This is a genomic window from Terriglobales bacterium, from assembly GCA_035691485.1.
In the GTDB taxonomy this organism is placed as follows: Bacteria; Acidobacteriota; Terriglobia; order Terriglobales; family Acidobacteriaceae; genus JAIQGF01.
This window is the reverse complement of record DASSIZ010000122.1, coordinates 1-45,501: the sequence shown is the minus strand read 5'-3', so window position 1 is coordinate 45,501 and position 45,501 is coordinate 1. Positions and strand designations below refer to the sequence as shown.

45 protein-coding genes and 2 tRNA genes are annotated in these 45,501 nt (G+C 61.3%); 18 read left to right on the top strand and 29 right to left on the bottom strand.

What is annotated here, in order from left to right:
• The 3 genes from VFI82_16010 to VFI82_16000 form a co-directional block, all read right to left on the bottom strand.
• The coding region (locus VFI82_16010; GenBank protein HET7186190.1) for a UdgX family uracil-DNA binding protein at window positions 1–488 on the bottom strand (488 nt) is incomplete at its 3' end.
• Between the two features lie 61 nt (window positions 489–549).
• Window positions 550–732 carry a hypothetical protein gene (locus tag VFI82_16005; GenBank protein HET7186189.1) on the bottom strand — a complete coding sequence of 61 codons (183 nt, stop codon included), beginning with the start codon at window positions 730–732 and terminating at the stop codon, window positions 550–552.
• 45 nt (window positions 733–777) lie between these two features.
• Window positions 778–1,443 carry a hypothetical protein gene (locus VFI82_16000; GenBank protein HET7186188.1) on the bottom strand — a complete coding sequence of 222 codons (666 nt, stop codon included), beginning with the start codon at window positions 1,441–1,443 and terminating at the stop codon, window positions 778–780.
• Between the two features lie 382 nt (window positions 1,444–1,825).
• On the opposite strand from VFI82_16000, the gene VFI82_15995 reads away from it, so the two are divergent.
• Entirely contained in the window at window positions 1,826–2,596 is a 771-nt protein-coding gene (locus VFI82_15995; protein HET7186187.1) for a prolyl oligopeptidase family serine peptidase, read from the top strand.
• A 116-nt stretch (window positions 2,597–2,712) separates the two neighbouring features.
• On the opposite strand, the gene VFI82_15990 is transcribed toward VFI82_15995, so the two are convergent.
• Window positions 2,713–3,123, bottom strand: a complete 411-nt coding sequence (locus tag VFI82_15990) for a response regulator (protein ID HET7186186.1) — start codon at window positions 3,121–3,123, stop codon at window positions 2,713–2,715.
• Between the two features lie 1,354 nt (window positions 3,124–4,477).
• Here VFI82_15990 and VFI82_15985 point away from each other — a divergent pair.
• Together VFI82_15985 and rpsU are read left to right on the top strand one after the other, a co-directional pair.
• Window positions 4,478–4,768, top strand: coding sequence for an RNA-binding protein (locus VFI82_15985; GenBank protein ID HET7186185.1), 291 nt, complete (start codon window positions 4,478–4,480; stop codon window positions 4,766–4,768).
• 68 nt (window positions 4,769–4,836) lie between these two features.
• Window positions 4,837–5,037: a 30S ribosomal protein S21 gene (rpsU, locus tag VFI82_15980; GenBank protein HET7186184.1), complete on the top strand. Its 201-nt coding sequence runs from the start codon at window positions 4,837–4,839 to the stop codon at window positions 5,035–5,037.
• A gap of 86 nt (window positions 5,038–5,123) precedes the next feature.
• Here the strand turns inward: rpsU and VFI82_15975 are convergent.
• From VFI82_15975 to VFI82_15950, 6 genes are all read right to left on the bottom strand, one after another.
• A tRNA-Val gene (locus tag VFI82_15975) sits at window positions 5,124–5,198 on the bottom strand.
• A 135-nt stretch (window positions 5,199–5,333) separates the two neighbouring features.
• A complete protein-coding gene (locus VFI82_15970; protein HET7186183.1) occupies window positions 5,334–6,113 on the bottom strand; it encodes a hypothetical protein in 780 nt (259 codons plus the stop codon).
• A gap of 103 nt (window positions 6,114–6,216) precedes the next feature.
• Window positions 6,217–6,441: a hypothetical protein gene (locus tag VFI82_15965; protein ID HET7186182.1), complete on the bottom strand. Its 225-nt coding sequence runs from the start codon at window positions 6,439–6,441 to the stop codon at window positions 6,217–6,219.
• 181 nt (window positions 6,442–6,622) lie between these two features.
• On the bottom strand, window positions 6,623–6,913 hold the full coding sequence (locus VFI82_15960; protein ID HET7186181.1) for a hypothetical protein: 291 nt from the start codon (window positions 6,911–6,913) through the stop codon (window positions 6,623–6,625).
• Window positions 6,900–7,265 carry a hypothetical protein gene (locus tag VFI82_15955; protein ID HET7186180.1) on the bottom strand — a complete coding sequence of 122 codons (366 nt, stop codon included), beginning with the start codon at window positions 7,263–7,265 and terminating at the stop codon, window positions 6,900–6,902. Before VFI82_15955 ends, VFI82_15960 begins: the two co-directional genes overlap by 14 nt.
• 130 nt (window positions 7,266–7,395) lie before the next feature.
• A complete protein-coding gene (locus VFI82_15950; GenBank protein HET7186179.1) occupies window positions 7,396–7,617 on the bottom strand; it encodes a hypothetical protein in 222 nt (73 codons plus the stop codon).
• A 308-nt stretch (window positions 7,618–7,925) separates the two neighbouring features.
• Between VFI82_15950 and VFI82_15945 the strand changes: the two genes are divergently transcribed.
• The 3 genes from VFI82_15945 to VFI82_15935 are packed head-to-tail and all read left to right on the top strand — an operon-like array spanning window position 7,926 to window position 9,715.
• Window positions 7,926–8,579, top strand: a complete 654-nt coding sequence (locus VFI82_15945; GenBank protein ID HET7186178.1) for a sigma-70 family RNA polymerase sigma factor — start codon at window positions 7,926–7,928, stop codon at window positions 8,577–8,579.
• 12 nt (window positions 8,580–8,591) lie between these two features.
• Window positions 8,592–9,065: a hypothetical protein gene (locus VFI82_15940; GenBank protein ID HET7186177.1), complete on the top strand. Its 474-nt coding sequence runs from the start codon at window positions 8,592–8,594 to the stop codon at window positions 9,063–9,065.
• 17 nt (window positions 9,066–9,082) lie between these two features.
• Window positions 9,083–9,715 carry a DUF3106 domain-containing protein gene (locus VFI82_15935; GenBank protein ID HET7186176.1) on the top strand — a complete coding sequence of 211 codons (633 nt, stop codon included), beginning with the start codon at window positions 9,083–9,085 and terminating at the stop codon, window positions 9,713–9,715.
• 158 nt (window positions 9,716–9,873) lie between these two features.
• Here VFI82_15935 and VFI82_15930 read toward each other — a convergent pair whose 3' ends face one another.
• Complete coding sequence (locus tag VFI82_15930) at window positions 9,874–10,893, bottom strand: hypothetical protein (protein ID HET7186175.1); 1,020 nt, start codon at window positions 10,891–10,893, stop codon at window positions 9,874–9,876.
• Between the two features lie 215 nt (window positions 10,894–11,108).
• On the opposite strand from VFI82_15930, the gene VFI82_15925 reads away from it, so the two are divergent.
• The 3 genes from VFI82_15925 to VFI82_15915 all read left to right on the top strand — a co-directional run bounded on the left by VFI82_15925 (window position 11,109) and on the right by VFI82_15915 (window position 13,034).
• Window positions 11,109–11,486: a DUF6632 domain-containing protein gene (locus VFI82_15925; protein ID HET7186174.1), complete on the top strand. Its 378-nt coding sequence runs from the start codon at window positions 11,109–11,111 to the stop codon at window positions 11,484–11,486.
• 145 nt (window positions 11,487–11,631) lie between these two features.
• Window positions 11,632–12,021 carry a DUF3224 domain-containing protein gene (locus VFI82_15920; GenBank protein ID HET7186173.1) on the top strand — a complete coding sequence of 130 codons (390 nt, stop codon included), beginning with the start codon at window positions 11,632–11,634 and terminating at the stop codon, window positions 12,019–12,021.
• Between the two features lie 377 nt (window positions 12,022–12,398).
• Window positions 12,399–13,034, top strand: coding sequence for a hypothetical protein (locus VFI82_15915; protein HET7186172.1), 636 nt, complete (start codon window positions 12,399–12,401; stop codon window positions 13,032–13,034).
• A gap of 115 nt (window positions 13,035–13,149) precedes the next feature.
• Here the strand turns inward: VFI82_15915 and VFI82_15910 are convergent, their stop codons facing one another.
• Window positions 13,150–14,007, bottom strand: a complete 858-nt coding sequence (locus tag VFI82_15910; protein HET7186171.1) for a transglutaminase-like domain-containing protein — start codon at window positions 14,005–14,007, stop codon at window positions 13,150–13,152.
• A 106-nt stretch (window positions 14,008–14,113) separates the two neighbouring features.
• On the opposite strand from VFI82_15910, the gene VFI82_15905 reads away from it, so the two are divergent.
• Together VFI82_15905 and VFI82_15900 are read left to right on the top strand one after the other, a co-directional pair.
• On the top strand, window positions 14,114–15,559 hold the full coding sequence (locus VFI82_15905; GenBank protein HET7186170.1) for an NCS1 family nucleobase:cation symporter-1: 1,446 nt from the start codon (window positions 14,114–14,116) through the stop codon (window positions 15,557–15,559).
• Between the two features lie 110 nt (window positions 15,560–15,669).
• Window positions 15,670–17,223: a glycosyltransferase family 39 protein gene (locus tag VFI82_15900; GenBank protein HET7186169.1), complete on the top strand. Its 1,554-nt coding sequence runs from the start codon at window positions 15,670–15,672 to the stop codon at window positions 17,221–17,223.
• 4 nt (window positions 17,224–17,227) lie between these two features.
• On the opposite strand, the gene VFI82_15895 is transcribed toward VFI82_15900, so the two are convergent.
• The 3 genes from VFI82_15895 to VFI82_15885 form a co-directional block, all read right to left on the bottom strand.
• Window positions 17,228–18,142 (bottom strand): proline dehydrogenase family protein, encoded by a 915-nt coding sequence (locus VFI82_15895; GenBank protein ID HET7186168.1) that lies wholly within the window; start codon window positions 18,140–18,142, stop codon window positions 17,228–17,230.
• A gap of 114 nt (window positions 18,143–18,256) precedes the next feature.
• A complete protein-coding gene (gene trxB, locus VFI82_15890) occupies window positions 18,257–19,189 on the bottom strand; it encodes a thioredoxin-disulfide reductase (GenBank protein HET7186167.1) in 933 nt (310 codons plus the stop codon).
• Window positions 19,190–19,210: 21 nt separating this feature from the next.
• Complete coding sequence (locus VFI82_15885; GenBank protein HET7186166.1) at window positions 19,211–19,879, bottom strand: hypothetical protein; 669 nt, start codon at window positions 19,877–19,879, stop codon at window positions 19,211–19,213.
• Window positions 19,880–19,984: 105 nt separating this feature from the next.
• On the opposite strand from VFI82_15885, the gene VFI82_15880 reads away from it, so the two are divergent.
• Window positions 19,985–20,185 (top strand): allantoinase, encoded by a 201-nt coding sequence (locus tag VFI82_15880; GenBank protein ID HET7186165.1) that lies wholly within the window; start codon window positions 19,985–19,987, stop codon window positions 20,183–20,185.
• A 5-nt stretch (window positions 20,186–20,190) separates the two neighbouring features.
• Here VFI82_15880 and VFI82_15875 read toward each other — a convergent pair whose 3' ends face one another.
• Window positions 20,191–20,568: a response regulator gene (locus VFI82_15875; GenBank protein ID HET7186164.1), complete on the bottom strand. Its 378-nt coding sequence runs from the start codon at window positions 20,566–20,568 to the stop codon at window positions 20,191–20,193.
• A gap of 212 nt (window positions 20,569–20,780) precedes the next feature.
• Between VFI82_15875 and VFI82_15870 the strand changes: the two genes are divergently transcribed.
• Window positions 20,781–22,940 carry a PP2C family protein-serine/threonine phosphatase gene (locus VFI82_15870; GenBank protein ID HET7186163.1) on the top strand — a complete coding sequence of 720 codons (2,160 nt, stop codon included), beginning with the start codon at window positions 20,781–20,783 and terminating at the stop codon, window positions 22,938–22,940.
• A 33-nt stretch (window positions 22,941–22,973) separates the two neighbouring features.
• On the opposite strand, the gene VFI82_15865 is transcribed toward VFI82_15870, so the two are convergent.
• The 12 genes from VFI82_15865 to VFI82_15810 form a co-directional block, all read right to left on the bottom strand.
• Window positions 22,974–23,438, bottom strand: coding sequence for a cyclic nucleotide-binding domain-containing protein (locus VFI82_15865; protein ID HET7186162.1), 465 nt, complete (start codon window positions 23,436–23,438; stop codon window positions 22,974–22,976).
• A gap of 220 nt (window positions 23,439–23,658) precedes the next feature.
• Window positions 23,659–24,081, bottom strand: a complete 423-nt coding sequence (locus VFI82_15860) for a hypothetical protein (GenBank protein ID HET7186161.1) — start codon at window positions 24,079–24,081, stop codon at window positions 23,659–23,661.
• Window positions 24,082–24,151: 70 nt separating this feature from the next.
• On the bottom strand, window positions 24,152–25,447 hold the full coding sequence (locus VFI82_15855; GenBank protein ID HET7186160.1) for a carboxypeptidase regulatory-like domain-containing protein: 1,296 nt from the start codon (window positions 25,445–25,447) through the stop codon (window positions 24,152–24,154).
• Window positions 25,448–25,530: 83 nt separating this feature from the next.
• Complete coding sequence (locus VFI82_15850) at window positions 25,531–25,818, bottom strand: hypothetical protein (GenBank protein HET7186159.1); 288 nt, start codon at window positions 25,816–25,818, stop codon at window positions 25,531–25,533.
• On the bottom strand, window positions 25,815–26,297 hold the full coding sequence (locus tag VFI82_15845) for a cytochrome c-type biogenesis protein CcmH (GenBank protein HET7186158.1): 483 nt from the start codon (window positions 26,295–26,297) through the stop codon (window positions 25,815–25,817). Before VFI82_15845 ends, VFI82_15850 begins: the two co-directional genes overlap by 4 nt.
• Window positions 26,294–28,342, bottom strand: a complete 2,049-nt coding sequence (locus tag VFI82_15840) for a heme lyase CcmF/NrfE family subunit (protein HET7186157.1) — start codon at window positions 28,340–28,342, stop codon at window positions 26,294–26,296. The genes VFI82_15845 and VFI82_15840 overlap by 4 nt, the downstream gene beginning before the upstream one ends.
• A gap of 168 nt (window positions 28,343–28,510) precedes the next feature.
• The gene (locus VFI82_15835) at window positions 28,511–28,882 is read right to left on the bottom strand and encodes a response regulator (protein HET7186156.1); all 372 of its coding nucleotides are present in this window, start codon (window positions 28,880–28,882) and stop codon (window positions 28,511–28,513) included.
• A 54-nt stretch (window positions 28,883–28,936) separates the two neighbouring features.
• Entirely contained in the window at window positions 28,937–29,185 is a 249-nt protein-coding gene (locus VFI82_15830) for a DUF2934 domain-containing protein (protein ID HET7186155.1), read from the bottom strand.
• Between the two features lie 231 nt (window positions 29,186–29,416).
• Complete coding sequence (locus VFI82_15825) at window positions 29,417–32,809, bottom strand: error-prone DNA polymerase (GenBank protein HET7186154.1); 3,393 nt, start codon at window positions 32,807–32,809, stop codon at window positions 29,417–29,419.
• Window positions 32,810–32,910: 101 nt separating this feature from the next.
• Window positions 32,911–34,794 (bottom strand): DNA polymerase Y family protein, encoded by a 1,884-nt coding sequence (locus VFI82_15820; protein HET7186153.1) that lies wholly within the window; start codon window positions 34,792–34,794, stop codon window positions 32,911–32,913.
• A 126-nt stretch (window positions 34,795–34,920) separates the two neighbouring features.
• Entirely contained in the window at window positions 34,921–35,775 is an 855-nt protein-coding gene (locus VFI82_15815; GenBank protein HET7186152.1) for a hypothetical protein, read from the bottom strand.
• 341 nt (window positions 35,776–36,116) lie between these two features.
• Window positions 36,117–36,548 (bottom strand): hypothetical protein, encoded by a 432-nt coding sequence (locus VFI82_15810; GenBank protein HET7186151.1) that lies wholly within the window; start codon window positions 36,546–36,548, stop codon window positions 36,117–36,119.
• A gap of 108 nt (window positions 36,549–36,656) precedes the next feature.
• On the opposite strand from VFI82_15810, the gene VFI82_15805 reads away from it, so the two are divergent.
• Window positions 36,657–36,731, top strand: a tRNA-Glu gene (locus VFI82_15805).
• 113 nt (window positions 36,732–36,844) lie between these two features.
• Here the strand turns inward: VFI82_15805 and VFI82_15800 are convergent.
• Window positions 36,845–37,471 (bottom strand): hypothetical protein, encoded by a 627-nt coding sequence (locus VFI82_15800; GenBank protein ID HET7186150.1) that lies wholly within the window; start codon window positions 37,469–37,471, stop codon window positions 36,845–36,847.
• Window positions 37,472–37,845: 374 nt separating this feature from the next.
• Between VFI82_15800 and VFI82_15795 the strand changes: the two genes are divergently transcribed.
• The 4 genes from VFI82_15795 (at window position 37,846) to VFI82_15780 (ending at window position 45,300) form a co-directional block, all read left to right on the top strand.
• Window positions 37,846–38,073 (top strand): hypothetical protein, encoded by a 228-nt coding sequence (locus VFI82_15795; GenBank protein HET7186149.1) that lies wholly within the window; start codon window positions 37,846–37,848, stop codon window positions 38,071–38,073.
• Between the two features lie 199 nt (window positions 38,074–38,272).
• Window positions 38,273–42,856, top strand: coding sequence for a glutamate synthase large subunit (gltB, locus tag VFI82_15790; GenBank protein ID HET7186148.1), 4,584 nt, complete (start codon window positions 38,273–38,275; stop codon window positions 42,854–42,856).
• Window positions 42,849–44,264, top strand: coding sequence for a glutamate synthase subunit beta (locus VFI82_15785; protein ID HET7186147.1), 1,416 nt, complete (start codon window positions 42,849–42,851; stop codon window positions 44,262–44,264). Before gltB ends, VFI82_15785 begins: the two co-directional genes overlap by 8 nt.
• Window positions 44,265–44,394: 130 nt before the next feature.
• Entirely contained in the window at window positions 44,395–45,300 is a 906-nt protein-coding gene (locus VFI82_15780) for a LysR family transcriptional regulator (GenBank protein HET7186146.1), read from the top strand.
• The last annotated feature ends 201 nt before the right edge of the window (window positions 45,301–45,501 follow it).

Genomic DNA, 45,501 nt, shown 5'->3' with positions numbered 1-45,501 from the left:
TCGCCCCGGTGCTGCGTCACCTTGAAACTCTTGCCAAGCAGCGCCTGCGCCGCCGTCGCCCCCAGGCACACGATCACCTGCGGCTTGGTGACCGCGATCTCCGCGTCCAGCCAGGGACGGCACGCCGCGATCTCCAGCGTGTTCGGCCTCTTGTGGATCCTCCGCTTGCCGCGCGGCTCCCACTTGAAGTGCTTGACGACATTAGTGACGTAGACCTCGGCGCGATCAATGCCGGCTTGCGCCAAAGCCTTGTCCAAAATCATTCCCGCGGGCCCGACAAAAGGGCGTCCGGCAAGATCTTCTTTGTCACCCGGTTGTTCGCCGACAAACAATACCCTGGCGCGCGGACTTCCTTCTCCAAACACGGTTTGTGTTCCGCGCAGCCACAGGTCGCAAGCCTTGCATCCAGCCGCAGCCTCGCGCAATTTGGGCAGCGTGGGTTTCGGAGGGAGCAGGGGAGCAGCCGTTTTCGCGGGAGCCTTGGGCATCCCCTACTTAGTTTCCAATTTTCGCTTTCTGGTTTCCAACCGTCAGGATGAAGAAAGGCGGCTATTGTTCCGGCTTGGCGAGCTCGATGGAATGGACGTGCGAGACCCATCCCGTCTCAGGGTTCATTTCGGCGACGATGCGGTAGGTTTCGCGGCGCGCGACATAGCCCTGCTGCTCCAGTTCCATGACACGCGCATGAAACTTGTCGGCATCCCACTCGCGCACCACCACAAGATCGTTCACGCGCTGATTATAGACCGCCCTGGGAGGAAGGGCACGGCCGCGCGACTATTGCACGTCGAGCTCTTCCGGCGCGCCGTGGCGTCGCAGCAGCGAAGGAAGGTTCTGCGAGAACGCCGAGCGCGGGATCACCATGTCGCAACCCGCCTCCATGGCCTTCACCTTCAAATCGCCCTGCACGTGCGAGAGGAACCCGATGATGGTGGTCCCCTTCTTCAGTTCCTTCTTCAGTCGCGGAATGGTGGCCAGCGGCTTGGCGTTGGCGTTGTTCAGGTCGAAGATGATCAGCGACGGCTTGCCGTTCCCGTTTTCCGACATCTTTTCCAGGATGTCCTTCTCCGTCTTGACGAACTCCACCTTGACGTTCAGCTTGCGCGAGGTTTCCTGGATTTTTGCCAGGAAGAAAAGGTCGTCGATGAAGGCGAAGATGCGCGGCGCAGCATTCTCGTGCTGCTGCGGCAGGGGCTCCGGATCGGGCTGGAGGTACTGCGTGCCGGCGGCGCGATGGCCGGGATGTGAGTTGTTGCCCTGCAGCGCCGCGCGATAGCTGTGGTCCATCGGGTGGGTGAAGACGCCGCCGGGGTTGTTGTGCTGCTGTTTATTTTGTCCCTTGCCGCCCTGGTGACCACCGGGACGTCCACCGGGCCCGCGACGTCCGCGACGCCGCCTTCCCTTCCCTCCGGAGCCGGAGGGACGCTTCGATCCAAAATTCATGATGCTCTCTTACGTGCCCGCGAGGGAGCGGGTACGTGGTTGAAGTTGGTTGAATCACTCCGTCGGAGACGCCCACTTCGTCGCGCATTCGCCCGGCGGCTGGTACCGGGATGCGCATGGAAAATCGTGAACTATTCTCGTCCGCCTGGCGCATGGCACTTGGCTGCGCGCGGACTGACGGCACGGGAGGTGCCGTTCGGAGGCCGATACTGATACTAACCGCCCGCGCTGTGGAAAGGCAAGCCCCGCGTTGGGGAGGGTACTCGGAACATCAGTCCCGCCCGCCTACCAATAGATGCCCGCACGGCGGACAAGGCTTCACGCACTCCATCAATTTACAAACCTGGCCACCCAAGTGGTGCCGCCCGTTTACACTACCGCGATGGCCGGCAGAGACATTCTCTCGCTTCCTCCCGTTGCAGCCGACCAGCGGGTCCGCTACGGTTCGCAGCCGGAGCAGTTCGCCGATTTTTACTTCGCGAAGGATAAGTCGCACGCGCCGTTGGCCATCAATATCCACGGCGGATACTGGCGTGCCCGCTACGATCTGGCCCATGCCAGTCCTCTCTGTTCCGCGCTGGCGGGGCGCGGCATCAACACTGCGAACCTGGAATACCGCCGCGTCGGCTCGCCCGGCGGAGGCTGGCCGCGCACCTTTGAGGATATCCGCACCGCCTATCGCTACCTCGTGCAGCGTGCCGGCGAACTCGGCATCGAGGCCGCCCGCTTGATCGTGCTCGGACACTCCGCCGGTGCCCAGCTGGCGCTCTGCCTGGCGGCGCACGAGGAGTCCATCCGCTGCTGCGCGTCGCTGGCGGGCGTGCTCGACCTGCGCCGCGCATGGGAGCTGCACTTGAGCAACGACGCCGTGGTCGAGTTTCTGGGCGGCACGCCGGAACAGGTTCCGGAGCACTACCGCGAAGCGTCGCCCATCGAGTTGCCGATTGCGGCGCGGCAGATGATCGTGCACGGCACCGCGGATCTGGACGTTCCCATCGCCATCAGCCGCGATTACGTGCGCGCCAAGAACAAACGCGGCGAGCAGGTCGAGTTTGTTCCCATCCGCAAAGCCAGCCACTTCGACCTGATCGATCCCCGGAGCAAGAGTTTCCAGACGGTGGCGCGAGGCGTGGCAGGGTTGCTCAAAGGCTGAACTGAACTTCTTCTTTTTTTCTTCAAACCAGCTTTGAAAGGGCGCGGCTTCAGCCGCGACGCAGGATTCCTGGCGCTCCCGGTTTTAGCAGCTGAGGTGATCTCAATCAAGAAATGCTACGCAGCCAATTTGCCTCTCCACTCCCGCAGCCACTTTGAGTAGAACTGTTCACGGCCGGCAAGCAAAGCTTGAACCGCCGATATGAATTCCCGCGGCGGTTCTCTTTTGGAGATGAACATGTCCACCTGACCTAACGCTTCTTCAGGCAGCGCATCCTCTGCACTCAGCAGCATGATCGGAGTGTCAGGCTTGAGTTGTTTCATTCGCGATGCCAACACGTCCCCGCGCATCTCGGGTATGTTGTAATCGAGAACCACGGCATCGACGTGGCACGACGCGAACAGTTTCAGCCCTTCACGTGGGCTGGTGCTAATCAACACGTCGTACCCTTTTTGCTTCAGCAGAGCCTCACGCCCGATCAAGCCGTCCAGTTCGTCATCTACGCATAGAACGACCGATTTTCGCATGCTGCCCTCCTGCTCTGGCGCTTCTCCGACGGCCGTCCGCCAAGTTGCGCCATGCAGAGGACAGAACAGCAAGGGTGTAACCAGTCGTAACTGCTTGTGAGGACAGGGATAGCCCCAGGACTCGTATGTATATGCTGCGCACCTTAGGAAAAACCGTGAGTTGCTGCACTCGCGCCAGCTGCGCCGGATGCCGGCTTACTTCAAGGCGAACTGGTGAACCCGCAATGAGCTCAGCAGGGCGCTCCAACAGTCCGCCTGTTCATGCCGCCCTCGCAATGGCCGCGTCAACCACTTGTGCTGGAGTCTTCAGCGCCAATACCTTGCCGCGGCCAACTGGCTCCATCTCCGTTGGTCGCCCTAGGATCGGCCACAAGATAAACTGCAAGACAGCAATGGTCGTCTGCCCGTATTCGACGCCTAACTTAAGCGCAGCTTCTTCTATGTCCATCACGCCGCTTATGGCATCAGTCGTAAACGTCCTCCACGGCTTCCGGTAGGCGGATGCGGAGACAGTCTGCTGCGACCTCCGGCCTCGTGCGGCGCGATGGCCTGCTGGCTTTTTAACGTGAGTTTTCCTTGCTGACTTTGAACGAGTCGTCATGAATGCCTCCTGCTGATAATTGTCTTGGAAATCACTTCAGAACCGCGAACGCCCAGATTGGATTTCTCGTCTCAGGTAAAAAACAGGATGAAAAATACTGGTAGGGATAATTCGTTTCATCGAATGGCAAGCGCGTGTTGCAGGTACAGGCCCCACACAGCTGCTGGTGCCCCCCCGCATTCTTGCCCTCCGTCGGTGGCGTATAATCTGCGCCGCTATGCTTGACCTAAAGCATCTGGACAATCGACGAATCCTGTTTCGCTTCAAGCATCACGACTCCATGCTCACTGGAACAGTAAGCAAGGTGGATAGTGATGGGCTTTGGATCGACGCCTCCCGTGTTGCTGAATCAATGCAGCACGACCTTGCTTGGGGACCAATGGTCAGGGAGCTAAAAAACCCCGTTCTCTTCGTGCCCTTTTCAAGCCTGATGTTCTTGATGGCCGCTCAGGAGTGAGCACGGGATCGGCGACTGCCTGCTGTCGCGGCTCACGAAGCAACGCAGGCGCAAGACGGCGGGGCGGAAGCTTGAGACAATACTGCCACCCGTACAGGTCTTGGCCGACTGGGGGGAGCAAACACACCTAAAGGTCAGCGTGCAAGTGCAGGCAAACGTATGAGTGTGTTAGTCTTGGAATGCGTTTGAACGTCCCTTTTTCCCGTTCGACTTCGGGCATCTGAGACCGCGAAACTCCTGCCTCATTCGTTTCGAGAAACACCGACAATCAAATAGCCCGATTCGATGAGGCGAGTATGAAGAACATCTACGTTGGAAATCTGGACTTTCAGAGTACCGAAGAGGAATTGCGAACCGCATTTGCCGTTTACGGGCAAGTCGATAACGTTTCAATCGTGACCGATCGGGATACTGGTCAACGCCGTGGCTTCGCATTCGTTGAGATGGCCAATGATGGAGAGGGCGACAAGGCAATTGCTGGGATGCAGGGAGTAACGTTGGGCACGCGTGCCCTGAGCGTGAATGAAGCGCGTCCCAAGCGCGCGCGTGGTTCGTTTGGCGGAGGCCGCGGCGCACCGCGTGGCTGACGCAGTGGCTCTGGCCGGTACTGATAGTTGGTCAGGAGAATGTGCTCATAGGCAGGAGGTAAAACGCTTTGGCAGAAGTTCGACTGCAAGAGGGCGAATCGTTGGAGAACGCTCTGCGTCGGTTCAAGCGCAAGGTCCAGACGGAAGACATTATTAAGGAAGTGAAGCGTCACTCCTACTATCTGAAACCGGGCGAGAAGCGCCGCGCGAAGCAAGCCTTGGCACGCAAGAGGGCGCGAAAGAAGTTTCGCAAAGAAGAAGCTTCATAGCGACGACCGGGGCCGCTTCGGCCAAGGATTTTTCGAGAAAAAACAGACAGCCACTCGCAAGTGGCTGTCGGCTAACGAGAAGTGTATGGTGGGCGCTACTGGATTCGAACCAGTGACTTCCACCGTGTGAAGATGGCACTCTACCGCTGAGTTAAGCGCCCACTGCTTGAGCAAGTTGTAGTCTTCTTTTCTACCATCCACAGCCGTTTGAGGCAACTTTGACGAAAGCGTTATGCGCTGCAATCACGGCGGCAACTCCGAGGCTGCCGCCGTGGGGAGGGTCACTGCTTGCGGAGTTACTGCTTGGTTGCAACGTAGCTGGAAGTGGTGCCGTGCAGCTTGTCGTCCACGTCGATCTTCATGGTCTTTCCATCCGCTGAAATGGACACCTTGGCGATCGAAATGACCTTGCCGTCCCTCTTATCGGTCTCTTCCAGTGTATTGGCGTTCACTTTCTTGAGAGAGACGCTGGTGATACCGGGATCTCCCTTATACGGATAATCCTTGCCGTCCGTCTTGGCCTCGTAGGATTCCCCGGTAGCCGCTTTCATGGACAGGCCATCGCCGGTCGTCTTGTACGTCCAGGTGATCGCATCCTGAGAGAGGCCGGCCAGCTTCTCCTCGCGCCAGGATCCCGAAATGGCGTGCGAACCAGGCGGCCCTTTCGCAACTCGTGTCGAGACAGCTTTACCGTTTTGCTCTTTCCCGCCGGCCTGTGGCTGCCAGGTAAATTCGTCAGTCAACTGAGTCCCAGTATCATTGACTGTCTGTTTATTGGTGCCCACTACCTTGCCGTTCTTTTTCTGCTCAAATTGCACCGTCTTGTCATCAACGATTTTCACGCTCACCGTATCGAAATAGGGGTGGCCGGTAACCTTGTGATCCTGGCCATCGGCTTTGACCTCATAGACCGGAACACAGCTGTCGCACCGGTACGTTCCTTTCTCCAGCAGGTACTTGTCCGGTTTCTTGGGTAACTGTGCCTTGTTCAAATCCAGGCGCCATGTGCCGTCAAATGCGCTTTGTCCCCACGCAAACAGCGGCATGAGCAGCACAACGATCAGCAACTTTTTCATATAGTTCCCCCTGAACAGAATTTGCGCGTGGCATTATACCCGCAGCGGGACGGGGCTTCCGAAGACGGTCAGGATCCCGTCTCCCATGAACTTGTCGAGGCTGCTAAGTGGCGGCGCGCTGGTTGCGTTGTTGCTTCAGCTTAATGAACCACAGGTAGATCTCGTCAACTTTCTCGATGTCCTGGGAGAGCACCGGCGTATCGGCATACGCGTTGACGTCCGCTTCACCGTGTCGTTCCCGAAGCGCGCGCACGATCTGGCAAAGCTCATCCACCTTGGCATGCATCACGCGCAGGTCAGCGACGATGCGTACTTCTTCAATGGTCAATCCGGAAATCGGGCGGCGCGGAACTCTCCGTACGCGGTTCGGCATGGAGGCCGATTATACGCGGAATTTGATGGCCTCGGCGGCCCAGCCGACGCGGAGCGTCTAAAAGGTTAACCGCGAGCACCGAGGGCTCGAACGGTAGATCACCGGGGCCCAGGGTTCGGAGCAGGCTACCGGGAGCTTAACGCTTGGTCTTGCGGGGAAAGGTCGAATCGCTCTTTCTTGCGTTTCCGGCGGGGGCTGCTTCTTCCGAGCCCCAAAGCCGTAACGCGAGGTCCGCCAGCGCCAGGTAGCGATTGGTTGGCAGGCCGCTTGCGTCGGTCCGAGGCGTCCCCGGAACACCCCCTTCCGGGAGCGGAATCAGCCGTGGACCTTCGTCGCGCGCGGCATCGGCTTCGGGCGGAAGCTTGGCCACCCGGCCGCGCGCCCGCTTGACTGGGGCCGCCCTTTTGCGAGACTTACGCCGCCCCATGTTGCTCTCCATCGTTCGGGGGCACAATCGTCACGATTTCGCGCACCAACGCTCGCGGATCGTCCGGCGATACGTGATAGTCGGCGCCATCCACGAACGCTTCCCCGGTCCGCAACAACGACACCACCGGCGCCGGGGAATGCTCGCGAAACTGCTCCAGTAGGGCTTGCTTGTCGTTAAAAGGAATCGAATGCCCGAGCACCATCAGTTGAAACCCGCCATCCTTGCACTTCCTCTCGGCTTCCTTGAATCCGAGCGCCGACACCACCTGGTATCCTTGCCCTTCCAGCATCAGCTGGCGCGTTAACAACAGCGCCTGATCGTAAGAAACCGATAAGATCTGAATTGCCATGGAGTGAGTTTTGTGCGTGGATGCCCTGAGTTCCTGCCAGGGTTGCATGTACCTGCTGAAAGTATCGCGTAACTTCCTCTTTAGCGCAATTCACGGCGGCAGGCGTCACGGAAGCTTGCGCGACCAACCTCTACGCGGCGTTTCCGTCGGCGGCGACGATCTCTTCCCAACGCTCAAGATTTTGGATCTCGGAGAAGCTCACGTGACGCGCCGCGTGGCATTGCGGGCACTGGACGGATCGATCCACCGGAGGTGTGCTGGACGTCGCCGCGTTGGAGCGCGTAAACGTGTACACGGGGACGCGCGCGCGACAACCGTCGCAAAGATAACCGAGATGGACTGCACGTACCATGGAAGCGGCTGGCGCGGGGCCGCTGCGGGCCTTAGTTCGCGTAATATACCTCAACTTGAACCCAAGTAGTAGCCCACGGTGTAAATTTTTTCACATTTCACCCGGGACACCTGTCGGAAGCGGCTTCCTGTATGCTGTCTGGTCGCGTCATAATGTGGGGAGCCGGTTTGACTCCCGGCGCCCATGCCCTCATGGCCCAATGGACCTCTAAACCCGAGTCTTCCCATTCCTCTCCCGGGGCCTCCTCCCGGCCGGCCCAGGACCCGCAACTTTCTCCTCATACGGGGGTTACATCAGGTGTGAGCAGCGTGGCCATCGACCGAGGGTTGCTCCCGGGCGGTGTGCGTGCTGGCGATGCCGGCGTGCACCTGGCCCCCAACGTCAGCTATGAAGCCATGGCGGATGCTGACGTCATGCTGCGCTGCAAAAACGGCGACGACGCGGCTTTCGAATACCTGGTGACCAAGTTCCGTCGCCCCATGCTGAGTTTCATGTACCGCATGGCGCGCAATAGTTCGGTCGCGGAAGAGTTGGTGCAGGAAGTTTTTTTGCGCGTCTACCGCTCGCGCGCCACGTATAACGCCGAGGCCAAGTTCAGCACCTGGTTATATCGCATTGCGACCAATTTAGCGGTCAATCACGCGCGCGATACCAAGTACGAAAAGCCGGAGCTGAACGTGCACCTGGACGAGCCCGATAGCGAAACCGGGCAGACGCCCGATCTCGCCGACGGCGGTCTGACCGCCGAGCAAATGCTGTTGCGGCGGGAGCGTCTGGCAGCCATCCGCCAGCACGTGCAGAACCTGCCCGAGCGCCAGCGCATGGCGGTGCTGATGCATAAGTACCAGGGCATGGACTACCGGCAGATTGCCGAAGTTTTGAAACTGAGCGAGTCGGCCACCAAATCGCTGCTGTTCCGCGCCTATGAAACGCTGCGCGAGAAGCTGAAAGAATTCTTGTAAGGGTGTGGAGTTATGAATTGCAATCAAGTTCGCGAGCAAATGCTGGATCTGATGGTATCGGGGGCGGGCCCTGGCGAGCTGCGGGACCATGTCAAGGCGTGCGCCGCTTGCGCCGCCGAGTTGGAATCCATGCGCCAGACCATGGCGCTGCTGGACCAGTGGCAGGCGCCGGCCGACACCAGCCCATATTTTATGACCCGGTTGCGCGCCCGCATGCGCGAAGAGCAGGCGCAACCCTCCGGCTGGATGCAGTGGTTTCGCAAGCCCGCGCTTGCCGTCAGCCTTATGGTTCTGATGGTGGCCAGCATCAGCCTCTACCGCGGAAGCGGGCCGGTGAAGGACAGTGGCGCCAGTCGCGCCGCCGTCAATTTCAGGCCCGGCACCGCTGTCGGAGACTTGCAGTATTTGGACCGCAACCACGATCTGCTGGCCGATTTCGAATTGCTTGACGATCTGGATTCGTCCCCCAGTTTGGTGCAGAATTAGGGAGAGGGAATAAGCAGTTGCGCAGGAATGTCATTGCCGTGTTCGCGGGTGTCATCTTGGCGGCGGGTTTGGCCGGCGCTCAAGGCAGTGGCCCCGACAGGAAGAAGGACGAGCGCCACAAGGACGCTCCGCCGGTGCAAGCTCCCGGTTTTGCGCCGCATGTGCGCTCCCAGGGGCCGGTGTTTCACGGTCCGGGGCCGCACATGGGCGACTGGCTTCGCCGCAATGAAACTCTTCCCCCCGACCAGCAACTCCGAAAACTGGAACAGAATCCGGATTTTCAGCGCCTGCCCGACGACGGCAAGCAGCGCCTGCGCGAGCGCCTGCAAAAGTTCAACAGCCTTCCGCCCGAGCAAAAAGATCGCATCTTGGCCAACATGGAGCGCTACGAACATCTCCCGCCCGACCAGCAGCAGCGTCTGCATGAGATGTTCCGCGACTATCGGGGCCTGCCCCCGGAGCGCAAGGATGCGCTGCGCCGCGCTTTCCATGACTTGGAAGGAAAGAATCCGGCGGAACGGCAAAAACTTCTCGACTCGCCTGACTATCGCAACAACTTCTCCGACCAGGAGCGAGGATTGCTGCGCGGCATGAGCACCATCGGCATCACCCCAAATCCCGGTCAGCCCGGTCCCCCGCCTTCTCGCTAGCAACCCCGATCTGCCCGGCGTTGGCAAATGTGGAGCTGTCATTTCCTCACCATTGCTGAATTGCAGAATTGCCGAACTGCCGAATTGAAAAGCGGAGCGCGGAGATTCTCAATTCCGCGTTCCGCAGTTCGGCAAAGGAGACATCGCCGGCGAACACGTTACTGCCGCAACGAGCGCTCTTCTTGATCTAGAACCTGGACTATGGAGGTGGTCAGCTTGTCCCCCCAATGGTCGCGCACATCGAGAGCAATCAGGTAGCCCAGGTGTTCATCGATTCTGGCGGCCAGGGATTTGCCGTCAGCGGTGAGCGCATCGAGCACAGGCCGTTCCACCGACTCCAGGAATTCGCGATAGCCGGCAATTTCGTCGAGGGTTTGCCGCCCGAGCGAGGTCGGCGCCCGCAGCCGCACGCCGAATAACAGATTCAGTGCCAGCATCGCCACTGCGCTGACCGCGAACGCCTGGTTCGCAATGTGGGAGAAGACTACGATCCCGGCCACCGCCAACCCCCCGCTCACGAGGTACGGCGCCGCAGGCCGAAGCCATGTGCCTGCGACCCCCAGCCGCGGCGCGTCTTGCAGCTGGTCAATTGCCAGGCTGCCAAGCAGGACCGCAGCGAAAAGCAATCCGACCGCCGGAATCGCCGCATCCGAATGCCATTGCGATGCATACAGCGTGGCGACGATGTAGGCGGACAGCAGCATGGCCCCGGCCCCCATCAGGCGATAGCGCATGTTTTCCGTGAAGTACGTATCTCTCAGGCTGTACCAGAGCGCCTTTTCCAATTCGAATCGCGCAGGCGTGTAAAAGATTCGACCGTCAAACTTGACCGCATACAGCTCCGTCGAGGGCAGCAGTCTGCAAATCACCGTTTGCTCCTCATCGGTCAGAGGGCTGGTGCCGCCATTCGGCGTCCGCTGCAAAACGAATTCGCTGCCGCTTAATTCGATCGAGAGCTGTTTCCGGTGCGCCAAGTCGGCCAGCATCGCAGCCAGGCTGCGGGCATCGGCGCCACCACTCCACAGGCCGGAGCCGCCCATCCAGACATAGCGCACCGCGGACGGCGAGAGCCCACCGGGCGCGTGATAGCGGGTGATCACCGAGCGCGGCCGCAGCATGCTCGTCGCCCGCTGCCACACCATCAGGTAGTAGACGAACAAAGCGATGGGCGGAAGCAAGTACCACATCAAGGGTCAGGGCAGAGCTTACAGGATAATTTTGAAAAGTGAGCCAGGCGGAACCCATCTCGCCAAACCGCCCGCGCTCAACGACGGTTGCCGCTGGTGAACAAACGGCGCAAACTTGGGTTCTGCGCTGGTTGGAGCAGGAGCATAATGCGCCAAGAGATGGTAGGCCGCAGGACTGGCACTTGCGAACGACGGAGGTTCCTGTGATGCGAGAGCGCGCGCTCAAGGTTCTCTTGATTTTAGTGGGACTAGCTTGCCTGGCCGGACTTTACCCGCTCATCGGGGCGCTCCGGGACGGCGTCGCCACGACGATCAACCGGCAAGACCAGATGATTCTCAGTATCTACATCTCGCTCGGGGTCTTCCTGCTGATCGCCGCCCGCAACCCGCGCCAGCATCGTAGCCTGATCCTCTTCGCCGGTTGGTCCACGCTCGCTCACGACGGCATCATGATCGTGCAAGGCATTCAATACCACGACCTGCGCGGTGATCTGCTCGGTTTCGCTATCATCGCTGTCTTAGGCCTCGCTCTCATCGCCTTGGCTCCCGCAAAGCAGGCACGGGCATCTGCTGCTGGCGCATAGCACCCTTACGCAACCTCACGATCAAGCCCGGTCGTGTCGCGCGGGCCTGCAGTATTCTTTCTTGGCTATGAAACCCTTTTGGCTGGCTACACTCTTACTGACTGCGCTTGCAATCGCGCAATCTCCCGCGGAAAAGGATTCTCACGTGCCTCATCACGCCACCGGAGCATTTGACGTCAAGGTCGCACCGCTCGAACCGTACGTGAAAGACGATCCGACGCTCGGCCGCTTCTCCCTCGACAAGCAGTACCACGGCGACCTGGAGGCCAGCAGCAAGGGCGAGATGCTCAGCTCAGGTAAGCCGCCCACCGCCGGCGCTGTCGCCATGGAGAAGGTCACCGGAAAGCTTAACGGCCGTCGCGGCACGTTCGTACTCGAGCACAGCGCGACGATGGAGCAGGGCTCAACGACGAGTTGGAGCATCGTCGTTGTCCCCGGATCCGGCACCGGCGAATTGACCGGCATCAGCGGCAGGATGGAAATCATCATCGAGGACGGCAAGCATTCTTACAGCTTCAACTACACGCTGCCGTGACCGGTGAGCTGGGCGCTGCCCTTAGTTCCATCCGGCCAGTCCTTGCGGGTACGCCCGCTTTCTACGCGTTTTCTCCTAGAAAGCTTACGGAAATTACTTAAGGAATCTCGGGTATTCCGCTCATTGCCGCATCAGTTAACCTGGCCCTAAGCTGCTGGATAATGAAGCTGCTTTCCCCCTCAACCCTTCTTCTCAGTAGCATTGTGCTGGTGCTCGCCGGGTGCGGTGGCCGCCCATCCAATTTTCAGGCCAGCGCAAAGGTTGGCGCCAGCCCCGATCCCAGCGCGGCAACTCCGGCCGCGTCTAACGCTCCCGGAACGCCTGCTGCGGCAAGCGCGAAACCCTCATCGTTGCCCGTACCACCGGCGAATTCTGTCGTGTATGACCAGATTCAGAACAAGACGGACAACTGGACTACGTGCAGCGTCTGCGCCCAGGGCACCAACGACACCACCAACTACTGGATGGCCCCGAATCAGACCTCGCCTTCGACCACCGGCAGCAGCCGCGAATTCTTCATCGGCGGTCCGAAATGGTCGAATGCCCTGTTCATCAAGACCATCTTTGAGAACTTCGACACCACCCATTTCCTGTGGCAGTTCGACGTGCGGTGGGACGCAACCTCGATGGCCAACATCTGGACTGCCGAGTTCGATTTCTGGCAGATCAGCGGCGGCAAGGAATTCATGATCGGCAGCCAGTGCAACTTCGGCGACGGCTATTGGGACATCTGGGACCAGAAGGCCAATCAGTGGCTGCATAGCGACATTCGTTGCCAGCGCATGGCCCCGGACCAGTGGCACCACATCCAGTGGTACATGGAGCGCGACGGGAACAGCTACCACTACGACACCCTCGTCGTGGACGGCGCGTCGTACAGCATCAATCGCACCTTCAGCCCCACTTCAACTTCCTGGAAAGAATCCATGGGAGTGCAGTGGCAGCTCGACGAGAGCAGCACCGGCGTGGACATCCACGAGTGGGTGGATAACGTGAAGCTCACGGTGTGGTGAGAGAGCTGCCGGTGTCGGTGCAGAATCCCAATTCGTTTCAAATTGAACGACTTTGCGAAAAGGCTTTTCTACGCAAGTACTGTGTTCTCGCTCCAGCTGTTCCCACCACCCCAGACTAATTTAATCTCGCCAGGGTCCTTCGGATGGCCAGCGCGGTGTGGCGGATGTCGTCCGCATCAGATGCGTCCGGCGACATCTTCAGATACTCCTCCAGGTCTTCCAGGGCGCCGCGCATCTGCCCGACACTGTAGCGAAGCGCCGCGCGTTGCTTCACGTCCTCCGGCGAGCGCGGGAACATGGCGCAGATCAGGTCCACCACCTCCAGCGCCTTCCGCATGTTGCGCGCCCCCATGTACACATTTTTCAGGTTGTTCAGAATCCGTGTCAGCATCTGACGCCGGCTGACGGAGAGCAGGAATTCCGGCTGCAACGGAAGTTGGCCGGAATAGATTTCGTCGAGGCGGCTCTGGCACTCGCCGGCGGTCACGATGGCGCCGTCGTTGAAAGCGTCGATCAACGTCTCGTGCCCCTCCACGTCGTAATGCTTGAGCAGGAAGTGCCCTGGCATGCCCACGCCGAACAGTGGGAACCCGATGCGCCGCGCCACTTCCATGTACACCAGCGCCAGCGTGATCGGGATGCCCAGCTTGCGGTCGAGCACATCATTGAAAAAAGAGTTGCGCGGATCGTAGTAATCCTGGCGATTGCCGCGGAACCCTTCTTCCCTGAACAGCACGTGGTTGAGCGCGGCAATGGTTTCATCGGGGCCGGCAATTCGCGACAGCCGCCCGGTCACCCGGGTCGCCAGTTCACCCAGACGCCGCAGGTAGGGTTCGAAATCGAGGTCCGGGTACTCCGTGCGCGCAATCGTTAGCGCGGCGCGATCCAGCGGAATGCGCTCGTCTTCCACCTGCTGGCCCACCAGCGAAGCGAACGCCTCCGCCACTGCTCCGGGCTTTCTGTCTGCGCCCACAAACACCATGCTAGCAAAAAGCGTTGGCCCGGGAGCGGCTTGCCAATTTTGCCGCTGCTTCTTGCCTGCTCCGGCTACAATGCTGTGCAGCGTGGAGTTTTCACCTGTGGGGAAGCGTTCCATCGAATCCAGCCCGCTGTACAACAAGGACCTGGCGCCGACCGACCCGTCGCGCCGTACTTGGGGCACCTATAACTTTGCCGCCCTTTGGATCTCGATGGCGCATTGCATTCCCACCTATATGCTCGCCTCCGGACTGATTGGCGCGGGCATGAACTGGAAGCAGGCGCTGCTGACCATCCTGCTCGGAAACACCATCGTGCTGGTGCCCATCCTGCTGAACTCGCACCCCGGCACCCGCTATGGCATTCCGTTTCCGGTGTTTGCCCGCGCCGCCTACGGCACGCGAGGTTCGAATCTTCCGGCGCTCATGCGCGCGCTGGTGGCCTGCGGTTGGTTCGGCATCCAGGCCTGGATCGGCGGCCAGGCCCTGAACGTTTTCTTCCGCGCCCTCTGGCCGGCATGGCCCAAGGCGATTGCCGGCAGCTTCGGCGGCCATGCCCCGACCGAATGGATTTCGTTCCTCCTCTTTTGGAGCCTAAACATCCTGGTGGTCTACAGAGGCATGGACCTGCTGCGGAAAGTGGAGAACTGGGCGGCGCCCTTCGTGCTGGTCATGACCGCGCTGCTGGTGTGGTGGGCGCTGACGCAGGCGCACGGCCTCGGCCCGATCCTGGCGCATCCGGGAAAATTTAACAGCTGGCACGATTTCTGGCCGATCTTCGTGCCCTCGTTGACCGCGATGATCGGCTTCTGGGCAACCTTGTCGCTGAACATGCCGGATTTCACCCGCTTCGGCCGCAGCCAACGCGAGCAGGCGCTCGGACAAGTGGTTGCGCTGCCGACGACCATGACCGTGTTCGCCGCCATGGGGGTAGTGATTACCAGCGCCACCGCGATCATCTACGGCAGTGCGATCTGGGACCCGGTTGAGCTGGTCGGAAAATTTACCCAGCCGTGGATCGTCGCCATTTCCATGTTCACGGTCGTGGTGGCGACCTTGTCGGTCAACATCGCCGCCAACGTGGTGTCGCCGGCCAATGATTTCGCCAACGCGTTTCCCCGCTTCATCACCTTCCGGCGCGGCGGTGTTCTCACCGGAATCGTCGGCATCGCCATGCAGCCATGGAAATTGCTGGCCGATCCCTCGGGGTACATTTTCAAATGGCTGCTCGGTTACTCGGGCGGACTGGGATCGATCGCGGGCGTGCTGATTGCCGACTACTGGCTGGTGCGCCGCAAGCGTCTCGAAGTCGAAGACCTTTATCTCGAGGATGGAATCTACGGCGGCTGGAACCTGAAAGGCATCGTCGCCACCTTGTTGGGGTGTGCGGCAGCATGGATCGGTTTGGTGGTTCCGTCGCTGCACCTGTTGTATGACTACTCATGGTTTGTCGGCTTCGGCGTTTCGTTCCTTGCCTACTGGCTGCCGGAAGCGGTCAGCAAGACCTACACTGCGGAAACGCAGCCGTCGGAAGGCACGGCTGACTGATTCCATCAGCATTCATCCCTTTCGTGGAACTCGGCGAGGATCCAGAACGTTTCTTACTTAGGCAGTGTGGAACCTGAGCGTCTGTAGGCTCGCCTAACGAAATTGCTGAAATGTCAACAAGCGCTGTCGTAGCAGAAAACGCCTCCGCCGAGCGACTGCCTCTTCCGCGCCTCGCCATCGGCGTCCTGCTTGGACTGTGCGCGGCCAAGCTCCTGCTGCACCTGTTCACCAGCGTCCGCCATTACGGTTATTTTCGCGACGAACTTTATTACCTCGACATGGCGCGCCATCTTGATTGGGGCTATGTCGACGCCGCCCCGCTGATCGCGGTTTATGCCAAGCTCGCGCTGGTGATGGGAGGATCGCTGGCGGCGTTGCGTATTCTTCCCGCGCTGGCCGGCACGGCGCTGGTGGCCCTCTCCATCCTGATTGCGCGCGAACTCGGTGGCGGGCGTTATGCCCAGTTCCTCACCGGCCTGGCCGTGCTGATGTGCCCCGGCATCCTGGTGATGGACGGCTTGCTCACCATGAACGCCTTCGAGCCGCTGTTCTGGATGGGTTGCGTGCTGGTGATCGCGCGCATCATCCGCACCGGCAATTCGCGCCTCTGGCTATGGTTCGGCGTCCTGGCCGGGTTGGGATTAGAAAACAAGCACTCGACATTGTTCTTTGGATTCGCTGTCACGGTGGCGCTGCTGCTGACCCAGTATCGGCGCGAGTTCCTGAAGCCATGGCTCTGGATCGCCGCCGGGATTGCGGTTTTGCTGTTTCTGCCCAACTTGATTTGGCAAATCCGGCATCACTTTCCCACGCTGGAAGACCTGGAGAATGTCCGCCGCGAAGGCAAGAATGTAATCTTTCCGCTGGGTTCCTTTCTCAAGCAACAAATCATCGCCACCCATCCGGTTCTCTTTCTTGTCTGGCTGGGCGGGCTTATCTGGCTCCTGCGCGAAAAACGCTGGCGCGTGTTCGGGCTTACCTACCTGGTCTTTTTCGCCGCCATGGAGATCGAGCACGCCAAGGACTATTACCTGTTCCCGATCTATCCCATGCTCTTCGCTGCCGGGGGCGTAGCGATTGAGCGTTGGCTGGCCGCGCGCGCTGCCTGGACGAAGGCTGCCGTAGTTGCGCTCATTCTGGCGCTCACCCTGCCCACGCTACCGCTGGCCACCTGGATGTTATCGCCGGAGCGCTTCATTGCTTACACGCGTTGGCTGGGGTTCACTCCTCCCAAGCAGGAAGTAAACCACGCAGGAATGTTGCCACAGCCCATCGGAGACCAGTTTGGCTGGCCGGAGCTGACGCGAGAGGTTGCGGATATCTACAACTCACTGCCCCCTGAAGAACGCGCCAAGACCGGAATCCTGGCCGGCAATTATGGAGAGGCAGGCGCCATCAACATGTTCGGTCCGCAGTATGGCCTGCCGCGCGCCTTCTCACGGCATCAGACCCACTGGTACTGGGGTCCTCCGCAGGAGGACTACCGCAATTTCATTTTTCTGCAGTTCAGCCGGCGGGATGTCGAGGAGAACTGCACGTCATGGCAGGCCTTCGATCACTACAACCGCTACGGGATGGAGGAGGAGAATACGGCGATCTATCTTTGTCGCGGCGCCAAGTTCGACCTGCGAAAGATCTGGCTGCACTACCACCACTGGAATTAGAACGTCAGCCGCGCAAAATATTCTTCGCGATGAAGAACACATTCGCCGGGCGCTCCGCCAGGCGTCGCATCAGGTAGGGATACCACTCGGTGCCGAAGGGGATATATACCCGCATGCCCCAGCCTTCGCGCACGATGCGCTCTTGCAGGTCGCGACGGATGCCGTAGAGCATCTGAAACTCGAAAGAATTGCGCGCGATTTTTTCTTTCTCCGCAAAAAGCATGACCTGCTGAATGATCTTCTCATCGTGGGTGGCGATGCCGTGATAGACGCCGCTCTTCAGCAGGATTTTCGCGAGCTTCACATAATTCGCGTCTACTTCCGACTTCTTCTGAAAGGCGACTTCGGGCGGCTCTTTGTACGCTCCCTTGCACAGGCGAATACGGATTTTGTCGGAGATCAGCTTTTCGGCATCGGCTTCGCTCCGCCTCATGTAGGACTGCAGGACCGCTCCGGTGTGGCCCGGATAATGCGCGTGAAGCTCGTGGACGAAATCGAGAGTTCGCTGCGTATAGGGTGAGCCTTCCATGTCCACGCGCACGAAGTTGTCTACCTTCTTGGCGTGGTCGACCAGCGCGCAGACCAGCTTTTCGCACAGCTTCGAATCCACGTCGAGGCCCATGTGCGTGAGCTTGAGGCTGACATTGGCTTTGAGCTTGCGCTGGGTAAGCAGATCGAGCAAGCGGTGATAAAGCTGCGCGCTGGCTTCGGCTTCGGCCGCGTTGGTGACGTTCTCGCCCAGGTTGTCCACGCTGACGGTCATGCCCTTGGCATTGACCGACTCGGCGGCGGACAGCAGTTCTTCGATGGTGGTGCCGGCGACGAACCGGCGCGACATCTTCTGGCCGATGGATGAACGTTCCGCGAATGCGCGCAAGGCGCGGCTGGTCGAGAGGCCTATGAAAAGTTCCCGTAGCATCTGGCTCCGCAAGGCAAACTCATGTTTGTATCACATCGCCGGGTTGTGGCCGGTAGGAACGGCATCACACGACCGTGTTCATGAGCCGAGCGGAGCGCCTGGAGCACTCAGGATTCACTCCCCTCTTGCTTCGAGAAATTTCTCGACCTCCAACGCCGCCATGCAGCCGGTGCCGGCGGCGGTAATGGCCTGGCGGTAGCGGCGGTCCTGCACGTCGCCGCAGGCGTAGACTCCGGGAACGCGGGTAAAAACGTTGTCCCGCGTGATCAGGTAACCGTCCTGGTCCGTGTCGAGCTGGTCGCCGAAAACCTTGGCGTTGGGGATGTGTCCGATGCCGAGAAACATGGCGCTGGTGGGAAAGTCCCATGACTCGCCGGACTGCACGTTGCGCAGCCGCAGGCCGGTGACCTCCTGTTTCGAGACATCATAGACATCGTCCACTACGGTATTCGGCAGGAACTTGATTTTCGCGTGGGCGCGGGCGCGCTCCAGCATGATCTTGCTGGCGCGGAACTGCTCGCGGCGGTGGATGATGGTGACCTTGCTGGCGAAGCGGGTGAGAAACAGCGCTTCTTCCATGGCGGAATCGCCCCCGCCGATGACCACGATTTCCTTCCCGCTGAAAAAAAAGCCATCGCAGGTGGCGCAAGAGCTGACGCCGTGCCCGATGAGCGCCATTTCATTGGGCAAGCCGAGCCAGCGCGCCGAAGCTCCGCTGGCTATGATCAGCGTCTCGGTTCGCACCACATCCTTGCCGACCTTCAGCGTGAAGGGATAATTTCTGAGGTCGGCGCTGACCACGTCGCCGGTCACATACTCGGCGCCGAAGCGTTCCGCCTGCTTGCGCATGTTCTCGATCAGTTCCGGCCCCTGGATCCCTTCCGGAAAGCCGGGAAAGTTTTCTACCAGCGTAGTGAGCGACAACTGCCCGCCGGGCTCGTGCCCCTGCACGAGCAGCGGCTTGAGGTTGGCGCGCGCCGAATAAATGGCAGCCGTCAGCCCGGCGCATCCGGACCCGATGATGACTGTCTTCCTGACATTCTCCATAGTTGTTGGATTACGCTTTCTTCATTTTGATTCGGGGGCGGCGCGTTTGCCCATCGGCTTCACGCGCACCGGACGATGCCCGCCGTTCACTCCCAGTTCGGAGGGGACAATCTGCTTGGCGTCCAGGCGCGCGCGGTAGGAAGCCATGATTTGCGAAGCGCTGCGAAACAGCGGTTCGTACTCGCCCTGGTCGGCCTGCGGACAGCGCGCCAGTACCAGCGAAGGCTTGCCATAGCGCTCGATACGAATGTGGCTCACCGGGGTATCGGATGCCAACACCTGCGCCGGGCTGCTGCCGGCAGCGACCTGGTCTTCGAGCGCGACTTGCATGACGTCCTTGGCCTCGCGCGAGTAGAACACCGCTGTTTCACGCACTTCTTTCGGGTCCGCGCTGTAGGAAAACTGCACCGCCAGCAGCGGCATGGCCCTGGGAAATTCGCGGCGGATGCGCACCCAGTCTGATCCTGCTCCGTCGTCGCCCGTTGTGTGTCCGCGGGTGATCTCGTAATCGCGCCCGAAGCTGGGGCTCTGAGGAATGCGCGCCAGCGCCGCCGCGATATCCTTCTGCTCCGGTTCGCTCGGTGCGCAGACATTCAGGATGTTGACGCGCATGGGCGGAGTTTGCGCGGGCTTGGGCCGGTCCTGCACGGGGATGATCGCAACCAGAAAGGCGGCGGTGAATTTCAGCACGGCGGCATTTTACCGCACGCGCCAGAAACGGCCCGGCGCCGGCGCTTCGAACCGCAAGACAACGCGGTTTCGCTGTTTGCTCAGGCGGCGACTACAATTCCCGGCATGGCAAATCTGTGTCTGGTTTATGGAATGCGCCTGTTGCCCTCGGAGGATATCGAAGAAGTGGGCGAGGCCACGATCAAGCTGAAACACGGCCGCACCGCGCATGTCACCATGCACATCCTCGAGGGCGGCAAGGATGACATCGAGAAGCAGCTCCGCACCAGCGTCGAGGCGTTCTTCGATATGTATCCGGAAATCTGAACCGTTCAGGCGCTCTGCTTGCGGGCGAGGGCCCCGATGGTTTCCAGCAGGTCCTTGACTTCGATGGGCTTGAACAGCAGGGTAAAGCGCTTTCGTTCGGCTTCGTCGGCCAGGTCGCGGGTGGCGTAGCCCGTCAGCAGGATGGCGGGAATCTTGGAGTGGCGGGCGCGCGCGAACTCCAGCACCTCGATCCCGCTGCGGCTTCCTTCCAGGGCAAGGTCGCAAATGAGCACGTCGAAGGGCTGTTCTGCGAGCGCGACTTTGGCTTCGCGGGCGGTGGCGACGCCGGTGACGTCATAGCCGCTCTGCCTCAGGATCATCGAGTAGGTCAACAGAACCGCTGGTTCGTCGTCGACTACGAGGATAGAGGGCCGTCCGCGCATCCGCAAAAGGATACACCCGGGACTTGTCACCAATGGTGACAGAACGCAGATTGTGAAGTTTTTTTCTGTGAATTTCTAAAAACTAATCTGTGCAAAATGAACCCGTAGCGGGACGGCTGCGTATCTCGAATGGGCAACAAATTGCTCTTCTGTCGCCCGGGTTAAGCAAACCGGGCCAGCTATAATCAACCCTCAGCCTGGAAAGTCTCGGCATGTTATCCGTCGCCCATCGTTATCTGCGCCGGCAGTTTTACTTGTACTGGCCGCGCATGAGCCGGCTGGCCCGCATCACGGCGTACTTCGCCGGGCTGGACCTGCTGTTGCTTGCGATCTGGTCGATTTCCCTGCTGCTGACCCGTGGCGGCAGCACCGGCCTGATGTGGTGGACCGGGTTCCTGGCTTACGTAACCGCGGTTCTGGCCCTCGCGCTCGGGCTGCGCTGGGCGCGGCGCAAGCTGATGTGGCGCCTGCGGAACCGGTTGGTCGTCACCTATGTCTTTATCGGCGTCATCCCCGTGATCCTGCTGCTCACCATCGGCGTGATCACCGCTTACCTGTTCGCGTGGCAGTTTGCCACCTATGTGGCCGCTTCCGATATCCGCAGCGACATCGCGACCTTGAGCGCGCTCAATGGGCACCTCGCGTTCCGTGTTGCTGACCGCATCCCTTCCACGCCGCTGCTGGAACTATTGCAGCACGAAGCCGCCGAACGCGAGCCCGCTTATCCGGCGCGCGAAATTACCGCCTGGTACGACGGCAAAGCCTACACTTTTCCCGCGCGGGCAACGCCCGCGCCCTTGCCGCCGCACCAAGGGAAAGCCATCCAAACGGTCGCACTCGACCGTGGGCAGATCCTCCTGCGCGCCTGCGACGCTGTTCCCGCCGCGAAGGGTGAACTGGTGCTGATTTCCAGCGTGCCGCTCGACGAGAAACTGCTGGGCAAGGTAAGCGCGGAAGTCGGACAAGTTTCGCTGTCGCTGTTTACTTCCTCTTCTCCAGATTCCGACAACAAGGGAGTGGCGAAATCGTCGGCCAGTGCCGGCCAGCAAAAGGGCACGCAACTCGCGATTGGGAATGAGCGGCTGGAAATCGGCCGCGAGTCCGGCGCGGGCACACCCGCCACGGTGAAGGCAGGAAAGCTGCCTCCGCCCGTCAACCGCTTTGACCGCGAAATTACCGGCGGCAGCCTGCTCGAGGTGTTGGATTGGAATTCCGGCACCAAGCGCACCGCGCTGCTGGCAGTGGTCACGCGGCCCTCGCTTCTCTACGACCGCCTGTTCCGGACCGTCGGCCAGACCGCGACGTTTATTGTCGGCGTACTGGTGGTCGTGGTGGTGTTGTTCGGAATCATCGAACTGCTGGCACTGATCATCGGCGTGCGGCTGACGCGGACGATCACCGGATCGGTGGCGGCGCTGTATCGCGGCACGCTGCACGTGAACCGCGGAGAATTCAATCATCGCATCGAGATCCGGAGCGAGGACCAGCTCGCCGCCCTGGAAGGCTCGTTCAATTCGATGACCGCATCCCTGCAACGCCTGTTGCTGGAACAAAAGGAAAAGCAGCGGATGGAAAACGAGCTGGTGATCGCGCAGGAAGTCCAGGCCCAGCTGTTTCCCCGGCAGACGGCGGAGATACCGGCGCTCGAGGTGCACGGTATCTGCCGGCCCGCGCGTACCGTCAGTGGTGACTATTACGACTTCCTGCCGCTCGAGGCCGGTAAGGTGGCGCTGGCGGTAGGGGACGTGAGCGGAAAAGGCATTTCGGCGGCGCTGCTGATGGCGACCATCCACTCCGCCGTCCGCGCTTACGCATTGCAGGCCGTGGTCACTCCGGCGATGTCGGCTGGATCAAGGCATGGCGACAGCGAATACAGCGGAACGGCACTGGCGTATGCCAACGGCGATCTCTCGCCGGCGGCGGTCATGACCCTGCTCAACCGCCAGCTCTATCACAGCACGCCGCTGGAAAAATACGCGACGCTGTTTTTCAGCACCTACGACAGCCATAACAGCGGCCTGAGCTACTGCAACGCCGGGCACCTCGCGCCGCTGCTGCTGCAGACGGATGGTTCGACGAAGAGGCTCGATGTTGGCGGGACCGTCGTCGGCCTGTTCGACGCCGTTCCCTACGAGGAGACCAGGGTTCAGCTCGCGCCGGGTGACATTTTCATTGCCTACAGCGACGGCATTACCGAGCCGGAAAACGATTTTGGAGAATTCGGAGAACAGCGACTGGTGGACCTGGTCCGCGAAAACCATCGGCTGCCGCTGGCACGCATCTCAGACCTGGTAATGTCGGCGGTGCTGGATTGGATCGGCGGAGCCGAACAACCGGACGACATCACGCTGGTGTTGGCCAGGCCGAGATAAGTGCGGACCATTCCCGCGACATCTGGAGCTCAGTTACGCGTTGGTGCGCCGCCTGCGAGCGCGCTTGCGGATCGCATTGGGAAACTCCATCAGTTCGCAACCGAGCATCTGCACCACCTCGAAGCAGAGGTCCCCGCGATGCTTGAGAAAATCAACAATGTCGGCGGCGGGAATGAAAGCGACTTGCGCGTCCTCGATGAGTTCCGCCGTAAACAGGTAGCTGCGCTCCAGGATGGTGCCGGGCAATCCCAGCACGTAGCCGGGGCCCACATTGCGGAACACGACAGAGCGTCCGTTATCGGCGGGCAATGAGAGATTCGCTTTCCCCTCGATAAGCAGGTAAACGCCCCGCGACGGCTCTCCGCGACGGAACAGCACAGTGCCTTGGGGATAGAACTTGGCCGAGGCCAACTTCTCAAAACCGGCGCGCAGATCGGGATGCCCGGTGAACGCCTCACTCGACTTGGAAGGCAGGTTGGAATGAGCTTTGGTCGCCATGATGCCTCCAGCGTAAGCCAAGCTTGTACGCCCTTATTGGCGACGCTGCCGTGATAACCATCACATCTTCGGGTGAGGTGGAAAAATGTGTGCGGATTTCAATCCGTCGATATCGGACGGGTGGCCCACTCGAACCCGCTTTTGGCTTGCGTAGGGCAGTCGCTAAGACCTCTGTCGAAGTCGGCTGTTCGGGCCGGTGAACTTAGGACTAAAGCAGTTTTCAGGCTGCCCGGCGGCGGACCTGCCGGCGGCGCACGCTTCCGGTCTCGGTCATGGCGGCGACAGTGGTGATGTTCAGGCCGAGAATGCGGAACCATTTGGCCTCGGAACCATCGTCGAATCCCAGGAAGCTGGGAAGGGCGCTGGCCGCGGCGGCCAATGCAAAGTCGATCTTGACGTGGGCAGGAAGGCTGATGACGTCGGCCATGCCGCCGGGAAGATCCGTCAGCAGCGTAGTTGTCAGTTCCGCGCCCCCGCAGATCAGCGCGCTGATGGCGGCGCGCTTGTTGCGGCCCCAGAGGATGCCCGCCAGCAAGCCGAAAGCGCCGATGGTGGCGTAATCGGCGATCGCGTGGGTCTTGGGGCTGATGACTTTCGGCATTTTGTGGGCGAGCGCGGCGACACTTTTCTGCAACACGGGCATGGCAATCCTCCGCTGTGAAAGATGCCGCGTAAGAAAAATCGGTTGGCGTCCGGATGGAAAAACCAGAACCCTACGCCGGGTTCGCCTTGGCGCGTTGCAGCGCGCGCTGCAGCGTTTGATCCAGCGCTGATTTCGCCTGCTGGTACTCGGCATCCGAGATGCGGCCCTGCTGGCGCTCCACTTCCAACTGGAACAGCTCTTCTTTCAAACCCTCCAGGAGCATGGACGACCGCGGTGCGGTCGCGGTGGAAGTGTTTTGCGGCTGCGAACTGAAGACAGGAGCAACGGTTGCCGCGGATCTTTGCATCGGCGCGGTCGGCACAGGCGCAGCAGGCTGGTTGCGCGTTGCCACCCAACCTCCGCCGGCGGCGAGCAGCGCCAGGCATGCCCCTAATATCGCCCAACGATATTTGTGGATAGGATCCGGCGTGCCCTCCGGCGTTCCCAACCCACCGCCGGGGCGCGCCCCGTCGCCGGCACCCATGGCGCCACCGGCGCCAGCTTCCTGCTGTCCGCCCGGCGCTCCTTGCTGGTCGGCGAGCATGCCCGTTCCCGCGACACGGAAACTGAGATCTTTTTCCGGCGTCACCTGGGTCGCAACCTGCAGGTTGGCTTGTCCGTTTTCATCGTTCACCGTGGAATAAATCCCGCTGTTTTTCGCGCCGAATTCCATGCTCTTGGGCAGCATGACGGCAAAGTGCTCCAGCTTCCCCGTGACCTTCGGCCTCAGCGTCGCTTCCCCTGAGTACGGCAGGTGATACGCCACCTGGAAGCGTGTCTCCCCCGGGCGGATCGGGAATACGAAATAATATTTTCCCTTGGCCTTGTCGGAAGGCACCGGCGCGGAATTTACCGGCATGCCGCCGGGGCCCTGCGCCACGCCTTCATCCACCTGTGCCCCCTCCGGCAGCGTGATCTCGTAGGTGCGATCCGACATGAGCGAACGCGGCGGGTTGGAGCTGTTCTTGAGCGAGATCAGTTCGATTACCTGCAGCGACTTCTGGTCGGCCTGCACCCGCATGACCCGCACGTTCTCGCTAATGCCATCCAGTTTCTTCGCGGCATCGTAAACTTTGATTTCCGTCATGGTCGTCCCGGGACGGATCGGCCCGCCGGCTGGAAAATAATTCACTCCCTGGTGATTCACCCTCACCAGGTGCGGTCCTGCGGAAGCGTTGTCAAAGCTGAACCTGCCTTGCGCGTCGGTCTTGGTCCTGCCCGATTCCTGCATGCCCTGCGCCAGCGTGAGCAGGACGACATCATCGCCCGCGGCCGGCTTGCCGGTGGTGCCATTGGTCACAGTTCCACCGAGGGTTTCGGCAGATGCGAATGCGGCAAGGTTCAATAGCGCCGCCAGAACTGCCATTTTCAATTGCAGCTTCAATAGTCTTACTCCGCGCACAAAAATGTACTGCCCAATCCTATGACCTTGTCTCTCGGTACTCGGTACTAAGTACTCGCTACTCGGTACTCGCTTTTCTCCAGCCCCTCAATCTCGGCCAGCAACGACGCCGCTTCCTGTTCCAGGGCAGCCCGCATCGTCTGGTAATCGGCCTCGGGATACTTGCCGGCCTTGTATTCAAAGTTCAGGTCGCGGAGGTTTTCGTACACCATCTCCTTGCGCTCGCGGAGGAAGGTCAGCCTTGTCTTTTCCTCGCCGGGATCGACCCGGGCCGGCAGCGAGAAAATGTAAAAGAAAAGCGCGGCGGTCATGAGCACGCAGGCGGCAATCATCATAATTCCGTCTCCTCGTGCACCCGCCGACGCAGGTCATCCATCTCACGCGCGTCGAGGCCGGGTCCGGCGGCCGGCACTACCGCCGGAGCGCGCCGGGTATTCCAAGCCTTCACCACCAGCACCACCAGCAACAGCCCGCCGCTCAGCGCTGCGAACGGCATGATCCATGCCACGCGATTGAATCCCGTGGCGGTCGGCGCAGCCAGAACCGTCGGCCCGTACTTCTGCACAAACCCCTGCATCACCAGGTCGTCACTTTCGCCGCGCTGCAGGCCGGCCATCAGTTCGTTGCGCATTCCCTCGGAATAAGTGCAGCCGACGTGGTTGCACTCCAGCAGCACCTGGTTACAGCCGCAGCGGCACATCAGCTTGTGTCCGACCGAATCGAAACGGCCGCCGAGATCGTCACCCGCGCCCGCAAAAATAAGCACGGCAAGGCAGACAACTACGAGCGAAGCTGCACGCTTGACCCTTTTCATCGTCCGGCTCCCACCGGCTCGGCGGCGGCCGCAACCCGCGCGGGGACGGTGGCGCGAACTGGCGCCGCGTTCGGCACCAGGGCCACGCCCGTGCCGGCAATCACGATCAGCACCCCAATCCAGATCCACAAGACAAGTGGATTCAAATGCGCGCGGATAATCGGCCGCCCGGTGTCTTCATTCAGCCCGCTGTAAACCAGATACAGGTCCTCTTTCAAGGTCGAGCGGTTGGCGACGATCGTCGCCGTCTGCTGGCTCGCCTTGTAGAAGCGGCGCTCGGGATACATGGTCGCCACCGGCTTGCCGTTCTTGCTGACGTCAATGATTGCCCACTGGCTGCGGTAATTCGGGTTGTCATCGTCGGTATAGGAGCGGCACACCAGCGTGTACGGCCCGATAGACATCTGCTGTCCGTTGCCCAATTCGTGCTCGGTATCACGATTGAACGCAGCGCCGGCAAATCCAATCATGATGACGATGACACCGAAGTGCACAATGTATCCGCCGTAGCGTCGCGTATTGCGCCGCGTCAATTGCAGGACCCCGGACAACAGAGAACTCGAAGTGTGGCGAGCGATTACCCTGCCGCCGCGCACGAACTCCGAGGTCACCGTGGCCGCGACCAGCACCGACAGCATGATCGTCATCAGCGAGAACAGGTAAGACGAATCTTGCCAGGGCCGCATTCCAAACGGCCCGCCCCACGATGGCGGCGTCACCACCAGGAGCACTACTGCGCCGACCGCAATCAGCGTCGGCGCAAGAAAATTGCGCTTCAGGCTCTCCAGCGACGTCTTGCGCCACGCCAGCAGCGGTCCGACCGCGGTCAGCAGCAGAAGCAACAACGCGATCGGAATGTTGACCCGGTTGAAAAATGGCGGACCGACGGTGATCTTGTGGCCCTGCACCCACTCGCTGAGGATCGGGAACAGCGTCCCCCAGAGCACGGTGAAGCAAGCGACCAGCAGAATCAGGTTGTTGAACAGGAAACTGGATTCGCGCGAGACCAGCGATTCCAACCGGTGCTCGCTCTTCAAATGGGAACGGTTCTTCACAAAGAAGAAGACACAAACCGCAAATGACAGCGCCAGGAATCCGACGAACCAGTCCCCGATCGAGGATTGTGCAAAGGCGTGTACCGAGCTGACCACGCCGCTGCGCGTCAGGAACGTGCCGAAAATCGACAGCAGGAAAGTGGCGAATATCAGCCACATGTTCCACATCTTCAGCATGCCGCGTTTTTCCTGCATCATCACCGAGTGCAGAAAAGCCGTGCCGGTGAGCCAGGGCATCAGCGAGGCATTCTCCACCGGGTCCCATCCCCAATAGCCGCCCCAGCCCAGCACCGAGTACGCCCAGTGTGCACCCAGGAAAATGCCGCAGGTCAGGAAGCCCCACGTCACCATGGTCCAGCGGCGGGTGATGTGGATCCACTTCTCGCCCGGATAACGCATGATCAGCGCCGCCAGCGCGAAGGCGAAAGGCACCGTGAATCCCACGTAGCCGAGATAGAGCATCGGCGGGTGAATCACCATTTCCGGATACTGCAGCAGAGGGTTCAGTCCGTTGCCGTCCGCCGGAATGGCGCCTTGGGTTAGCGCAAACGGCGGCGCGGCAAAATTGACCAGCAGCAGAAAGAAGGCCTGCACCGCAGCAATGACCACCGATGCGTACGCCACTAGCCGCGTATCCACCTTGTGCCGCATGCGCAACACCAGGCCGTAGCTGGCCAGCAACAGCGACCAGAACAGCAACGAGCCTTCCTGGCCTGACCAGAGCGCCGCGAACTTGTAAGGCGCGCCCAGGTCGCGGTTGCTGTGGTGGAGGATGTAGGCGATGGAAAAATCGTTCTGGAACGTGGCGACTACCAGCACCGCAGCGGCAATCGCTATGGCAGCCCAGGCGGCGATGCCGGCCCGGCGCGCGGTTTCGCCCAGGCGCTCGTAGCCGGGGCCGTGACCGAACAGCGCAAACGCCCCTGCCACAAAACAATACAGGCTGAGCGCTAGCGCGAGGACCAGCGAGAAACTTCCAAGCAATGGCATTAGGAGGGACTCACCACCGTGCTGCCTATTTTTTCAGAAACCCAGGCGCTCGGCAACTAAGGACGCGAACCGCGGAAGTCCAACCGCGGTTTTGGACGGTTAAAGCGAAGCGGGCGCAACCGGTCGCGCACAAGTCTTGATGTTTGGGAGTCGCTGGGCAGGCGCGGTTTAAGCGGCGTTGTCCTTCATGCAATCGCGCACTAGCGCAATCAACTCCGGCGGGGGTACCGGCTTTTGCCGGAAAACGACATTGAGCCCCGCATATTCGTCTTCCGCTTCGGGCAGGCCGGTAATGACAATCACCGCCACCGCGGGCTTGAGTTGCCGCAGTTGACGCACAAACTCCGCCCCGCTGGCGCCCGGCAGGATGTGGTCGGTGACGATCACACCGATGCTGTCTCCCACTTTCTCGCTGCGCAGCACGGCGTGCGCGCTCTCCGCCGTGGTGGCGATGCACACCTCTATCCCGGCGTCGCGCAAGATCGCCTCGCGCACGCGAAGTTGCAGCGGACTATCGTCAATAAGCAGAACTCTCTGCAAAAGACCGCCGTAATCCGAGATCCTTGGGCCCGATCCGCCAAAGCGGAACTGCTGCTATGCCGTACGCGAAAAACGTGACAGCACTTCCGCCTCAGCCTGGAACCAGTCGTCCTGGGCACAGCCGTCTTGCCGGCCGCGCTTCTCGTACAACTCGTAGGCGCGGACGCGGATTGCCGTTTCCAGGTCGAAGGACGAACTGGCCTTGCTGCTGCCGTTGTGTCCGTTCTTTTTCTCCAGAATGGAAGTGGCGGCCTTGGCAGGGGGTTGCGTCGTTGTCACTTGCTCACGTTTTACTCTGGGCATTTCTCAACTGCTCCTAGGGTTTTGAAACTATGGCAGGACCCGCATGGACTGGGGGTATGCCTCACCATGAGTACTCGTCAATATTACCCCGTTGAGCTGTGGATTTGGAGGCGCTCCGAAAATTTTCTCCCGCTTGCGTTGTGTCAACTTCCGCCAGCAACGAGTCGGAATGCAAAAAGCTGTTGTTCCGTCGCAACCCGTTGTTGTCGCGCCCTGCTAGGCGCTGCAAGATCAATGAAAATCGTGCGACTTGGTTTCCGCTTCCGTGATCGGCAGCGGCAGCACGCGGTGCGCCTTCACTGAGATGACATTGTCCAGGTTCTGCAACACGCCTTCCACCAGCAAAAACTTTTCTCCGACCAGCAGCAGCCGGTTCTGCTCGAACAGATCGGGAGTAACGATCGCATTAGCGATTCCGGTTTCGTCCTCCAGGCTAAGAAAGACGAATCCCCTTGCCGTGCCCGGCCGCTGCCTCGCAATGACGCATCCGGCCGCGCATACCCACCGGCCATGGGGAATTTTTTCCAGCTCGGCGGCGGTACAAATGCCCTTGGCCTTTAACTCATTCCGGCGATACGCCATCGGATGTGGGCCGACTGTGAGCCCGGTCCCGCGGAAATCCGAGACCAGCCGCTCTTCCCGATCCATCGCCGGCAGCGGCGAGGCCGCATCCGGCTCCGGCACCGCGCGCAGCAGCGGCCCTTCTCCCCGGCTGGCGCTGGCCACCTGCCAGAGAGCATCGCGGCGGTGAAGACGAGGTTTCACGTTTCGAGTTTCACGTTTCACGTCGTCAGGAGTGCTTTCACCTGAAACTTGAAACGTGACACGTGAAACCTGCTCCGCCGCGCCTGCGGAGCCAATAGCGTTCAACGCTCCAATGGCGGCCAGTGTCTCCAGCTCCGTCCGGCGCAGCTCCGGCACTCGCCGTGCCAGGTCGGTAATGGAATCAAACGGCCTCTGCTCCCGGGCACACACCAGCGCATGCGCCGCATCCTCGCGCAGTCCACGCACGTAGCGAAGGCCAAGGCGAACGGCAGGTTTCACGTTTCCAGTTTCGCGTTTCACGTCGTCGGGGTTGCTGTCACGTGAAACTTGAAACGTGCAACGTGAAGCCTCTTCTTCCACCGCGCACAGCCAATCCGATTTCGTTACATCCACCGGCAGAAACCTCAGCCCGTGCCGCTGCGCATCCTTGACTACCGTGGACGGGTGATAGAAACCCATCGGCTGGTTGTTGAGCAGCGCCGCGGTGAACGCCGCCAGGTAATGCGTCTTGAGGTAGGCGCTCGCATACGCCAGCAACGCGAAGCTGGCCGAGTGCGACTCGGGAAATCCGTACAGTGCGAACGAGGTGATGGAATCAATGATCTGTTCCTGCGCGCCGGGCGCGATGCCGTTGCGCGCCATGCCCGCGCGCAGCTTGACCTCGATATCGCGCATCCGTTTTTCCGAGCGCTTGAAGCCCATGGCCCGCCGCAGCTCTTCCGCCTCGCCCCCGCTGAAGCCGGCGGTGATCATCGCCATGCGCAGCAATTGTTCCTGGAACAACGGCACGCCCAAGGTCCGCGACAGCACCGGCTCCAGCGACCGGTGTGGGTAGGTTACTTGCTGCCGGCCCTGGCGGCGTTCCAGAAATGGGTTCACCATTTTGCCGACAATCGGGCCCGGGCGGATGATGGCCACCTGCACCACGATGTCGTAAAACTTCTGCGGGCGCAGCCGCGGCAGGCACGACATCTGCGCCCGGCTCTCGATCTGGAACATGCCGACGGTGTCGGCTTTCTGCAGCGCGGCGTACACCGCCGGATCATCGGCGGGCAGGTGCGCCAGGTCCACTTCTTCGCCGTAATGATCGCGGATGAGCTGGATGGAGTCCTCCAGCACCGCCATCATTCCCAGCCCCAGCAGATCCACCTTGATGATGCCCAGGTCGGCGCAATCTTCCTTGTCCCACTGCACCACCACGCGCCCGGGCATGGAGGCGGGCTCCAGCGGCACCACCGAATCAAGTTGTCCCTGGCAGATCACCATGCCGCCGGAGTGCTGCCCCAGGTGCCGCGGCAAATCCTGCACCGCGAGGCACAGCTCCAGGAATTTACGCATGCGTGGATGTCGCAAGTCGAACCCGGCATAGCGGAACTGCTTCTCCAGGGTTTCGTCCGGGTCCTTGTACTCCCAGGTCCCGACCAGCGATGACAGCCGCCCGATAGTGTCTTCATCGAAGCCCAGCACCTTGCCCATCTCGCGCGCGGCCATGCGCCCGCGATAGGTGATCACGTTGGCCGTCATCGCCGCTCCGCGCTCGCCGTATCGCCGGTAAACGTATTGAATGGCGCGCTCGCGCTGCTCGCCGGAAGGCAGGTCGAGATCGATGTCCGGCCACTCGCCGCGTTCTTCGCTGAGGAAGCGCTCAAACAGCAGGTCCATGCCGACCGGATCGACGGCGGTGATTCCCAGCGAGTAGCAAACCGCGCTGTTGGCCGCCGAGCCGCGTCCCTGGACCAGGATTCCCTGCTCGCGACAAAAGCGCACGATGTCCCACACGATCAGGAAATAGCCCTCGAGCTTCAGCTTTTCGATCAGCGCCAGTTCGCGCTCCACCTGCCGCCGCGCCCGCGCCCGCATGTCGCGCGCCGCCCGCCCGTATCGCTCCTGGAACCCTTCCTGCGTGCGCTGCCGCAGGAACGACATCATCGTCTCGCCCTCCTCCACCGGGTAGCGCGGAAATTCGTAGCCCAGGTCGGCGAGCGTGAACTGGAGCCGCGCGGAAACTTCATTCGTCGCGGCAATCGCTTCCGGCAGATCCGCGAACAGCTTTTCCATCTCCGCCGGCGACTTCACATGCCGCTCGCTGTTGCGCGCCAGCAACCGTCCTGCCGTGGCCAGAGTCCGGTAATGCTTCAGGCAGGTAAAGGCATCGAGGATCTGCCGCTCCTCCGGTTTCGCATGCCGCACGCCGTTGCTGGCGACGATCGGCAGCCCCAGCTCGCGTGCCACCTGCACGGCGAAGATGTTGCGCGCTTCTTCGTCCCGCAAAAAATGCCGCTGCAATTCGACATAAACATTTTCCCGCCCGAAGATGCGCGCCAGCCGCTCGACTTCGCGCTTCCCTTCTTCCATCCCGCCACGCCGCAGCGCCTCCGCCAGCGGACCATCGTCGCCCCCGGTCAGGCAAATCAGCCCGCGCGCATGTTCCTGCAGATCGGCTTCCGTCGCCGCCGTCGCCTCCGCCGGCGCGTCCTTCGGCCCGCGCGCCTTCATCCGTGTCACCAGCCGGCATAGATTCTGATAGCCCTCGCGGTTGGCAACCAGAACAGGCACCACGCAGGGTTCAGGTCTCACGTTTCGCGTTTCACGTGTGGCTCGGGCCGGTGACCCGAGTCGCCGCCGCCCATCTGGAAACGTGAAACTTGAAACGTGAAACGTAACTTCTGCTCCGATATGCGCCTTCAGTCCCGCTTTCTTCATTGCCAGGTGGAATCGCGGCGCGCCGTACACGCCATCGCGGTCCACTACCGCCATCGCTCCCATGCCCTGCTCCGCGCACACCGCCGCCAATTCCTCGGGGACGCTGGCGCCCTCCAGGAAACTGAATGCCGACGCGGAATGAAGTTCTACGTACATTCGGGGAATTTGAAATTGGAAATTTGAGAATTGGAAATTGAACGACAAAACACGCTCGCTGCAAATTTCAAATTCTCAGATTTCAAATCTCAAATTTCACTTCAGTCATAGCTTCCCTCCACCCGCCACTTCCCCTCCACCTCATCGTGATAAATCCGGTACACCGCAACTCCCGCCTCGTTGCGCACCGCCACATCCCACTCCTGCCGCGACCACGCCTGCTCCGTCCACCACTCGCCGGAGGATCGCCACGGTCCCGCACACCACACCACTTCGCCACGCATCGCCGGCCGCTCCGGTGAGGCGACATGGGCCGGTTGCCCGTCTTTCATCGTCACCACCGCCGCCAGCGCCGGCCGAAAGAGGCGGAGCGCGGTCATCGGAGAAGCGGTTGTGGCATACGCGCCTTCGCGTGTGCGGTTCGCGCGCACGTCGCCCGCGGCAAATGGTTTCATGCGCCATCCGTCCACCCGATGTGTATCCAAAATCTCCGCCGACCCAACCCGTGTTTCTGAACCGCATTGCTGATTGTCCATTGTCAATTCTCGATTTTGTTCAGGGCGGTTGGACAATCGGCGATCGTCCATCGGCAATCGGCAAGGGTTTTGCTCTTTTCCCTCGCCGACTACTTTCCTGATCCTTGCCATCGTGACTTCAAGTTTCTCCGCCTCCGGCGCCTGCGGCACGAACAGCCCGCTCTGCGCCCTCCGTGGCTCTGCCGGCTCCGCTCGCAACCAGACCTTCATCACCGGCGCTTGCGGCGGATGCGCTTGCAGGTCCAGTTGCATGAGTTTCAGGAACACTTTCGCATCCAGCATCGGCACCGGCAGGCGCAACGTGCGCTCAACCATTGACGAATTGTCGGATTTACGAATTGTGGAATCGCTTTCGTTTTCAATTCCGCAATTCGGCAATTCGTCAATTCGACAATCCCGCTCCCATTCCAAGTTCATGCGAAGTCGGATCTCGTTCGTCGCCAGCGCCCGCGCCGACAGCCGCGCGCACAACTGCTCCAGCATCCGGTTCAACAGGAATGCGAGCGGCTCCAGCAGGTCCACCGGGTACTCCAGCTCCGCCGCCTCTTCAAACACCAGCGGCGGCTCGGCGATCACCAGCGCGCGCTGCGTTTCGCCGCGTGCCAGCTTCTGCAACTGCAGGCCTTCCTGCCCCAGGCGTTCCGCCAGCGCGACCTCCGGCAGCGCCGCCAGTGCCCGCAGGTTGCGCACTCCCCACCTCTCCAGCGTTTCCAGAATTTCGACCGACGTTGGCGCGCGCTCGCCCCCGAGCCCGTGTTCCTCATTCGACGTCACCAGGATCTCGATTCCCAGCTCTCCCAGCCTCTCCGCCTCCTTGCCTTCCGTGATCACCGTCACGCCCGCCAGCCCGCGGCAGGCCAGCACCGCCGTGTCCGCATTCGACGCCACCGCCACATTCGTCTCCAACCCCATCTCGGAGCAGCGCCGAGCCAGGTCGCGCGCGATCTTTGCCGGGACACCGAAAATCCGCTCCAGGCCCGCCAGGTCGAGCACCACCGTGTCGGACGCCGTGTCTTCCACTCGCGGCGAAAATCCGCAAGCGCAGTCCAGCAACGCCGCATGCGCCGCCGCCTCCCGTTCCGCCGACCGCTGCCGCACCGTGCCGGTGGGTGTGGCACCCAGCCTGTCCTGAGCTTGTCGAAGGACGCCCTCGCGTGGGCGAAAACCGGGACTGCCCTCGCCCGCGAGCGCAGATGCTTCCTCTTTTTTCTTGCGCAACTTCGAATCGCCGCTTGCCTTGCTATCCAACGCGGCAAGCCTTTCTTCCGCCTGCAGCTTGGTCATTCCCGGCTCCACTCCCGCCTGCGCCGCCCGCTCATTGACTGCCGCCACCCGCACCAGCGGCGGCGTGCCCTCCACTACTGCGACTGCCCGCTCGCGCAGCTCCGGTTCGGCGCGCAGGATCGCCTCCACGGGAAAATCCGGAATGTAAATCGCAGCAAACGGCATGACCCATCTCAATTGGTAATTTGCGATTTGTAATTCGTAATTTATTGAGTGTTTGCTGTTCGTGAACAAATCGTCGTAAACCGAACTGTCGTGGCCAAATTTCAAATTACAAATTTCAAATTCCTGTCATCCCGCCCACGCTGTTCTGCTCTCCCACCGCGCTCCCGCCGATTGCACCGGTTTCTTCTGCTGCGCGGCAGAGCGCAAAATTTCCGCCCTGATCTCCAGCCCCGACAAAATCCTTCCGTGCACCGGTTCCTTTTGTGTCGGGCCACTGCTCACCGAACACTGACCACTCGCCGAAAGCCGACGGCCGATAGCCGACAGCTGCATTACCAGCGATGCGCACGTCTTGGCGTGCGGCTCCTGCTCGATGACCAGCAGCGCCGTTCGCGTGTTTTCCACCGCGCGGCGAAACCGGAACCATGAAGTCAGCGGCACCCGGCGCGCCGCCTCCGTCGGCACGTCTCCCAGATCCACTACCACCAGCCCGAAGCCGCCGCCCTGCAGCAGCAGGTCCGTTGCCTTCAGCGCCTGCTCGAGCGAGTCCATTTGCGACTTGTGATTTACCTTTTTCTGGCCACTGGCCACCGGCCACTGACCACTTGCTCCCGACCATCGCCCTAAGCCTGCCCCGAGCGCAGTCGAGGGGGGCATCGATTGCTTCACCCCGTCACCCGATCGCCCGATCCCACGATGTTTCGAGCACCGCACCCACAGCAACCGCTTCAGTTCCACTCCTGCCGCTTCCGCCGATTTCGGATCGAAGCAGTCGCCGGCGTCCACCAGCGCGCACACCTCCCCTTGCCCCGTCATCTTTGACATCACTGCCAGCAACACGCTCGTTCTTCCCGACGACGCCGGTCCACAGATTTCCGTCAATCCGCCGCGCGGCAGCCCCCCGCTCAGCGCGTCCAGTGACTCAATCCCGGTAAGCACCGTGGCCGCCGCCGGCCGGTCGCCCAACCTTGACGCCGGCACCACTAGCTCCCTTTCTTGCAGAACTCCGCCTCGTGAAACGTGAAACGCGAAACGCGAAACCTGCTCACTGGAAACTGGAAACTGAAAACTGGAAACTGCGGTCGCAGCGCTCATGGCAGAACCTCGTCTGGCGGAAGGAACGAAAGCGTAGGGCAGGGGCACTTTCGCTTTTTATTCGCCTACAGGTGGGATTCTGCTACGCCCGGGGAGGGTTGTCAAGAGCACCCAAAAGCCGCTCTGGTGGCTGGTTTTAACAACGAAGAAGTCACAACTTGGAACACCGCCGTCAGGCCTTATGCTCGGGCTCCGGCTCTGAAGGACAGATCGCGGTTGCAGCTCTCCTACGCCGCTTTCGCCCTTCCGATCGGCGGTTCCGCGTACTTGACCTTGCCGCTGTAGGCATCCACGGCAGCATCGCGCAGCGCGATATCGAGCCGCGCCATGGCTTCCTGCGCCAGCCGGTCCGATTCCGCGTCGCCCCGCCGCTGCACCGCCAGACACAGCGGAAAGACCGCGTTGCGCACGTGGTGGTTCAATTCCGCCATGTGCGCGGCCCGCTCCGCCGCCAACCGGTAATGCCGCTCCTCTTGCCGCAGCTCGATCAATAGCGCCGTGATCACCGTAATCAGGGCGGTGACGAAGTTCGCGATCAGCAGGTGGACTACGGCGGCGCGGTCACGCGGCAGCAGCGCCAACCCGACCGTCATCCCGGCAGCGAAGACCATGACGCCGCCCAGCAGAGCTGCACCGACATTTGTGATTCGCTGGCTCACGCGACACTCCTCGGCCATCCGGCCTGCCTTCTTGGATGCAGAATCTCTGCCGCACAGCTCTCCTGACAGCTCTCCAATCTTCTTGCTAAAATCATTTGTCCCCGGCGTGGCGCTATCGTCTAGGGGTTAGGACGGAAGATTCTCAATCTTCAAACCCGGGTTCGATTCCCGGTAGCGCTACCAACTATCCCATCTCACCGCGTGCGATCTCAGTAGCTTACCCCGACACGCGATTAACGGCGTGCGGAAGGGCGGCGCACAGCCTTTTCAGCATGACATGCACCGCCGTCTTGCTCTTACTTCAAACTCCCAGGCTGTGCAAAGAAAGCGACATTCGGGTTAGTAACTATCGCGTCGGTCACGTTCCTGGCTTTCGCCAATCGCGCAAAAACGCTCACATGAAATCCTTGCCGAAACATGTCGTCAGCGATCTGGCTGGCGGTCAAGGCAGTCAGGCTGGCATTTTCGGCGGCAAGAAATTGTGCCAGGAAGTTCCGTGTCAATGCCTCCGAGTCCACACCGGTTCCTCCCTGGATACCACCGGCAGTAGTTACATTGTTCAAGTAGTTTGTGAGCGGGACCGCGTAATGCAGCACGATTCCTGGCGGAAAAGCAGGACTCGTTACGTCGAACCGAAGCTGGAAATTGGCGCGCTCCGGTTCAGTAAGTCCGGCGAATTCAACCGTCCAAACCGCACTGCAAGTGAACTGCACGTAGCTCGACGAGGGTGTTGCTGGAACGTCGAGCGCGAAAATCTCCGGCGAGTCGACGTTTGTCGCAAGCACCGCGGGGTTCGCAGGCGTGATCGTGATGTCGCCTAGTACAAAGTTTTGCGCCGTGAGTCGTAGCTGCGCGTGGGCAGTCGGCGTCAACGCAAAAATCAGCCCGGCAACAGCCAAGCTCCAAAGCCTCATGCGTCCCATGACACACCTCGCTTTCCTGTTTAAGTTTTCTTTTGTCTTCGGGCCTTCTTGGAAGAGGCGGGAATCGTATTGTGGCAACTATGGGTTGTCAACGTCGATTTGGCGCTGTGCCCCGGGGTTCGATTCCCGGTAACCCCGCCGCATTCGCCGCACCGCCAATCGCCAGATTCGCTGCCTGGGTCCCGCACTAAAGGCGTGAAACTTCCGACACCTTCGAAACTTCCTTTTACTTTCACCCGCAAGCTCCGTGTTTCCTTACGCCTGGTGATGAACCTCACTTCCGTTTGTGATGTAGGTCATAGACCCGTCTTTGCCATGCGCGCAAGAATGCCGCAATTCTCGTCATAGCAGCCTGCACCGAACGGAGGTCCACCATGCGTTATCCAGCCGCCGATCCCCTCCTGCTGCGAGCCCCCACGTCGCACTTCCGCGTTGTTGCCGTGGACCTGCAAGACGCCGCCGGCGCCGTTTACTCCGTCGGTGATTTCACCACTTTGGACGCGGCCCAATCCGCCGCCAGCCAGAGGGCCGGCATCGGCAGCCCGGTCTTCATCTACGATGATGCCTGCAAGCTGCTCGAGCGCTTCGGCAGTTGGCACTGAGCGCGCCCCGCTCTAGCCGCTTTTTGGCTTGAGGGAATTGCGGCAGTGGAGTCTCACGACTCATCAATTTTCTCAATCTCCTGCAGCGAAATTCTGCGTTGTACTTACTCCCCTCAAATCGGCGACCTTAATTATTGGGCACGCCTGCTGTTCGCCCGAGGCACGCGCCTGATCACCTGCGAAAGAAGAAGTAGTCACGATGAACCGACCCGCGCCTGCCGGTTTGCCGCCGGCGCAAGGACTTTACGACCCTCGTTACGAGCACGATGCTTGCGGCATCGGCTTTGTCGCCAGCATTAACGGCGCGCGCTCGCACGAAATCGTGCGCAAGGGCATTGAGGTCCTGGTCAACCTCACCCATCGCGGCGCCTGCGGCTGCGATCCCGAAACCGGTGACGGCGCCGGCGTCCTCATCCAGTTGCCGCACAAATTTTTCGCCCGCGAATGTCTTCGCCTGAACCTGGCGCTGCCCGGGCCCGGGCAATACGGCGTCGGCATGATCTTCCTTCCCGTCGAGCGCCACGATCGCCTTCGCTGCGAAGCAATCCTGGAACGCATCGCGCGCGAGGAAGGTCTCACCGTGATCGGCTGGCGCGATACCCCGGTTGACGGCAGCGTGATTGGCCGCGTCGCCCGGGTCTCGCAACCCTACATCCAGCAGATTTTTCTCGGCGCGGCGCCGGAAATGGACGAAGCCGCCCTTGAGCGCAAGCTTTACATCGTGCGCAAGCGCGCGGAAAGCGAAGTCGCCTCCTCCGACATCGAGTCCAGGGAATTCTTCTACGTTCCGTCGCTCTCGGCGCGCACCATCGTCTACAAGGGCCTGCTGCTGGCGCCGCAGATTGACCGCTTCTACAACGAGCTTTCCGATCCTGACGTGGCGAGCGCGCTCTGCCTGGTCCACCAGCGCTTCTCCACCAACACGTTCCCGACCTGGCACCTGGCGCATCCCTACCGCTACATCGCCCACAACGGGGAGATCAACACCCTGCGCGGCAACGTCAACTGGATGCACGCGCGCCAATCGGTCCTCAACTCGCCCCTGTTCGGCGACGATATCAAGAAGCTGTTTCCCGTCATCGCGCCCGGCGGCAGCGACTCTGCCAATCTCGACAATGCGGTCGAACTTCTGCTCCACTCCGGGCGCTCTCTGCCGCACGTCATGGCCATGCTGGTCCCCGAAGCCTGGGACGGCAACCCGCACATGAACGCGAAGAAGCGCGCGTTTTACGAGTACCACGCCACCATCATGGAACCGTGGGACGGTCCTGCCGCGGTCGCCTTCACCGATGGTCGCTGGATCGGCGCCACCCTCGATCGCAACGGCCTGCGTCCCGGCCGCTATGTTGTCACCGACGATGACCTCGTCATCATGGCCTCCGAAGTCGGCGTGCTTCCCGTCGCGCCCAGTTCCGTCCGGCGCAAAGGACGCTTGCAGCCCGGCAAGATGTTTCTGGTCGACACCGTCGAAGGCCGCATTGTTGACGACAAGGAAATCAAGGAGCGGCTCGCCGGCCGTCATCCCTACGGCGAGTGGTTGCAGCAGAACCTGATCACGCTCGATCAGCTTCCCGAGCCCATTCGCGTGCAGGGCCCCGACCACGACACCATCCTGCAGCGACAGCGCGCCTTCGGCTATACCGATGAGGACATCAGGGCCATCCTCACTCCCATGTGCACCAACGGCGAGGAGCCCATCGGCTCCATGGGCACCGACACGCCGCTGGCCTGCCTCTCCGACAAGCCGCAGCCGCTGTTCAGCTACTTCCGCCAGCTCTTCGCCCAGGTCACCAATCCGCCCATTGATCCCATCCGCGAGCAGATGGTGATGTCGCTCACCAATTACATTGGCAGCGAGAGCAACATCCTGGAGGAAAAGCCGGAGAGCTGCCACACCCTGAAACTGACCGCGCCCATACTCTCCAACCGCGATCTGGAAAAGCTGCGGCGCGTCTCGCGCGGCGACCTGCTCGCCACCACCCTTCCCATGCTCTTCCGCGTCGAAGAAGACGGCAAAGGGCTGGAGCGCGCCGTCGAAAGCCTCTGCCGGCGCGCCTCGCTGGCGGTCAAAGCCGGCTACACCCTGCTCATCCTCTCCGACCGCGGTGTCGATCAGGAGTACGCGCCCATTCCCTGCCTGCTCGCGCTCACCGCCGTGCATAACCTGCTCGTCCGCGAAGAAGTGCGGACCCAGGTGGGATTGATCATCGAATCCGGCGAGCCGCGCGAGGTCATGCATTTCGCCCTGCTGCTCGGCTACGGCGCCAGCGCCGTCAATCCTTATTTAGCGATCGAAAGCATCGAAGACCTCGCCCGCCGCGGCTATTTGCCCAACCACATCCCCGGTGAAGCCGCAGTCAAGAATTTCTCCAAGGCGGTTAACAAGGGCCTGCTCAAGACCTTCTCCAAGATGGGCATTTCCACCCTGCAGAGCTACCAGGGCGCGCAGGTCTTCGAGGCCATCGGCCTGAACCGGGATCTCGTCGAGCGCTACTTCACCGGCACGCCATCGCGCATCAACGGCGTTGGCTTTGAAGTGCTCTCGCGCGAGGCGGCGATGAAGCATCAACACGCCTTCCGCCCGTTCACCGAATCGGAAACCGAACTGGCCACCGGCGGCAATTACGCCTGGCGCGCCGGCGGCGAATATCACCTGATTAACCCGACCACGGTGAGCAAGCTGCAGCACGCCGTGCGGCAGGGGAATTACCAGACTTTCAAGGAATTCGCCGACGCCATCGACGACCAGGGTCGTAACCTGTGCACGCTGCGCGGCCTCATGCAGTTCAAGAAATCCGACAAGCCCGTGTCGCTCGAGGAAGTCGAGCCCGCCGCTGAGATCGTCAAGCGCTTCACCACCGGCGCCATGTCATTCGGCTCCATCAGCAAGGAAGCGCACGAGACGCTTGCTATCGCCATGAACCGCATTGGCGCCAAGTCCAATACCGGCGAAGGTGGCGAAGACGAAGCCCGCTTCCCGCGCGATCCGAGCGGCGATTGGCGCCGCAGCGCCATCAAGCAGGTGGCGTCGGCGCGTTTCGGCGTTACCACCAACTACCTCATCAACGCCGAAGAGCTTCAGATCAAGATGGCGCAGGGCGCCAAGCCCGGCGAAGGCGGGCAACTGCCGGGCCACAAGGTTGACGACGTTGTCGCGCGCTTGCGTTGCGCCATCCCCGGCGTCGGCCTCATTTCGCCGCCGCCCCATCACGACATCTATTCCATCGAAGATCTGGCGCAGCTGATCTACGACCTCAAGAATGTCAATCCCCGCGCCCGCATCGCCGTCAAGCTGGTCGCCGAGGTCGGCGTCGGCACCGTCGCCGCCGGCGTCTCCAAGGCGCACGCCGACGTGGTCCTCATCAGCGGTGACAGCGGCGGCACCGGCGCCTCTCCGCTCAGTTCCATGAAGCATGCCGGCATTCCCTGGGAGCTGGGTCTCGCCGAAACCCAGCAGGTGCTGGTGATGAACGATCTCCGCGGACGTATCCGCGTGCAAACCGACGGCAAGCTGCAGACCGGACGCGACGTCGCCATCGCCGCCCTGCTGGGCGCCGAAGAATTCGGCTTCGCCACCGCGCCCCTGGTTGCCATGGGCTGCGTGATGATGCGCAAATGCCACCTCAACACCTGTTCCGTTGGCATCGCTACCCAGGACCCGCGGTTGCGCAAACAATTTACCGGTCAGCCCGAGCACGTCATCCAGTATTTCTTCTTCGTCGCCGAGCAGGTGCGCGAAGTCATGGCGTCGCTCGGCTTCCGCACTGTCGACGAGATGATCGGCCGCGTCGACATGCTGGAGATGAAGCCCGCCATCGATCACTGGAAGGCCCGCGGCCTCGATTACTCCGCCATTCTTCACAACCCGGAAGTTCCGGGCCGGGTCGCTCGCCGTTGCCTGCAACAGCAGGACCACGGACTGCAGCAGGCGCTCGATTACCAGCTCATCGAATCCGCGCGCCCAGCCCTGGAGAATCGCTCGCCCGTCCAGGTTTCGTTGCCCATCCGCAACGTGCACCGCACGGTTGGCGCCATGTTGAGCGGCGAAATCGCCCGTCGCTACGGCTCCGAAGGCTTGCCCGACGACACCATCCACTGCCGCTTTACTGGTTCCGCCGGCCAGAGTTTCGGCGCGTTTCTCGCCAAGGGCATCACCCTGACTCTCGAAGGCGACGCCAACGATTACGTCGGCAAAGGCCTCTCCGGCGGGCGCATCGTGATTTATCCGCCGCGCGACTCGCGCTTCGTGGCCGAAGAAAATATCCTGGTCGGCAACGTCGTGCTCTACGGCGCCACCAGCGGCGAGGCTTTCTTCAACGGCATGGCGGGCGAGCGTTTCGCCGTCCGCAATTCCGGCGCTACCGCCGTCGTCGAAGGCATTGGCGACCACGGTTGTGAGTACATGACCAAGGGCCTGGTCGTTGTGCTCGGCAAGTGCGGGCGCAATTTCGCCGCCGGCATGAATGGTGGCATCGCTTACGTCCTCGACGAGAAAGGCGACTTCGCCAGCCGCCGCTGCAATCTCGCCGGCGTTGACCTCGAGCCCGTGCTCGATCCCGAAGACGCTGGCTTGCTGCGCGCCGTGATCTTCAAGCACGCAAAAGCCACCGGCAGCCCGAAAGCCAAAGACGTTCTGCGCCACTTCGCCGAGCTGCTGCCTCGCTTCATCAAAATCTTTCCGCACGAGTACAAGCGCGTGCTCGGCATCGCCCGCACCGAGCGTCCTTACGTTCCGGCGCAGGTCGCCATGCCTGCGGCCGTGGGGCAGGTGCAACATGGGTAAGACCACCGGATTCATCGAGTACTCCCGCGAGCTGCCCTCGCGCCGCCCGGTCATCGAACGCATCAACGACTGGTTTGAGATCTATCGCGACTTTCCCGAGGAGAAGCTCGGCGTGCAGGGGGCGCGCTGCATGGATTGCGGCGTTCCCTTCTGCCACACCGGGTGCCCGGTCAATAACCTGATCCCCGACTGGAACGACCTTGTCTATCGCGGCCTTTGGCGCGAGGCCGTCCGCCAGCTGCACGCCACCAACAATTTCCCGGAATTCACCGGACGCATCTGCCCCGCGCCTTGCGAAGCTGCCTGCGTGCTCGGCATCAATCAGCCGCCGGTCACCATCAAGGAAATTGAGAAGAACATCGTCGAGCGCGGCTTCCGCGATGGCTGGATCAAGCCCCAGCCGCCGCAGTTCCCCACCGGCAAGCGCGTCGCCGTGATTGGCTCCGGACCCGCTGGGCTCGCTGCCGCCCAGCAACTCCGCCGCGCCGGACACGGCGTCACCGTCTTTGAAAAAGCCGATCGCATCGGCGGCCTGCTGCGCTACGGCATTCCCAACTTCAAGCTCGAAAAACGTCTCCTGGATCGCCGCCTCGAGCAGCTTTCCGCCGAAGGCGTGCAGTTCACCACCCGCGCGCACGTCGGCCACAACGTTCCCGTCGAAGATTTGCGCCGCGACTTTCATGCCCTGTTGCTCTGCGGCGGCGCCGAAGCTCCTCGCGACCTTCTCGTCCCCGGTCGCGAGCTCAAGGGCATTCATTTCGCCATGGAATTCCTGCCGCAACAGAACCGTCGCTGCGAAGGCGACGTTCTCTCCTCGCGAGACGAAATCCTCGCCACCGGCAAACGCGTTGTCATCATCGGTGGTGGCGACACCGGCGCCGACTGCCTGGGCACCGTCCACCGCCAGAAGCCCGCCTCGGTTCACCAGTTCGAACTGATGCCCATGCCCCCCACCGAGCGCGCTCCCCAGACCCCCTGGCCGCTGTGGCCCATGCAATTGCGCGTCGAGGGCGCGCATGAGGAAGGCGGTCTCCGCGACTGGAGTATCAGCACCACCTCCTTTACCGGCGACGAGGATGGCAACGTGAAACAGCTGCATGGCTCGCGGGTTGGGCCGCCGCCAAAATTTGAGCCCATTGCCGGCACCGAGTTCACCATGGAAGCCGACCTCGTCCTGCTCGCCATGGGCTTCACCGGCCCGGTGCGGAATGGCATGCTGGAACAGCTCGGCGTCGCGCTCGATGCCCGCGGCAACGTCGCTACCGGCGCCGATTATCACTCGTCCGTTTCCGGCGTCTTTTCCGCCGGCGATATGCGACGTGGGCAATCCCTTGTTGTCTGGGCAATTTCCGAGGGCCGCCGCGCCGCCGCCGCTGTCGACACCTTCCTTCGCCAGCGCACGCAATAAGGGCCCAAAATGGTTCCTGACCACCCTGTTTCTGACGTTCGCAAAAATCTCAATAAAATCGGGGGAAATCGCGGGAAATCCCTATTCTTCAAAGTTATAATCCGCACCACCTTAATAAGCAGGCCAACTTATGGACTTTGATCAACTCGTAACTTTCATGGAGGTCGCCAAGCTCGGCAACTTCTCCCGCGCCGGGCAGAAGGTATTCCGTTCGCAATCGGCGGTGAGCGCGCAAATCCGCCAGCTCGAAATCGAGTATGGCGAGAAGCTTCTCGACCGCGCCGGCAAGTCCGTCCGCCTCACCCCCGCCGGCGAAATCCTGTTCGAATACGCCAAGCAACTGCTCGCGCTACGCCAGGAATCGCAACGCGCCGTCGCCGACCAGGGCGCAACTCCGCGTGGACAACTCCTGCTCGGCGCCAACGAGGCCACCTGCCTCTACGTCCTTCCCGACGTCTTCGCCGAGTACTCGCGCCTGTACCCGCAGGTGCAGATCAACATTTATCGCAACTTCAGCCGCAAGATCCTGGAGCGCTGCGAAGAGGGCTCCATCGACGTCGGCATCGTCACTCTGCCCGTCAAATCGCCGTCCCTGAAAGTTCAGGTGATCTATCGCGACCGCCTCATGCTCATGGTCGCTCGCGACAGCCCCCTCGCGCAGTACGACTCCGTGCCCATCAGCAAGGTGGCCGAGCAATCGCTCATCTTCCCCAAGACCGGCTACACTCGCCAGGTCCTCGACAAGCTGTTTCGCCCTTACCAGTCCACCATGCGCGTGGTCATGGAATTGCCCAGCGTCGGCATGATCAAGGGCTTCGTCGCCGCCGGACTCGGCGTCTCCATCATCAGCAACAGCTTCGCCACGAAAGAAGTCCGCTCCGGCGAAGTGAAGCTGCTCGCCCTGTCCGACATCGATCTGTGGCGTGAACTCGGCCTCATCTACCGTGCCGACCGCACCCTGCCCCGCGCCGCGACCGCCTTCGTCGAACTCATCCAAAACCGCACCCGCCTGCGCTCCAAGACCAAGTCCGCTTGAACCTCCCCTTGAGCCTCCTCCTTAGCGCCAGCTCGCGAGCCCGTTAGCTTGGTGCAGCCTCCCGACACCTCTTCAGCGATCGACCCATCCAGCGTCACCGACCCCGAATAAAGCGCGAGCTTGCGAGCCCGGTAAGCCTTGTCAGCCCAACGCGTTAGCGTTGGGATACGACACGACAAACTGCTCCAGCCCGAGCGCTAG

What these genes read in the sequence shown, in the direction of transcription:
- VFI82_15820 (HET7186153.1), bottom strand. Translation starts at nt 34,794, where the DNA reads ATGCCGTTTGCTGCGATTTACATTCCGGATTTTCCCGTGGAGGCGATC.
- VFI82_15990 (HET7186186.1), bottom strand. Translation starts at nt 3,123, where the DNA reads ATGCGAAAATCGGTCGTTCTATGCGTAGATGACGAACTGGACGGCTTG.
- VFI82_15845 (HET7186158.1), bottom strand. Translation starts at nt 26,297, where the DNA reads ATGAAAAGGGTCAAGCGTGCAGCTTCGCTCGTAGTTGTCTGCCTTGCC.
- VFI82_15970 (HET7186183.1), bottom strand. Translation starts at nt 6,113, where the DNA reads ATGAAAAAGTTGCTGATCGTTGTGCTGCTCATGCCGCTGTTTGCGTGG.
- VFI82_15870 (HET7186163.1), top strand. Translation starts at nt 20,781, where the DNA reads ATGTTATCCGTCGCCCATCGTTATCTGCGCCGGCAGTTTTACTTGTAC.
- VFI82_15875 (HET7186164.1), bottom strand. Translation starts at nt 20,568, where the DNA reads ATGCGCGGACGGCCCTCTATCCTCGTAGTCGACGACGAACCAGCGGTT.
- VFI82_15800 (HET7186150.1), bottom strand. Translation starts at nt 37,471, where the DNA reads ATGGGACGCATGAGGCTTTGGAGCTTGGCTGTTGCCGGGCTGATTTTT.
- gltB (HET7186148.1), top strand. Translation starts at nt 38,273, where the DNA reads ATGAACCGACCCGCGCCTGCCGGTTTGCCGCCGGCGCAAGGACTTTAC.
- VFI82_15940 (HET7186177.1), top strand. Translation starts at nt 8,592, where the DNA reads ATGAATTGCAATCAAGTTCGCGAGCAAATGCTGGATCTGATGGTATCG.
- VFI82_15855 (HET7186160.1), bottom strand. Translation starts at nt 25,447, where the DNA reads ATGGCAGTTCTGGCGGCGCTATTGAACCTTGCCGCATTCGCATCTGCC.
- VFI82_15960 (HET7186181.1), bottom strand. Translation starts at nt 6,913, where the DNA reads ATGGGGCGGCGTAAGTCTCGCAAAAGGGCGGCCCCAGTCAAGCGGGCG.
- VFI82_15900 (HET7186169.1), top strand. Translation starts at nt 15,670, where the DNA reads ATGTCAACAAGCGCTGTCGTAGCAGAAAACGCCTCCGCCGAGCGACTG.
- VFI82_15985 (HET7186185.1), top strand. Translation starts at nt 4,478, where the DNA reads ATGAAGAACATCTACGTTGGAAATCTGGACTTTCAGAGTACCGAAGAG.
- trxB (HET7186167.1), bottom strand. Translation starts at nt 19,189, where the DNA reads ATGGAGAATGTCAGGAAGACAGTCATCATCGGGTCCGGATGCGCCGGG.
- VFI82_15955 (HET7186180.1), bottom strand. Translation starts at nt 7,265, where the DNA reads ATGGCAATTCAGATCTTATCGGTTTCTTACGATCAGGCGCTGTTGTTA.
- VFI82_15825 (HET7186154.1), bottom strand. Translation starts at nt 32,809, where the DNA reads ATGTACGTAGAACTTCATTCCGCGTCGGCATTCAGTTTCCTGGAGGGC.
- VFI82_15950 (HET7186179.1), bottom strand. Translation starts at nt 7,617, where the DNA reads ATGGTACGTGCAGTCCATCTCGGTTATCTTTGCGACGGTTGTCGCGCG.
- VFI82_15795 (HET7186149.1), top strand. Translation starts at nt 37,846, where the DNA reads ATGCGTTATCCAGCCGCCGATCCCCTCCTGCTGCGAGCCCCCACGTCG.
- VFI82_15830 (HET7186155.1), bottom strand. Translation starts at nt 29,185, where the DNA reads ATGCCCAGAGTAAAACGTGAGCAAGTGACAACGACGCAACCCCCTGCC.
- VFI82_15880 (HET7186165.1), top strand. Translation starts at nt 19,985, where the DNA reads ATGGCAAATCTGTGTCTGGTTTATGGAATGCGCCTGTTGCCCTCGGAG.
- VFI82_15995 (HET7186187.1), top strand. Translation starts at nt 1,826, where the DNA reads ATGGCCGGCAGAGACATTCTCTCGCTTCCTCCCGTTGCAGCCGACCAG.
- VFI82_15785 (HET7186147.1), top strand. Translation starts at nt 42,849, where the DNA reads ATGGGTAAGACCACCGGATTCATCGAGTACTCCCGCGAGCTGCCCTCG.
- VFI82_15865 (HET7186162.1), bottom strand. Translation starts at nt 23,438, where the DNA reads ATGGCGACCAAAGCTCATTCCAACCTGCCTTCCAAGTCGAGTGAGGCG.
- VFI82_15850 (HET7186159.1), bottom strand. Translation starts at nt 25,818, where the DNA reads ATGATGATTGCCGCCTGCGTGCTCATGACCGCCGCGCTTTTCTTTTAC.
- VFI82_15860 (HET7186161.1), bottom strand. Translation starts at nt 24,081, where the DNA reads ATGCCCGTGTTGCAGAAAAGTGTCGCCGCGCTCGCCCACAAAATGCCG.
- VFI82_15840 (HET7186157.1), bottom strand. Translation starts at nt 28,342, where the DNA reads ATGCCATTGCTTGGAAGTTTCTCGCTGGTCCTCGCGCTAGCGCTCAGC.
- VFI82_15895 (HET7186168.1), bottom strand. Translation starts at nt 18,142, where the DNA reads ATGCTACGGGAACTTTTCATAGGCCTCTCGACCAGCCGCGCCTTGCGC.
- VFI82_15925 (HET7186174.1), top strand. Translation starts at nt 11,109, where the DNA reads ATGCGAGAGCGCGCGCTCAAGGTTCTCTTGATTTTAGTGGGACTAGCT.
- VFI82_15780 (HET7186146.1), top strand. Translation starts at nt 44,395, where the DNA reads ATGGACTTTGATCAACTCGTAACTTTCATGGAGGTCGCCAAGCTCGGC.
- VFI82_16000 (HET7186188.1), bottom strand. Translation starts at nt 1,443, where the DNA reads ATGAATTTTGGATCGAAGCGTCCCTCCGGCTCCGGAGGGAAGGGAAGG.